This is a genomic window from Halomonas profundus (assembly GCF_020865425.1).
GTDB lineage: Bacteria > Pseudomonadota > Gammaproteobacteria > Pseudomonadales > Halomonadaceae > Vreelandella > Vreelandella titanicae.
The window spans coordinates 4071541-4129211 of sequence record NZ_CP086344.1 but is presented as its reverse complement, the minus strand read 5'-3'; the positions used below and the strand labels follow the sequence as shown (position 1 = coordinate 4129211).

General features: G+C 55.2%; 47 protein-coding genes (2 of these 47 only partly in view). 42 read left to right on the top strand and 5 right to left on the bottom strand.

All coding sequences use genetic code 11. The features are described from left to right. From LMS44_RS18880 to LMS44_RS18855, 6 genes are all read left to right on the top strand, one after another. Nucleotides 1-799, top strand: the final stretch of a protein-coding gene (locus tag LMS44_RS18880) for a beta/alpha barrel domain-containing protein (protein ID WP_498946064.1). 1118 nt of this gene lie to the left of the window's left edge; only the last 799 of its 1917 coding nucleotides appear in the window; its start codon lies off the left edge, out of view; the stop codon is at nucleotides 797-799. 9 nt (nucleotides 800-808) lie between these two features. Next, the gene (gene pseI / locus LMS44_RS18875; RefSeq protein ID WP_498946062.1) at nucleotides 809-1873 is read left to right on the top strand and encodes a pseudaminic acid synthase; all 1065 of its coding nucleotides are present in this window, start codon (nucleotides 809-811) and stop codon (nucleotides 1871-1873) included. A 783-nt stretch (nucleotides 1874-2656) separates the two neighbouring features. Then, entirely contained in the window at nucleotides 2657-3334 is a 678-nt protein-coding gene (locus LMS44_RS18870; RefSeq protein ID WP_498946060.1) for a hypothetical protein, read from the top strand. A gap of 166 nt (nucleotides 3335-3500) precedes the next feature. After that, nucleotides 3501-4271 (top strand): amino acid ABC transporter substrate-binding protein, encoded by a 771-nt coding sequence (locus tag LMS44_RS18865; RefSeq protein ID WP_498946058.1) that lies wholly within the window; start codon nucleotides 3501-3503, stop codon nucleotides 4269-4271. 82 nt (nucleotides 4272-4353) lie between these two features. Continuing rightward, a complete protein-coding gene (locus LMS44_RS18860) occupies nucleotides 4354-5022 on the top strand; it encodes an amino acid ABC transporter permease (protein WP_035538134.1) in 669 nt (222 codons plus the stop codon). Then, on the top strand, nucleotides 5019-5774 hold the full coding sequence (locus tag LMS44_RS18855) for an amino acid ABC transporter ATP-binding protein (protein WP_027956927.1): 756 nt from the start codon (nucleotides 5019-5021) through the stop codon (nucleotides 5772-5774). The genes LMS44_RS18860 and LMS44_RS18855 overlap by 4 nt, the downstream gene beginning before the upstream one ends. A gap of 60 nt (nucleotides 5775-5834) precedes the next feature. Here the strand turns inward: LMS44_RS18855 and LMS44_RS18850 are convergent, their stop codons facing one another. From LMS44_RS18850 to LMS44_RS18840, 3 genes are all read right to left on the bottom strand, one after another. Beyond that, nucleotides 5835-6188: an HVO_A0114 family putative DNA-binding protein gene (locus LMS44_RS18850; RefSeq protein ID WP_022521973.1), complete on the bottom strand. Its 354-nt coding sequence runs from the start codon at nucleotides 6186-6188 to the stop codon at nucleotides 5835-5837. After that, nucleotides 6185-6535, bottom strand: a complete 351-nt coding sequence (locus LMS44_RS18845) for a toxin-antitoxin system TumE family protein (protein WP_022521974.1) — start codon at nucleotides 6533-6535, stop codon at nucleotides 6185-6187. Before LMS44_RS18845 ends, LMS44_RS18850 begins: the two co-directional genes overlap by 4 nt. Before the next feature lie 631 nt (nucleotides 6536-7166). Continuing rightward, the gene (locus LMS44_RS18840) at nucleotides 7167-9143 is read right to left on the bottom strand and encodes a sensor domain-containing diguanylate cyclase (RefSeq protein WP_476488499.1); all 1977 of its coding nucleotides are present in this window, start codon (nucleotides 9141-9143) and stop codon (nucleotides 7167-7169) included. Nucleotides 9144-9438: 295 nt separating this feature from the next. Here LMS44_RS18840 and rpsT point away from each other — a divergent pair, with 295 nt between their 5' ends. From rpsT to LMS44_RS18780, 12 genes are all read left to right on the top strand, one after another. Then, complete coding sequence (gene rpsT, locus LMS44_RS18835) at nucleotides 9439-9705, top strand: 30S ribosomal protein S20 (protein WP_022521977.1); 267 nt, start codon at nucleotides 9439-9441, stop codon at nucleotides 9703-9705. 84 nt (nucleotides 9706-9789) lie between these two features. Beyond that, the gene (gene murJ / locus LMS44_RS18830) at nucleotides 9790-11373 is read left to right on the top strand and encodes a murein biosynthesis integral membrane protein MurJ (protein ID WP_476488498.1); all 1584 of its coding nucleotides are present in this window, start codon (nucleotides 9790-9792) and stop codon (nucleotides 11371-11373) included. Between the two features lie 66 nt (nucleotides 11374-11439). After that, nucleotides 11440-12552 carry a bifunctional riboflavin kinase/FAD synthetase gene (ribF, locus tag LMS44_RS18825; protein ID WP_159177330.1) on the top strand — a complete coding sequence of 371 codons (1113 nt, stop codon included), beginning with the start codon at nucleotides 11440-11442 and terminating at the stop codon, nucleotides 12550-12552. Next, entirely contained in the window at nucleotides 12536-15391 is a 2856-nt protein-coding gene (ileS, locus tag LMS44_RS18820; RefSeq protein WP_022521980.1) for an isoleucine--tRNA ligase, read from the top strand. The genes ribF and ileS overlap by 17 nt, the downstream gene beginning before the upstream one ends. A 58-nt stretch (nucleotides 15392-15449) precedes the next feature. Continuing rightward, entirely contained in the window at nucleotides 15450-15947 is a 498-nt protein-coding gene (gene lspA, locus LMS44_RS18815; RefSeq protein WP_053857186.1) for a signal peptidase II, read from the top strand. A 35-nt stretch (nucleotides 15948-15982) separates the two neighbouring features. Then, on the top strand, nucleotides 15983-16429 hold the full coding sequence (fkpB, locus tag LMS44_RS18810; protein WP_022521982.1) for an FKBP-type peptidyl-prolyl cis-trans isomerase: 447 nt from the start codon (nucleotides 15983-15985) through the stop codon (nucleotides 16427-16429). A gap of 11 nt (nucleotides 16430-16440) precedes the next feature. After that, entirely contained in the window at nucleotides 16441-17445 is a 1005-nt protein-coding gene (ispH, locus tag LMS44_RS18805) for a 4-hydroxy-3-methylbut-2-enyl diphosphate reductase (RefSeq protein WP_009287532.1), read from the top strand. Nucleotides 17446-17526: 81 nt separating this feature from the next. Beyond that, complete coding sequence (locus LMS44_RS18800) at nucleotides 17527-17922, top strand: type IV pilin protein (RefSeq protein ID WP_317890281.1); 396 nt, start codon at nucleotides 17527-17529, stop codon at nucleotides 17920-17922. A 165-nt stretch (nucleotides 17923-18087) separates the two neighbouring features. Continuing rightward, nucleotides 18088-18519: a type IV pilus modification protein PilV gene (gene pilV, locus LMS44_RS18795; protein ID WP_159177957.1), complete on the top strand. Its 432-nt coding sequence runs from the start codon at nucleotides 18088-18090 to the stop codon at nucleotides 18517-18519. Continuing rightward, nucleotides 18516-19625, top strand: a complete 1110-nt coding sequence (locus LMS44_RS18790; RefSeq protein ID WP_159177327.1) for a PilW family protein — start codon at nucleotides 18516-18518, stop codon at nucleotides 19623-19625. Before pilV ends, LMS44_RS18790 begins: the two co-directional genes overlap by 4 nt. Then, nucleotides 19625-20056 (top strand): hypothetical protein, encoded by a 432-nt coding sequence (locus tag LMS44_RS18785; protein ID WP_022521987.1) that lies wholly within the window; start codon nucleotides 19625-19627, stop codon nucleotides 20054-20056. The genes LMS44_RS18790 and LMS44_RS18785 overlap by 1 nt, the downstream gene beginning before the upstream one ends. 149 nt (nucleotides 20057-20205) lie before the next feature. Continuing rightward, nucleotides 20206-21228, top strand: coding sequence for a tryptophan--tRNA ligase (locus LMS44_RS18780; protein ID WP_022521989.1), 1023 nt, complete (start codon nucleotides 20206-20208; stop codon nucleotides 21226-21228). A gap of 139 nt (nucleotides 21229-21367) precedes the next feature. Here LMS44_RS18780 and LMS44_RS18775 read toward each other — a convergent pair whose 3' ends face one another. Next, complete coding sequence (locus LMS44_RS18775; protein WP_009287534.1) at nucleotides 21368-21886, bottom strand: Hcp family type VI secretion system effector; 519 nt, start codon at nucleotides 21884-21886, stop codon at nucleotides 21368-21370. Nucleotides 21887-22528: 642 nt separating this feature from the next. Between LMS44_RS18775 and tssB the strand changes: the two genes are divergently transcribed. The 23 genes from tssB (at nucleotide 22529) to LMS44_RS18660 (ending at nucleotide 53941) form a co-directional block, all read left to right on the top strand. Beyond that, the gene (tssB, locus tag LMS44_RS18770; RefSeq protein WP_009287535.1) at nucleotides 22529-23038 is read left to right on the top strand and encodes a type VI secretion system contractile sheath small subunit; all 510 of its coding nucleotides are present in this window, start codon (nucleotides 22529-22531) and stop codon (nucleotides 23036-23038) included. Nucleotides 23039-23091: 53 nt separating this feature from the next. After that, the gene (tssC, locus tag LMS44_RS18765; protein ID WP_009287536.1) at nucleotides 23092-24573 is read left to right on the top strand and encodes a type VI secretion system contractile sheath large subunit; all 1482 of its coding nucleotides are present in this window, start codon (nucleotides 23092-23094) and stop codon (nucleotides 24571-24573) included. A 15-nt stretch (nucleotides 24574-24588) separates the two neighbouring features. After that, the gene (gene tssE, locus LMS44_RS18760; protein ID WP_022521991.1) at nucleotides 24589-25020 is read left to right on the top strand and encodes a type VI secretion system baseplate subunit TssE; all 432 of its coding nucleotides are present in this window, start codon (nucleotides 24589-24591) and stop codon (nucleotides 25018-25020) included. An 18-nt stretch (nucleotides 25021-25038) separates the two neighbouring features. Beyond that, entirely contained in the window at nucleotides 25039-26802 is a 1764-nt protein-coding gene (gene tssF, locus LMS44_RS18755; RefSeq protein ID WP_022521992.1) for a type VI secretion system baseplate subunit TssF, read from the top strand. After that, entirely contained in the window at nucleotides 26766-27785 is a 1020-nt protein-coding gene (tssG, locus tag LMS44_RS18750) for a type VI secretion system baseplate subunit TssG (RefSeq protein ID WP_027956916.1), read from the top strand. Before tssF ends, tssG begins: the two co-directional genes overlap by 37 nt. Nucleotides 27786-27788: 3 nt before the next feature. Beyond that, nucleotides 27789-29255 (top strand): type VI secretion system-associated FHA domain protein TagH, encoded by a 1467-nt coding sequence (gene tagH / locus LMS44_RS18745; RefSeq protein ID WP_278370815.1) that lies wholly within the window; start codon nucleotides 27789-27791, stop codon nucleotides 29253-29255. After that, complete coding sequence (gene tssJ, locus LMS44_RS18740; protein ID WP_009287538.1) at nucleotides 29252-29791, top strand: type VI secretion system lipoprotein TssJ; 540 nt, start codon at nucleotides 29252-29254, stop codon at nucleotides 29789-29791. The genes tagH and tssJ overlap by 4 nt, the downstream gene beginning before the upstream one ends. After that, the gene (gene tssK, locus LMS44_RS18735; protein WP_039859546.1) at nucleotides 29791-31125 is read left to right on the top strand and encodes a type VI secretion system baseplate subunit TssK; all 1335 of its coding nucleotides are present in this window, start codon (nucleotides 29791-29793) and stop codon (nucleotides 31123-31125) included. The genes tssJ and tssK overlap by 1 nt, the downstream gene beginning before the upstream one ends. Before the next feature lie 3 nt (nucleotides 31126-31128). Then, the gene (gene icmH, locus LMS44_RS18730; protein WP_022521997.1) at nucleotides 31129-31974 is read left to right on the top strand and encodes a type IVB secretion system protein IcmH/DotU; all 846 of its coding nucleotides are present in this window, start codon (nucleotides 31129-31131) and stop codon (nucleotides 31972-31974) included. A gap of 8 nt (nucleotides 31975-31982) precedes the next feature. Beyond that, the gene (gene tssH, locus LMS44_RS18725) at nucleotides 31983-34604 is read left to right on the top strand and encodes a type VI secretion system ATPase TssH (protein ID WP_039859547.1); all 2622 of its coding nucleotides are present in this window, start codon (nucleotides 31983-31985) and stop codon (nucleotides 34602-34604) included. A gap of 4 nt (nucleotides 34605-34608) precedes the next feature. Further along, nucleotides 34609-36192, top strand: coding sequence for a sigma-54 interaction domain-containing protein (locus LMS44_RS18720; RefSeq protein WP_138799431.1), 1584 nt, complete (start codon nucleotides 34609-34611; stop codon nucleotides 36190-36192). 62 nt (nucleotides 36193-36254) lie between these two features. Beyond that, on the top strand, nucleotides 36255-36848 hold the full coding sequence (gene vasI, locus LMS44_RS18715; protein ID WP_223828105.1) for a type VI secretion system-associated protein VasI: 594 nt from the start codon (nucleotides 36255-36257) through the stop codon (nucleotides 36846-36848). Nucleotides 36849-36866: 18 nt separating this feature from the next. Then, entirely contained in the window at nucleotides 36867-38330 is a 1464-nt protein-coding gene (tssA, locus tag LMS44_RS18710; RefSeq protein ID WP_190374644.1) for a type VI secretion system protein TssA, read from the top strand. Between the two features lie 44 nt (nucleotides 38331-38374). Continuing rightward, complete coding sequence (gene tssM, locus LMS44_RS18705; RefSeq protein ID WP_476488496.1) at nucleotides 38375-42025, top strand: type VI secretion system membrane subunit TssM; 3651 nt, start codon at nucleotides 38375-38377, stop codon at nucleotides 42023-42025. Beyond that, the gene (locus LMS44_RS18700; RefSeq protein WP_476488495.1) at nucleotides 42009-42620 is read left to right on the top strand and encodes a GNAT family N-acetyltransferase; all 612 of its coding nucleotides are present in this window, start codon (nucleotides 42009-42011) and stop codon (nucleotides 42618-42620) included. Before tssM ends, LMS44_RS18700 begins: the two co-directional genes overlap by 17 nt. 151 nt (nucleotides 42621-42771) lie before the next feature. Further along, on the top strand, nucleotides 42772-44991 hold the full coding sequence (locus LMS44_RS18695) for a type VI secretion system Vgr family protein (protein ID WP_476488494.1): 2220 nt from the start codon (nucleotides 42772-42774) through the stop codon (nucleotides 44989-44991). Nucleotides 44992-44994: 3 nt separating this feature from the next. Further along, nucleotides 44995-46191, top strand: a complete 1197-nt coding sequence (locus tag LMS44_RS18690; protein ID WP_022522004.1) for a DUF2169 family type VI secretion system accessory protein — start codon at nucleotides 44995-44997, stop codon at nucleotides 46189-46191. A gap of 29 nt (nucleotides 46192-46220) precedes the next feature. Further along, entirely contained in the window at nucleotides 46221-47699 is a 1479-nt protein-coding gene (locus LMS44_RS18685) for an HNH/ENDO VII family nuclease (RefSeq protein WP_022522005.1), read from the top strand. 18 nt (nucleotides 47700-47717) lie between these two features. After that, nucleotides 47718-48296, top strand: coding sequence for a suppressor of fused domain protein (locus tag LMS44_RS18680; RefSeq protein WP_022522006.1), 579 nt, complete (start codon nucleotides 47718-47720; stop codon nucleotides 48294-48296). A gap of 92 nt (nucleotides 48297-48388) precedes the next feature. After that, nucleotides 48389-49312, top strand: a complete 924-nt coding sequence (locus LMS44_RS18675) for a type VI secretion system Vgr family protein (protein ID WP_236557355.1) — start codon at nucleotides 48389-48391, stop codon at nucleotides 49310-49312. 3 nt (nucleotides 49313-49315) lie between these two features. Then, a complete protein-coding gene (locus tag LMS44_RS18670) occupies nucleotides 49316-50389 on the top strand; it encodes a DUF2169 domain-containing protein (RefSeq protein ID WP_022522008.1) in 1074 nt (357 codons plus the stop codon). 469 nt (nucleotides 50390-50858) lie between these two features. Beyond that, nucleotides 50859-52070 (top strand): YeeE/YedE family protein, encoded by a 1212-nt coding sequence (locus tag LMS44_RS18665; protein ID WP_022522009.1) that lies wholly within the window; start codon nucleotides 50859-50861, stop codon nucleotides 52068-52070. A gap of 191 nt (nucleotides 52071-52261) precedes the next feature. After that, a complete protein-coding gene (locus LMS44_RS18660) occupies nucleotides 52262-53941 on the top strand; it encodes an NAD-dependent malic enzyme (protein WP_022522010.1) in 1680 nt (559 codons plus the stop codon). A 64-nt stretch (nucleotides 53942-54005) separates the two neighbouring features. Here LMS44_RS18660 and acnA read toward each other — a convergent pair whose 3' ends face one another. Beyond that, a complete protein-coding gene (gene acnA, locus LMS44_RS18655; protein WP_022522011.1) occupies nucleotides 54006-56738 on the bottom strand; it encodes an aconitate hydratase AcnA in 2733 nt (910 codons plus the stop codon). Between the two features lie 272 nt (nucleotides 56739-57010). Between acnA and trxB the strand changes: the two genes are divergently transcribed. After that, nucleotides 57011-57671 carry the 5' portion of a thioredoxin-disulfide reductase gene (gene trxB / locus LMS44_RS18650; protein WP_022522012.1) on the top strand. Its footprint extends 290 nt past the window's final position, so only the first 661 of its 951 coding nucleotides appear in the window; its start codon is at nucleotides 57011-57013; its stop codon lies beyond the right edge, outside the window.

Genomic DNA, 57671 nt, shown 5'->3' with positions numbered 1-57671 from the left:
CCCTCAACCCAGAGTGATGACCATTGCTTACGTACCCGACCTGACACAGCCCCGTTTTGGTCCGTTGCGAAAGAACGCTGGAAGCATTGTGGCCCATATCGAAGTGGGTGGCCTCCAAACTTACAACAAAGTGAAAGCGCACCTAGGCGAGGTCGCTGAATTCTGGCTTCTAGACAATAAACTAGCCAGGTTATTGCCGCATTCAAAAGCTTCTAACCACTACCTTTATGATGACGATGACGTCATCGCGCAGGCATTAGCCGACACGATGCAAATGTTGGGTATCAAAGAAGCCTCTTTGATAGGGTGCGATCTTGTTGGAATACACAAACTTGAGAAGAATGTCAGACTCTGTCAAGTAACTGAACCAGTTGATGCCATTGTGGCATGTGATCCCTCCCATCCCGCTGGGTCTGAGGTAATTGACCGGGTGCGCGATGGCGGTGCGGTTCTAGTGCTACGTCCTGGCGCACTATCATCGGCTGGACTTAATACCGCTCACGAGCGGGGGGTGATCATAAGGCGTCTGGACTGTGGTGCTGCACTCGTTGCTGAAGTGGAACGCATTCTCGCGACCCATAAGCAATTTCAGAGTGGTGCAGGCAGCCGTAAGCTACCTAACGGGCACTCTATCGTTGCGGGAGGGGTCATTGGTAGGCAAGGGGATATAGTCGTCGATGACTGGCGGAAACCCAGCTTTGTTCTCGGAATAGCTGATGGAGTCGGTGGTATTCGTCCTGTAGAAGGCGAAACCTTAAACAAGATGCAAGAATGGATCATTCAGGATAGAAACCTTTAGGCGTTTTTTATGACTAACACAAAGTTCGTTAAAACTATGCAAAGCAATAGTTCGCAGTCACCATTGATTATTGCCGAACTCTCCGGCAATCATAACCAATCGCTCCAACACGCTTATGAATTGATTGATGCTGCGGCCCGCTGTGGCGTAGATGCAATTAAACTGCAAACTTATACTGCTGATACCATCACCCTTGATATCAATCGTGATGAGTTTGTAGTCAACAACCCTGAAAGTGCTTGGCATGGCCGTACATTACACTCGCTCTACGAGGAAGCCCACACCCCCTGGGACTGGCATGCTGCCTTAATCGAACGTGCAGAAAGCCATGGCCTTGCATGGTTTAGTAGTCCATTCGATTTTACCGCGGTGGACTTTCTGGAAACATTGGGTCCGGCCTGTTACAAAATTGCCTCACCCGAGCTAGTGGATTTGCCACTGATCAGAAAATGCGCTCGTACTGGACGGCCGCTTATTATGTCAACGGGTATGGCTTCAATTGAAGAGATTGCAGAGGCCGTACAAACTGCACAGGACGCGGGATGCGTCGCGCCTGTACTGCTCAAATGTACCACTTCTTATCCCTCTAGCCCTGAAAATTCAAATGTGCGCACCATTCCTCATTTGGCCGAGCTTTTTGATCTTAAGGTGGGATTGAGTGATCACACTCTGGGCATTGGGGCCGCTATTGCCGCGACAGCTATGGGCGCAACCGTTATTGAAAAGCACCTCACCCTCCGGCGTGCTGATGGTGGACCCGATGCCCACTTCAGCCTTGAGCCAGAAGAAATGGAGGCATTAGTTACCGAGTGTCACCGAGCATGGCTGTCCCTTGGAGCAGTCCAATACGGTCCAACAAGTCCTGAAAAAAGTTATCTGCCAGGGCGTCGGTCACTCTACATTACCAAAGACATGAGGCCCGGTGAGGCATTAACTGAAAGTAATCTTCGCAGTGTACGGCCCGGATTTGGTTTGAAACCTAAGTATTACGATTTGTTACTCGGCAAGAAGGTCAACAAAGTGGTCAAGGCCGGGACAGCTGTGGATTGGAATCTAATCATGAATGATTCTTGATAGGCCAACGGCAAATACAATGCACCAGCCGTACGAAATTACGCGCTTTAGCCAAGGAAAAAGGAAATGATGATCCCGACTTCTTCATTGGACAGGCATGAAAACGAAGATAGAGGGTGGCGACCTCTCGGGTAATCGAAACGTTTCGGCAAGAAAAGTTCCAAAACGGCGTTCACTATGTGGAAAGTTTATCCGTCTGGCCATAAGCCTGTAATGGCTAGATTCGCATTAAATTTAGCAGGGATGCCGTCACCAACGATACCTATAGCCTGATACTTAGTGGAGCGAACGAATCGCGACCTTATCGCTCCGACGTCACCCAATCTTCAGTAGCAATGTATTGGGAGCTTGGTGATGCTGCTTTGTTGTATGTTTCGTCAGCTAGAGTTTTTGATAGCATTTCCTGTTTCAACCGTTGCGCTAGCGATTTGAGCATCTGTAAATAGATTCGTTTCAATCAGCCTCGTGCAACGTCTTCGCGGGCGATTTCGGCAAGGGTCCGCTCCTCTATCGATAAGTGAAGCTGGCGTTCAATACGTCTTTCAAAGCGACAGCGCACCAAAAATAGTGTATTGCCGGTTGCTCCATAGTCGCTATATTTTTCTTGAGTGTATCTAAGTGCCTCACCGACCAGCTTGCTTCTTCTAAAACCTCTGCCACTAATTACTTAGCCTTCAAAATTGATCTTCCTGGCATTTGCTCGATAATGAGTAGTCATCTTCGGCACTCGCCACCTTGTGGGTGCCCCAATTGTACGTTCCTAACTGGGCGGGAAAACACCCCATGGATCCGCAAAAACTGGCGGTAACCTTAGCGATTGCTGCAGGTTGGTTGAGTTTCAACAGCCTGGTCGTTGGCATGTATTTCTTACTAAGCGGTAGAGGCGTACTCGAAGGCGGAATGTGGCGTGGCGGAGAGTGGCTAAGACTTGGGCAGCCAGCGCCAGCCGATGAGAGCAATGAAATTCCCGCTGAGCCCCTTGCTGTTGCTAAACAGGTGAATACCTCCTCTACGTTACCCGAGAATGAAGATAGCGTAGAGGAGGTGGCACCTGTAGAGGCAGAAGAGAGCACTCATGTACTGTTTGTGATGTTTGATCAACCGGATATCGCACTCAACAAAAAGCTGTTCTCGAGCCTGCAAAAGTGGGAGGCCCACTACGATGATGCCTTTCAGGTTTATAGCGTGCCAGGCGTTACCCCGCAAAACCCATTGCGGGTTACCAATGCCTACCCGCCTGGATTGATGCCATCTCCAGAAGCCTTTCAGCAAGAAGAGCATTTGATCGGTGGTGTAAGCGTCATCCTCCAAAAGCCAAAGCGCAGGCGCGGGTTTGATAAGGTACAGTTGGAAAAACTGGTTACGTTTACTCAGGAGTTGGCAGCGCTGGGTGGAGGCGTGCTAGATGCCGATCGCCAAACCGCTACCCTTAAAACGTTTCAGGCCATTCGCCACAAATAGCCATACATCACGGTGTGACTGCATATTCAATAAAAGAATAAAAATTATCTTTAATATTCTTTTGTATGCTTTTGTCGTAGAGGTAAACTAGCAGCCATCAATGCCTCATGATTATTTGTGTGGCTATTCGGATCGTCGGGATATCGACTAACGAGGAAACAGACTCATGCCACTACCAGCTAAGTTAACTACTACCCTTGCGGCGCTTTCGTTGAGTGTTGCCAATGGGTTTTTCGCCGCTTCTGCCCAAGCCGATACGCTCCGGGTGGGCATGTCCGGCGGTTATTTCCCCTTTACCTTCGTTGAGCAAGACGAGCTCAAAGGCTTTGAAGTTGATGTCATGAATGCCGTGGGTGAGATCACCGGTGATGATATCGAGTTCGTCACGGCTAGCTTCTCGGGCTTGGCGGGGATGCTTGAATCTGGTCGTATCGACACCATTGCCAATCAGATCACCATTACCCCGGAGCGCGAAGCGAAGTACGTGTTCACTTCGCCTTACGTGTATGACGGCGCGCAGGTCGTGGTACGGGCAGGCAGTGACACCATTGAAGGTGTTGAAGATTTGTCCGGCAAAAGCGTGGCCGTCAACCTGGGCTCGAACTACGAGCAGTTATTGCGTGAGCAGCCCAATGCCGATGAAATCGACATTCGCACCTATGAGTCCAATATCGAACAGGATGTGGCGCTGGGCCGGGTAGAGGCCTTTGTGATGGACCGCGTGAGTGCTACACAGGTCATTAAAGAGAAAGGCTTACCGTTAGAGCTGGCGGGGCAGCCGTTCTCGACCATTGAGAACGCATTGCCGTTCCGTGATGATGAAGCGGGCCGTGAGCAGCGCGACCGTGTCGATGCAGCGCTGAGTGAGTTGCGTGAGAATGGCGAGCTGCGTGAGATATCGGAAAAGTGGTTCAATACTGATATCACCCAGCCCTAAACGCTGAACTGATCCGTTCAACGCGGCCGTGGCATTGCCACGGCCGTTTGCTTATAAGCGATTTAGCCTATGTTTAATTATCATGCTTAACCTCGAATACATGTGGGGGCTGCTGCCGGTTCTGTTGCGCTACTTGCCGCTCACCCTTCAAATGGCAACGATTGCCATGTTCTTTGCGCTGATTCTGGCGTGCCTGCTGGCGGTAGTTCGCGTATCGAAAGTGCCGTTCTTAAATGGCTTCTCACTGCTGTTTATCTCGTTTTTCCGGGGTACGCCGCTGCTGGTTCAGCTGTTCCTGTTCTATTATGGCCTACCACAACTGATTAGCGCCTTGATCTCGATTACCGGCGTTACCGCCGCCGTGCTAGGCCTGACGCTGCACTTCTCTGCCTATATGGCCGAATCCATTCGTGCGGCGATTGTCGGGATTGATCGCAGCCAGACTGAAGCCGCGCTTTCCATCGGGATGACCCAGTCGCAACTGATGCGGCGCATTATTCTGCCCCAGGCAACCCGCGTGGCAACGCCGACGCTGATGAACTATTTCATCGACATGATCAAAGCGACCTCGTTGGCCTTTACGCTGGGGGTGACCGAGTTGATGGGCGCTACCCAAAAAGAGGCCGCGGGCAGCTTCCTCTATTTAGAAGCATTCCTGCTGGTGGCGCTGATTTATTGGGCGATTGTGGAAGTGCTCTCTTGGGGGCAGCGCCGGTTAGAAATTTATCTGAATAAGGCCTACCAACGATGATTTCGCTGCAAGGCATTACCAAGCGTTTTAGTGGCCATACGGTGTTTAAAGATATCGACTTGAGTCTTGCTCAGGGCGAGATCATTGTGATCATTGGGCCTTCCGGTACAGGTAAATCGACGTTGCTGCGCTGTATCAACTTTCTTGAACGCCCTGATGCAGGCCGTTTGCAGGTGGGTGATTTGAGCGTTGATACCCAGCGTGCCAGCCGGGCAGATATCCTGGCATTGCGCCGGCGTACCGCCTTTGTATTTCAGAACTACGGCCTGTTCGCCAACAAAACCGCGCTGGAGAATATCAGCGAGGGGATGATCGTGGTGGATAAGTTGCCGAAAGCGAAGGCCCATGCACGGGCAAGAGAGATCCTTGAGCGCATCGGCCTGGCAGACAAAGCAGATGCTTATCCCGCTTCGCTCTCCGGCGGCCAGCAGCAACGAGTGGGTATTGGTCGTGCCATGGCCGCCAACGCCGACGTGATTCTTTTTGACGAGCCCACCTCTTCACTTGACCCTCAATGGGTAGAGGAAGTATTGAGCCTGATGAAACAGTTAGCGGTAGAGCGCCAGACGATGATCGTGGTCACCCACGAGATGCAGTTCGCCCGGGAAGTAGCGGATCGGGTTGTCTTCATGGACGAGGGCGGCATCGTCGAGGAAGCGCCTCCTGAAGAGTTGTTCACTGCACCCAAAGATGAGCGAACGCGCCATTTCTTGCGCAAAATTTTAGCGCCCACGGGGCAGGCTGTGCCTTAAATGCTGAATACAGTTACTATCCGCGGTGCACCGCTAAGAAAAATGCCTGTTTTGCACTTTTTACATTAACGTGACTTCAAAGCTATCGGCAGTAACCACAGGGGTCTTGGCATGTCGTGGGCCTTCTTGGATTTCCACTAAGCCATAATCGCCCATCTTTTTAATGGTGCGACTCAAACTTTCTTTTCGACGCCCGGTTATCTCAGCAAGCTCCCCTAATGATTGCGGCTTGCAGCGCCGAATCGTTTTGAGAAGTTCAAGGTTTTTCGTGTTTAACAGACGAGACATGGACTCGACACTATCAAACCATACCTTAGGCTCATCAGGAGCAGGTTTATAGAAACCTTTGGCAATTGAGATTGTGCGCTCACGGAATTCATCACGGTTCATGATGCCGATCTTGACGGTTGTCATATTCCTTCCTCTCGGAGTATTTCGTCGACATGCTTCCAAAAGTCTTCAATCAAGTGAGCCGCAGAATCAAAGAAGTAATCACTGACAACGCTGCGATAATGGCGGTGATCCCACTCTTCGCGTCGTCCCGCAAACTTTCTGCGTTTGATTTTTGGAGCATGTGCGTTGTCAAAGCCAAGTAGCCGTGTCCCGCTCTTATGATGCAAGGTCAAGCTATATTTTATTCCATGGGGGATGTTCGGTGTTGCCTCGACTCGCCGCACCTCAAACTTGACCCAAAAATCACCTTGGATGCCGTACTGAGTTCCATCGAGCGCTAATAAAGTATCTAGCCCTTGATCATCCATACGCTCCTTCCCTATTTCATAGATGAAATATAGTAGGGTTGATTGTAGATGTCAATGGTTGGGTGTGGAGTTGCGCCTATCTACGAGCCGGGCTTGAGCTGCTATCAGGCACTCTGGACGACGAACATGCTGGGTCGATTTGCAATACGCGCTGGCGATTTTGGACTGGTGGCACGCCCGTGCTGCACTTGTTGGTTGAGTTCAGGCCATTGGGCCCAGCAAACATCCGCAAGCGGGGATGTCTCATCCATTAGGTAACCTTGAGCTTCATTCCTATGGGAGCTTTATGCTTAGCAGGCGCTTTCTTCAGAACCTGCGTGCTGCCATCGGGACGTGTTTCAACAAGTTCACCGTCGATGATTTCCACTATGTGTTGACCGCTGCTCAACGAGACCTGATAAGCGCGTCGCGTGTGACGCGTCGATTGGGCTGCAAGTCGTTGTTCTTAATCATGTTTAATCGCCATGGGCTCACCTCGTTGCTTGTATCTTGCTATCATATTATAGTTCAAGCACTGGATAGTAAGCGCTAGTGGTCATGTTTATTCTGCGCACTATATCGAAGTACCCATAATTGGCAATTACAGCAGTGTTTTGGCTGTGTAAGCTGTACCTTCGAGCACGTAATCCTGCTACGCCGCGTTAACGACTACTTGATTACGGCCGTTTTCTTTAGCCTGATATAACCCTATATCAGCACGTTTTAGGGCAGGCTTAAGTGCTTTTTCGTTGTCTAGAATAGTCGTTACCCCTAGTGAAGCAGTCAGCCAAAGTGCCTGTTCGGCGTGCTCAGCTGTGACGTTAATGGGGGTAACTGCCGTTGTTCTGCGTATTCGCTCGGCCACCTGTTCCGCTTGAGAAAGCGAGGTATTGGGAAGCAAAATAGCAAACTCTTCGCCGCCCACTCGGCATAGCAAGTCTTCCTGGCGAAGCAGTTTGGTTACTATTTTGGTGAAGTTTTTCAGTACGTCATCGCCTGCGTCATGTCCGTACGTATCGTTAATGTGCTTAAAGTGGTCAATATCAATGGCGATGAACGCGATTGGGAGATTTTGCCTTCGCGCCCGGGATATTTCAGTCGTTGCTTGGGCCTGTAAATAGCGCCGATTGAAGACCCCCGTTAAGGGGTCGGTCATGGCTTGGGCGCGTAGTTTCTCTTCCAGCTCTTTGCGCTCGGTAAGGTCAAAGACGGTAGCGCGCGAATGCACAAACTGACCATTGCGGCAGAAGGCTGAGGCTTGAATCATGACGTGACGCTGCTCGCCGTTTCGGGTTAGCAGGCTGCATTCAGCGCTACTGGGTTGATTTTGTTTTACGTTTGCGAAAGCTTTATCAAACTGATCACGGGTTTCTGGCGTGATCAATTCTCGATAAGTGATGTGACCAATAACTTCTTCGTCGGTGTAGCCTAGCCAAGCGAGCTCGGTGCGGTTCATTTTGATCACTCGCCCTGTGGCATCGAGCGAGTGGTAGCCGCAGGGGGCGTTTTCATAAAGATCGCTGACTTCATGAGCGTGGCGCTGAGCCGCCCTACGTAGTTGGCGCTGACGCTGGCTGCTGAGAGCCCAGAATATTCCAAAGGCGACGGCGACACCGTAGGTCAACAGTAGAAACCAGAGCACGGTGGTCTCTTCTTCTATTAAGGATCGCCAAGTAGGTAGTGGTAATGTCACGCCCAGCTTCCAAGGGTAGTAAGCGTTTTCGCTGAAAACAGTACCCGCTAGGCTACGGTAGCGCTGAGTGCGTATATCTTCAGTCTGAAAGCGTAATAGCTGACCATCGACCTTGGCATGACCTGTGTTGCGCTGCTGCATGGCTTGCCAATAGAGAGGTGAAAGGGCGGCAAAGTCGCTGCCAAAGCTCGTCGTATTTAATGGCGGGAAGCCTTCATCGAGCAGCCATCGTCCTTGGGCGTCGATTAAAATCGCATTGGCATCTTGGTCAAGCAACATGGCCTGACGTAGGGCGCTGGTAAGGTAATCCCAATTGAGGCTCAAAAGCACCACGCCGCGGCGTTCCCCTGCTGCATCAAAAACAGGGGTAGATACATTGACCACAGGAATCACGTCGCGACCCATTAGCTCAAAGTGGAGGTTACGGCCCGGTGGCGAGATATAAAGATCGCGTGGCTGCAGTGAAGAGGCTCCTTTGAAATAGTCGGTATAGGCATGATAATTGGCATTCACGCGGGGCCCCGTTTGAATACTTTTAGGTGCACGGAGTACTTCGCTGCCATGATTATCAATGAGTACCAGCTTGGTATAGCGAGGGTTGTGGCTGATCAACGTGTTTAGAAAGGTTGAAAGTTGCGATAAGTCGCTAAGCGAATAAGGCTGGGCTGATATCGACGAGTTGTCCTGTGCTGCCAGGTACCGCCTTAACGCAGGCATTTCGGCAATCGCCAGCGCGTAATTTAGGCTTTCATTAATATCGCGGGTTAGTGCCTCCTGGCCAGCTTTCAATAAGGCATCTGCTTCGGTATGCAGGCTATCTAGTCGGGACTCCATATGGACATGGAGCACAGGCAGCAACGTTGTCGATACGAGGATCAACGGTATGCAAATGGCTAGTAGTAAGCGAGTGTGTAAACGCCGCAATGACACTGACATGTTTCCTTTGAGTAGGTCTGCGCCGGGCAGCCTGCTTTTAAAGTTATACGTTGTACTTGTAAAGGCGTAGCTAGCAAGCTCGCCAAGCGCGTGATAGACTACGCCATCCTCTCAGACAAGTCCCGTGAGCGGGCAGCTTATTTCGACTGCCTGCTACACACTTTGGTAGGGTGATACGCCTGCCAAATCAATTGGTTGTTGCGGAAACGTCGTGCTGTGGCAGCACAGCAGACGAACACATATTTAATTTCGTTGCCGTTTTATCGGCAACCCTTATTCTCCAAGGAGATACCCTGTGGCGAACAGCAAGCAAGCTCGCAAGCGCGCCCGCCAGGCCGAGAACCGTCGTGTCCTGAAATCCAGCCAGCGCAGCATGGTCCGCACCTACATCAAGCGTGTAGTGAAAGCGATCGGCACCGGCGACCACGCTAAGGCAATGGAAGAGTTCAAGGCAATGCAACCGGTCGTTGACCGTATTGCAGACAAAGACGTGCTGTCTAAGAAGAAAGCAGCTCGCCTGAAGAGCCGTTTGAACAAGCGTATTAAGGCACTGGCGGCGTAAGCCGGCAGGCGCCATAAAAAAACCGGCTGCGGCCGGTTTTTTTGTGTCTGGATGATTTTTCTAGATGATTTTTCTGGATAGCTTATGACAGCGAAGAAAGCACCCAACACATCCCCAGGCACCACAGTCGTGCGTCGCGGGCTAATGCGCTCGGGGCTTGTAGTCAGTGCCATGACCATGCTGTCGAGAGTGATGGGGCTGGCGCGTGATGTGGTTATCGCTACCTTCTTAGGGGCAGGGGATGGCGCTGATGCGTTTTTCGTGGCGTTTAAGATCCCTAACTTTCTGCGCCGTCTGTTTGCCGAAGGGGCTTTCAACCAGGCTTTCGTACCCGTGCTTTCAGAGTACTCCACCCAGCGTAGTCGGGAGGAGATACGCGCGCTGCTGAATGCCACTGCCGGTAGCTTAGCGGCGGTGCTGGCGCTAATTACCGCCGTGGCGATGCTCTGTGCGCCGTGGCTGATTTGGGTATTTGCCCCTGGGTTTGGCAGTGAGCCGGACAAGCTGGCGCTGACCGCGGATATGCTGCGCTTAACGTTTCCCTATTTACTGCTGATTTCGCTCACCGCGTTTTCCGGTAGCGTACTGAATACCTGGAACCGCTTTGCGGTTCCCGCGTTTACCCCGGTGCTGCTTAACCTTTCGCTGATTGGTGCGGCGCTGTTTTTAATGCCGCTAATGGAAGAGCCCGCCATGGCGCTCGCCTGGGGCGTGTTGATCGCCGGAGCGGCCCAGTTGGTTTTTCAGGTGCCGTTTTTGCTGCGATTGGGATTGATGCCTACTCCCTGGCCTAATTTTGCTCATGAGGGCGTGCGACGCATACTGAAACTCATGGGGCCTGCGCTGTTTGGGGTATCTGTGTCGCAAATTAACCTGCTGTTGGATACCGTTTTGGCGTCATTGCTGGCGGCGGGCAGCGTGTCGTGGCTTTACTACTCGGATCGTTTAGTGGAACTGCCGCTGGGCGTGTTTGGGGTGGCCATTGGTACCGTGATTTTACCGGCACTTTCTAAACGCCATGCTGACCAGTCCAAGGAGCACTTTGCTGCGATGCTTGATTGGGCGATCCGCATTGTATTGCTGTTAGGCTTGCCTGCGGCACTGGCGCTGGCGGTGCTGGCCGAGCCGCTGTTAATCACGCTGTTTCATTACGGAGCGATGACCGACAACGACATCCAGATGGCGGCCATGAGTCTGCGTGCTTATGCCTTTGGCTTGGTAGCCTTTATGCTGATCAAAGTATTGGCACCGGGATTTTTTGCTCGCCAAGACACCAAAACCCCGGTGAAGGTAGGCATTATCGCCATGGTCGCTAATATGGTGTTTAACCTACTGCTGATTTGGCCGCTGGCCCATGCCGGATTGGCGTTAGCTACCGCGCTTTCTGCGTTCTTGAACGCGGGCCTGCTGGGTTACTTACTGCATAAGCAGGGAGTGTTGGTCTTTCAGCCGGGCTGGAAGCGCTATTCGGTGCAGTTACTAGGTGGCAGCGGGCTAATGTGCGCGGCCCTCTATTTTATTGCGCCCGACTGGCAGGCTTGGCTCGCGTTTGGCCTTTGGCAACGGATAAGCTGGGTCACCGGGCTAGTGATACTGGGCGGCTCGCTGTACTTTGCGTGGCTGGCGGCACTGGGTTTGCGCGTTCGTCATTTAAAAATGCACTCATAACACTGCATCCTGGGGTGTGGGTTCGTTATAATCAGAGGCTTTATGTCCTCCAACGGCTGAGGTGCCATGCGCGTCATTCGAGGTCTGCACAACTTGAGAGCGGCTCATCGTGGCTGCGTTGCCACCATCGGTAATTTCGATGGGGTGCATCGCGGTCATCAAGCCATCCTGCAGCAGTGCCGAGAGCATGCGGCGCGCTGGAGTGTGCCGTTAACAGTGGTGGTGTTCGAGCCCCAGCCGCGTGAATTTTTTGCTGGTGATCAAGCTCCACCGCGTTTAACCCGGTTGCGCGAGAAAGTACGGCTGCTCCGCGATTTTGGCACTGAACAGGTTCTCTGCTTGCCGTTTAACGATGCGCTGCGCAGCCTTACCGGGCGTGAGTTTATCGATCAGGTGTTGATTGATGGGCTAGGCGTTAAGCACTTGGTCGTGGGCGATGATTTTCGCTTCGGCTGCGACCGCCGCGGTGATTTTGCTCTGCTGGCGGAGGTCGGGAGCGAACAGGGGTTTGGCGTAGAGCACACGCGTACTTTTACCGTGGATGACGAGCGGGTTTCCAGTTCTCGGGTGCGTACGCTGCTTGCCAGCGGCAATTTTTCTGCTGCTGCGCGTTTGCTGGGCCGCGCCTATTCGTTACATGGCCGAGTGGTGCGCGACCAGCAGTTGGGGCGCACCATTGGTGTACCGACTGCCAATTTGCCGCTGATGCCCCAGCCATTAACGCTGCGTGGGGTTTATGCGGTGGTGGCTGAGCTTGAAAATGGCGAGCGCTACCCAGCAGTGGCGAATGTGGGCTTCCGCCCTACGGTGGGTTCGGAACGGCCAACGCTGGAGGTGCACCTGCTGGATTTTAAAGGTGATCTCTACGGCCAACGCATGACGGTGTTTCCCTGCGCGCGCCTGCGGGGCGAGGTGAAGTTTGACAACCTTGAGGCACTTAAAGCGCAAATTGAACGTGACCAGGCCCGCGCTCGCCACTATTTAACGGCGGCAATAGGTGGGCAAAACAGCGCTGACCAAGAGAACGCTGAACAGGACTATTCGCTTCCGCTGGCCTCGGCCCCGCTTGGGCGTGAGGCCATGTCTTCAAGTGCAATGTCTTCAAATGCGGTGTCTTCAAACACGATTCCTTCTGATTCTTCTTCGGCGGATGATGCCGCCGATGCTAACAACGGCTGACCAGACCATGGATTATAAGCACACGCTGAATTTGCCTGAAACTGATTTCCCCATGCGCGGCATGCTGCCAAAGCAGGAACCAGGGCGGGTTTCCCAGTGGCAGGATATGAACATTTACCAGCGCCTGCGGGAAGCGCGCGCGGGCGCGCCGCTGTTTGTGCTGCACGATGGCCCTCCCTACGCCAACGGCAGTATTCATATTGGTCACGCCGTTAATAAGATCCTTAAAGATATTATCGTTAAATCGAAGAATTTAGCCGGCTTTGATGCGCCTTATGTGCCCGGCTGGGACTGCCACGGCTTGCCCATTGAGCACAAAGTAGAAACCACTCACGGCAAGAACCTGGCGCCGGAACATGCCCGTGAGCTTTGCCGTGAATACGCTGGCGCCCAAGTTGAAACACAACTGGCCGACTTTGTTCGTTTGGGCATTATTGGCGATTGGGATCACCCATACCGCACTATGGATTTCGCCAACGAAGCGAGCGAGATTCGTGCTTTGGCCGAGATGGTCGACGCGGGTTACGTGTTTAAAGGTTTGAAGCCGGTCAACTGGTGCTTTGACTGTGGTTCGGCGCTGGCGGAAGCCGAAGTCGAGTACGCTGATAAGAAATCCGACGCCATCGACGTCGCTTTCCCGGTAGAAGATGCCGACAAGCTCGCCGCCGCCTTTGGCTTAAGCGAACTGGCCAAGCCTGCGGCAGTGGTGATCTGGACTACCACGCCGTGGACCATTCCGGCCAACCAGGCGCTCAACGTTCACCCTGAGTTCACCTATGCACTGGTCGATACTGGCGAGCGTTTGCTGCTGCTGGCGGAAGAGTTGGTGGAGAGCTGCCTGGAGCGCTTTGGCCTGCAAGGCGAGGTAATTGCTACGACCCAGGGCAAAAACCTCGACCTGATCAATTTCCGTCACCCATTCTACGATCGGCTCTCGCCAGTCTACCTGGCAGAGTACGTCGAGTCTGAGGTGGGTAGCACCGGTATCGTTCACTCCGCGCCCTCTTACGGTATGGATGACTTTATCACCTGCCGCGAGCATGGCATGGAGTTTGATGACATGCTCAACCCGGTGCAGGGAAATGGCGTTTACGTTGACGACCTGCCGTTCTTCGGCGGCCAGATGATTTGGAAGGCCAACCCGCATATCGTCGAAAAACTGCGCGAAGTGGGTGCGCTAATGGCGTATATCCCGATCAAGCATAGCTACATGCATTGCTGGCGCCATAAAACGCCGGTGATCTACCGTGCCACGGCGCAGTGGTTTGTGGGAATGGACATCAAAGGCAAAGATGGCAAAACCCTGCGTGAACGTGCCCTTGAAGGTATTGAAGCCACGGCGTTTACGCCTGCCTGGGGCCAGGCGCGCCTGCACAGCATGATCGCCAACCGCCCGGATTGGTGTATCTCGCGCCAGCGTAACTGGGGCGTGCCGATCCCGTTCTTCCTACACAAGCAAACCGGTGAGCTGCATCCGCGCACCGTTGGGTTGATGGAAGAGGCGGCCAAGCGCGTTGAGCTGGAAGGCATCGATGCCTGGTTCAAACTCGACCCGGCAGAGCTGCTGGGTGCTGAAGCGGCGGATTACGATAAAGTCACCGATACCCTGGATGTCTGGTTCGACTCTGGCACCACCCACCGCCACGTACTTCGCGGCTCGCACCCCCATGGCCACGAAAGCGGCCCGCGGGCGGACCTCTACCTGGAAGGCTCCGACCAGCACCGTGGTTGGTTCCACTCATCGCTGCTCACCGGTTCAGCGATTGATGGCCATCCGCCGTATCGTCAGCTGCTGACCCACGGCTTTACCGTCGATTCCCAGGGCCGCAAGCAGTCCAAGTCGCTGGGCAATGTGGTCGCGCCCCAGGAAGTGATGGACAAGCTGGGCGGCGATATTCTGCGCCTGTGGGTCGCCTCCACCGACTACTCTGGCGAAATGGCCGTTTCTGACGAAATTTTGAAACGCACCTCTGATGTGTATCGGCGGATTCGTAACACCGCTCGCTTCCTGCTGTCGAACCTTAACGGGTTTGATCCAGAGAAAAACCAGGTAGCGTTTGACGATATGCTGGCACTGGATCAGTGGGTGGTGGATCGAGCGCACCAATTGCAGGCGCGGATCGAAAAAGCCTACGAAGAGTACCGCTTCCTGGATGTTTACCAGCAGGTGCATGGTTTCTGCGCCCGGGAACTGGGTGGCTTCTATCTGGATGTGATTAAAGACCGCCAGTACACCACGCAAACCGATTCGCTGGCGCGGCGCAGTGCACAAACCGCGCTCTATCACGTGGTGGAAGCGCTGAGTCGTTGGATTGCGCCGATTCTCTCCTTTACCGCTGAGGAGATTCACGAAAACATCCCCGGTAAGCGAGGCGACAGCGTGCTGCTGGAGACTTACTACACTAACCTTGGCAGCCTGGAAGAAAATGCTGAACTGGGTCGTGCTTTCTGGGAGCAAGTGCTGGAAGTCAAGCACTCGGTCAACAAGTGTCTTGAAGATGCCCGTAATGCCAAAGTCATTAAAGGCAGCTTGGCAGCTGAAGTCACGCTGTATGTCAGCGATGACCTGCAGGCGACTCTGGCTAAACTGGGTGATGAACTGCGCTTTGTGATGCTAACCAGTGAAGTGACGCTTAAGCCCTTGTCTGCTGCGAGTGATGCAGAAGCGACCGAGCTGGATAGCTTGAAAGTCGCGGTTAAAGCCAGCGACAACACCAAGTGCGAACGTTGCTGGCACCATCGTCCCGATGTAGGCACCTATGCGGACCACCCGGATCTGTGTGGACGCTGTATCAGCAATCTTCCCGAAGGTAGCGGTGAGATTCGTTACTATGCTTGATAAAAACATAGCTAAAGAAACTAAAACACCGTCTGACGATGTCGACACACGGCCGCCAATGCAGCGGCCGCTGCGCTGGCTGTGGCTAGCTGTGGCAGTAATTGCCTTGGATTTGGTCACCAAATACGTGGCCAGTAGTCAGTTGGGCTATGCCCAGCCGGTCGAAATACTGCCGTTCTTTAACCTGACGCTGCTGCACAATACTGGCGCAGCGTTCAGCTTTTTAGCCACGCATCCTGGCTGGCAGCGCTGGTTCTTTGCGTTGATTGCTGTGGGAGCCAGCGTGGCGTTGACGGTGTGGCTTTCACGCATCAAACACGATGAAAAGTTACTGGCGATAGCGCTGCCGCTGATTATTGGCGGGGCGCTGGGGAATCTCTACGACCGCCTGGTGCATGGCTATGTGGTCGACTTTTTATCGTTTCACGTCGCTGGGTGGTACTACCCGGCGTTTAACGTGGCGGATATAGCGATTACCCTGGGGGCGGTCGCTTTAATCTGGGAATCCATTATGGGCGAGCGGCGGCGCAAAAAAGCGGCCAAGACTTCCCATTAATTGAACGTTGAGAACAACGTATATTGAGAACTGCTATGAGCGACTATCTGATCGATGAAGGCATGGAGGTGACGCTACACTTCACCTTAAAGCTGGAAGATGGCACTTTGGTGGACTCCACCAAAGACAAAGCACCGGCTACCTTCGAGTTTGGCGACGGAAATTTGCCGCCCGGTTTTGAGCATCCGATTAAAGGCTTGGCTGCGGGGCAGGAGGGTACCTTTCAGATAACCCCTGAGCATGCATTCGGCCAGCACAACCCGCAAAATATTCAAACCCTGAAGCGGGCAGATTTTGGCGATGAAGCCCCGGAAATTGGTATGGTAATGTCGTTTGCCGATAAAGCGGGAACGGAATTGCCAGGTGTGGTCAAAACCATTGACGGTGATCGTATCGAGGTGGATTTCAATCACCCGTTAGCAGGCCGCACGCTCACCTTTGAGGTCGAAGTGCTCGACGTCAAACCGGTGACAACGCATTAATTCACTAAGCGATGCCGCTTACGCATCAAGGCGCTACTATGCAAACGACGCAAGCACAGCCCATACAGATCAAGTTAGCCAATCCGCGTGGTTTTTGTGCCGGTGTGGATCGCGCGATTGATATCGTTAATCGCGCGTTGGATGTGTTTGGCCCGCCGATTTACGTGCGCCATGAGGTTGTGCATAACCGCTTTGTGGTCGAAACGCTGCGCGCTCGTGGGGCAGTGTTTGTTGAAGAACTGGATGAAGTGCCGGACGATGTCATCGTCATTTTCTCCGCCCATGGCGTTTCCCGTGCGGTGCAAGCCGATGCTGAGCGGCGGGGCTTGAAGGTATTCGACGCCACCTGCCCGCTGGTCACCAAAGTGCACTTGGAAGTATTGCGCTACGCCAAGCGTGGTCAAGAGTGCATTCTCATTGGTCATGAAGGCCATCCGGAAGTTGAAGGCACTATGGGGCGTTATGACACCTCCCACGGTGGGCGTATCTACTTGGTAGAGGATGAAGAAGACGTCGCTAAGCTGGAGGTGAATGATCCCTCAAAGCTGGCCTTCGTGACTCAAACTACGCTGTCGATGGATGATACCGCTAAGGTGATCGACGCGCTGCGCGATAAGTTTGCCGAGATTCAGGGGCCACGCAATGACGATATTTGCTACGCCACGCAGAACCGTCAGGATGCAGTACGTGAGCTAGCGGCCCAGAGCGATCTATTGCTGGTGGTGGGCAGCCCCAATAGCTCCAACTCTAACCGCTTGCGAGAACTTTCTGAGCGCATGGGCACGCCCGCCTACTTGATCGATAACGCTGACCAGATCGACCCCAAGTGGCTTGAGAACGTAGCGCGTGTAGGCGTCACCGCAGGCGCCAGTGCCCCTGAAGTATTGGTGAAAGGTGTGATTGCCAAGTTGCAGACCATGGGGGCTGCATTACCTGAAGAGCTACAGGGCCGCGAGGAGACCATTACTTTCTCTATGCCAAAGGAGTTGCGTGAAAAGGTGATCGCCAGCAGCTAACCATAGGCCTCGCAATGCAATGCGTATTGGTTTGCGACATACTAAAACGGTATGAGCCCACTAATACAGGAGCGAAGCCGCGTGTCTTATACCTCTCATCTTTCGACTGGCCGTTCTTTACTGAATGGCCAGCGCGGCTTCACCCTCATTGAATTGATGATTGTGCTGGTGATCATCGGTATCGTCGCCTCCATTGCCTACCCCAGCTATACCCGCTACGTGCAAAAATCAGTGCGAACCGACGCCCACGCAGGCCTTATGCAAGCCGCTTCAGAGCTTGAGCGCTGTTACACGCGCTCTTACAGCTATAGCGATTGCACCATCAGCGAGTTATCCCCCGAAAAAAATTATGAGATTGCTGAGAGTATTAACGGTGACGGCTACCTACTGACTGCGAGCACCGTTCAAGATGATGGCTGTGAAGAGGATATAACCTTAAGTTCGAGTGGCGAAAGGTTACCCAATGCCTGTTGGTGAGTTAAGGCGACAACGCTTTCAAAGTGTGGGCAACGCTGCCACTTCCAACTGTCCTGACTCTCCCTGCGAAATGACGTTAAACCCCACCCATCAAAGTGCTTCAGCTCCTTCTGTAACGCTGGTGATTAGCACATCGGACAGCCTTCGCAGGAAGGAGAGTGAATCATGAATTCTCAGCGCGGCTTTAGCTTATTGGAAGCGCTAATCGCACTGGTGGTTCTCTCGATTGGCCTGATCGGCGTTGCCGCCATGCAGCTTAAAGCACTGCAAAGTGCCAATGCAGGCTATCAGCGTTCGGTGGCAAGTGTTGCGGCTGTGGATGCTCAGGAGCGGCTTTGGGCTCAGCTAGCCACGCTCGAAACAGGCCAGACCTGCGAGGATGTCTACATCTCCGGCGTGCAGAGTGCATGGAAGGAACATTGGTTTCAAAATAGTGATGCGACACCGCTACGGGGAGCCTCTTCTTCCCACAGCTATATTGCAAAAGATGACAGTGGAAGTGATTGTCGCATTGACGTGACTGTGGCCTTGGGCGAGAACAATGACGATCAATTTAGCTACTTCTTTCTTCTTCCCAAGGTCGAGAGCTCACCATGAGGCAGCGTCAGCAGGGCTTTACACTGGTGGAGTTGATGGTGGCGTTGGCGATCGGCACGGTCATTATCCTTGGGGCTGGCCAACTGTTTCTAACGACCTTTCAGACCTTTCAAAATGTTGACAAGGTAAGCCGTAAGCAAGAGAACCTGATTTTTATTGCCCAGAGGCTTACCAGTGAAATTCGTCAAAGTGGGCCGGGTCGCTATACGTTACGGTGTGAACGGAATCAGGATGCCTGTAGCTGTACGGTGGCGGATCAGGAAGAGAATGGGCAGCCGCTGGTAAGTTTTCTGAAAGATGTACCGAATCATGATTCGCCAAGCCAGTGTAATGAGGACGAGCACGTGTTAGGCGAACTTGTGCCGGGTGATGCGCCGCTTTACCGGGTGGAACTGCCCTTAGAGAACAATGGTGAGGCGATTGTATTTCATGTCATGGAGCGACAGGGCATATATGCCAGCTTCTTTGATACTCCTACCAGTCAGAAGGGGAAGGGCGATGCAGTGATTGCGGGAGGTGCCGTGAGCGGGGCGGAAAATATCCTGGTAAGTGAATCAACGGTTAACTCAAATTTAGATCCATCGATTATCCCTTCTCCGCAATCAAGCGACTCGCATGATTACTATACAGGCTATATCAATAACATTAAAAATCTGGACGGCGTGATTGCTACCTGTACCGAAAACGAAATCATGTTTTCATCGGGCAAGGTCTTTTATTGCGATGGAAATATAAATAAGTTAAACGTGACTGAACTTAGTGGAAAGGTGGTCGTAGTAGAGCAAGACATTTCAATACAGCAGAATGATAACTCCTCAGTCACTGATGTCGCCATTGTCGCTGGTGGCGAAATTAATTTTAATGGCAATAATACCAATGCACTGTTTCGAGGACTTATCTGGGGAGCGGGTAGTGTCAATTTAAGCATGTCTGGAGTTGAGTTTGTTGGTAGTGTTATCTCCAATGGCTCTGTTGTATTCAATAATGTCAATAGTATTAATGCTGACCTGAGTGTTTGGGAGTTACTGTCAGTATATGGTTATGAGTTCTCTATGCGTCAAGCATTAGAGGGTTTGTCAGAAAATATCGATTTTGGTGACGACTGATGACTCTGCAAAATCGTCAGAAAGGCGCTGCATTGGTCATCGTCATGGCGCTACTAGCCGGGGCACTGCTACTGGGGACTGCCGGCATGCAGTCAGCAATCATAAATGAGCATTTGGCAGGTAACTACCGGATAGTGGCGCAAGCCAATATGAATGCAGAGTCGGCTTACGCAAAAGCGGTTGAGGAGAATCTCGAAACAATAAACTGGGGTAGTGAGTCTTATGACCAAAATTATATTGAAAAGATGAATTGGGAGAGTATCAAAGGGCTTGGGCAGGTCGTAGATCAGTGTGAGGGGGAGGCCTTCCTGTGTTTTTATTTTCCTTTGCTTGTTGATGGAGAAAAGTGCTTCGTCGCGTTTGGAGCTGTATATGATGATCAGGAAGAGCCACTTGCCTTTAGTGACCCCTATTTTCTTTTCATCGATTGAGCATTTCTTTCAGAATGATAACGGCATAATGCTCTTGTAAATCCTCACCACTCTCTGCGGATATTGTAAAACCAAATTCTGCCTGTCGCATCCCCAGGTTCATACAAGTATCATACGACAATGTACGTTCAATGATGAGCCTAAAAACCATGAGCCAGACCGCAAAAACCCGCGTCCTCACCGGTATCAACACCACCGGCACGCCCCATTTGGGCAACTATGTTGGAGCGATCAAGCCCGCCATTGAGGCAAGCCAGGATCCCAACGTGCAGTCGTTCTATTTTCTGGCTGACTATCACTCCCTCATCAAGTGCCAAGACCCTAAGCGGGTGCAGCAGTCTCGCCTGGAGATTGCCGCGACTTGGCTTGCGCTAGGGCTGGATACCGATAACGCCATTTTCTATCGCCAGTCTGATATTGGCGAAATTCCCGAGCTGATGTGGATGCTCTCCTGCGTATGTGCCAAAGGTTTGATGAATCGCGCCCATGCTTACAAAGCAGCGGTGGCTGAAAACGAAGAGGCGGAAAACCAGGATCCTGATAAAGGCATTACGATGGGCCTTTTTGGTTACCCTGTGCTGATGGCGGCGGATATTTTAATGTTTAACGCCAACAAGGTGCCGGTAGGGCGCGATCAGATTCAGCATATTGAAATGGCGCGCGATATCGCCGGGCGCTTTAACCATCTTTATAAAGGGCAGCACTTTACCCTCCCTGAGGCCGTGGTAGACGACAAAGTACAGCTGTTGAATGGCTTGGATGGGCGCAAGATGTCCAAAAGCTACGATAATACGATCCCGCTCTTTTCCGCTGAGAAAAAACTGCAGAAGCTGGTACGTAAGATTAAGACCAACTCGCTGGAGCCCGGTGAGCCGAAAGATCCAGACACCTGCACGCTGTTTCAAATCTACTCCGCTTTTGCGACACCTGAAGAGACCGCTAGTCTACGTGAGCAGTACGTGAACGGTATTGGCTGGGGCGCGGCTAAGGATCAAGTGTTTGAGTACTTGAATGCACACTTGAGCGCGCCGCGTGAACGCTATAATGCGCTGATGGAAGACCCGGCCCACATTGAGGCTGTGTTGCAAAAAGGCGCCGAACGGGCGCGGGAAGAAGCTGTTGTAACGATGGATCGTCTCCGTTCAACGGTAGGTTTGGGGCGGTTTGTTTAATCCCAGAGCCTTGGCGCAATACCAATAGCGAAACACCTGCAGCAATAGAGCAGAAACGACGAAGCCCCTTCCAAGTGGAAGGGGCTTCGCTTGTTTCAGGCCTTGTTTTTCAGGCCAGGGCTAGGCTATTAGCAACAGCTTAACCTTCGATCGGGGCGCGCCAGTCGTCGGAACCAGAGGTGCCAGCAACAGTGTGTTCCCAATCAATTTTACGGTAAGCCAGTGACACGTCCATCAACTGGGTGAATTCAGACTTGGTGATGTCTTGGGCGTGTGGCATACGCAGGTTGATGTCAACGATAGTGGCATCGGTCAGCGTGGTCGTGAAGAAGTGCTCCTGCTTACCTTCAACAGAGGTGCGGTACCACTTCAGCTCAACGTTGGGCAGCATTTCACCAGACGCTAGTGCGTTGTACATCAGCGGTACTGATTTGTTCAGGGCAACGGTAAAGATAAAGGGCTTGTGTGCACGCTGACCGGATGGCTGACCAGACTGCGGATCAGTGGGTACGGTAACAACATGCTTAAATTCTTGTACCAGCATTTGGTCTTCATGGCCCTCAACGTAGATGTTGCCTACGGAGTCAGGGGTAAAAGCGCCTGCTGTGATGTTGCCCTGAGTTTGGCCTTCGATGCTGATATAACATGGTGTTGGCATGGTCTGCTCCTTGACTGAAAAATTAAAGAAATGTCACGTGGACTCAGACAATAGAGCAATTTCAGGACCAGGTTTTTAAATTTGTTATATATCAATATGTTATGTGTTTGTTGTGTAGGGCGCTTCTTTCTGCGGGGCAAAAAGTTGCCTGTGCTGGGCAAGATATTGCCTGGCAGGGCAAGAACTTGCTTGCTTGCTCGTTACATCTACAAGCGCTTAGTAACGCTGGGTTGCATCTACCGTTACCTTGCTTTATGACTAAAGCCTTTCTTGGAATTTTAAGCAGAAATAGGGCCATGGGAGCAATATTTTTGCCGCTAAAAATGACGGCGCTGCCCATTTAAGCACCTCTCTTGTATGAATTTTGCTCTCCGTTTTGTAAGAAATCACTGACAGTTTTTGTAAGAGATCTCTTACAAATGCGGTTTTTAAGAATTAGTTTTAATTAGCTTCTTTTATTGTGCTGCTAAAATTCGCGAAAAAGGTCGTAAAACACGTCTTCTTGAAAGTCTTCTTCTCTCAGATTGTCGCAGTACCTGCTTAGAGCCATTTGGTACTTTCGGTGTAAATCCGGTACTTTCCCGCAATTAATAAGCATTCTTCTTTGAATCGAAAATGTTCTAATTTTTACGGGCGAAAACCATGGCTAAGCAAGGAACGGTCGCGCCGAAAGAGCGCATCAATATCAAGTATGTACCCGCTACAGGTGATCAGCAGGCCGAGACTGAACTGCCGTTGAAATTATTGGTGGTCGGTGACTTCAAGGGAGGCGAGGAAGATACCTCCATTGAGGAGCGTGAGGCTGTTTCTGTTGATAAGAATAACTTCCAGTCTGTTATGCGCGAAGCGAACCTTGGCTTGCAGGCTGCGGTTCCCAATCGGTTGCAAGAAGAGGGTGAAGCAAGCGATTTGGCCGTCAATTTGGAATTTAAATCACTCCATGATTTTGCGCCCGACAGTATCGCTCGGCAGGTGCCGGAGCTGCGTAAGCTAGTCGAATTAAGGGAGGCGTTGGTGGCATTGAAGGGGCCGCTGGGCAACGTACCTGCTTTTCGTGATCGTTTGCAGAAGCTACTCGAAAGTGACGAAACGCGTCAGCAGCTGTTGGCGGAGCTAGAGCTGCTTGATTCTGACCCTAATCGTAACGATTAAGCATTCTTATTTTCGTGCTAGTCCAGTAACCGGATTGTATTCGAGGCATCTCTATGAGTGATACGGCGCAAAAGAAAAGCCAAACGGTGGAAGCCCAGGAAGAGGTTTCTTTACTTGACCAAGTGATGGCGCAGACGCGTATGGCGCCAGCGGATGAGGGCTACGACGTTGCCAAGCAAGGCGTTGCCGCTTTTATTTCCGAACTGTTAAGCGGTGAGAACGCTGCCCCGCAGGTTAATAAAGCCGTTGTAGATAGCATGATCGTTGAACTTGACCGGAAAATTAGTCGGCAAGTTGATGAGATTCTTCACGACAATAGCTTTCAGCAGCTGGAGTCTGCGTGGCGTGGCTTGAAGCTGTTGGTCGACCGCACCGATTTCCGCGAAAACATTAAGCTTGATGTGCTTCACGCCACCAAAGAAGAATTGCTGGATGACTTTGAGTTTGCCCCGGAAATTACCCAAAGCGGGCTCTACCAACACGTTTATGCTGGCGGGTATGGTCAGTTTGGCGGTGAGCCGGTAGCAGGGATTATCGGGCATTATGATTTCACCCCCTCGACCCCTGATATGAAACTACTGCAGCACACGGCTGCTGTAGGGGCGATGGCCCATGCGCCGTTCCTGTCAGCGGTGGCGCCTTCCTTCTTCGGCATCGATAGCTTTGAAGAGCTGCCCAATATCAAAGATTTTAAAGCCATCTTTGAAGGGCCCAAGTACGCGCGCTGGCGTAGTCTGCGCGAGTCAGAAGACGCGCGCTATTTAGGTCTGACGGCGCCTCGTTTCTTGCTGCGGATGCCCTACGACCCGGTCGAAAACCCCATCAAGACATTTAACTATCGTGAAACCGTCAGCGAAGATCACGACCATTATCTTTGGGGTAATACGGCGTACCTGCTGGCCGAGCGCTTGACCGACAGCTTTGCAAAATACCGCTGGTGCCCGAACATTATTGGCCCCCAAAGCGGCGGTGCGGTTGAAAACTTGCCTGTCCACACCTACGAAGCGCTAGGTCAGTTGCAGGCTAAAATCCCCACCGAGGTGCTGGTAACGGATCGCCGCGAGTTCGAAATGGCTGAAGAAGGCTTTATTTCGTTAACGATGCGTAAGGGCAGCGATAACGCTGCTTTCTTCTCGGCTAACTCCGTACAAAAGCCCAAGGTATTTCCGAACACGCCCGAAGGCAAAGACGCTGAGACCAACTACAAGCTGGGTACTCAACTGCCGTATATGTTCATCATCAACCGCCTGGCTCACTACATTAAAGTGCTCCAGCGTGAACAGATCGGTTCATGGAAAGAGCGTCAAGACCTTGAGCGTGAGCTGAATACCTGGATCCGCCAATACGTGGCCGACCAAGAGAACCCGCCCTCCGATGTACGCAGCCGCCGCCCGCTGCGTGCCGCCTCTATTCAGGTGTCGGATGTCGAAGGCGATCCGGGTTGGTACCAGGTGTCTATGTCGGTGCGCCCGCACTTTAAGTACATGGGTGCCAACTTTGAGCTGTCGTTAGTCGGGCGTCTCGACAAGGAATAAGGGAACCTCTCCATCATGGCTATTAACCATGGCAGCCTGCTAGGTAGCCGTCTGTTTGAGCGTCTTGCGATGCCTGAACAGCCGTTAGCGCATGGGGAGGATGAGAGGCTGGCGGAAACTGTTGAGTCGATCAAACGACACTTAGTGGAGTTGCTCAACAGTCATCCGGGCAATAGCGCCTGTGAGCCTGAGTTGGGGTTGCTGGACTTCAATGATGCAACGATCGGCGTGCTGGATTTAGAACTGAATATCCAGCGCGCCATTCGGCAATGCATCGAACGCTTTGAGCCGCGGGTTCAGCACGTTGAAGTTGAGTCATTACCCAATAATGGCGATCCCTTACAACTGCATTTTCAAGTACATGCCACCGTAGCGTTAGGGCGAGATAACGCCCACGCCACGATCGACTTATTGCTCAATAATAAGCGCTATCAGTGTCTTAACTGATAGGCTTGCGAGGCCCGAATGCTAAATCGCTATTACCGGGATGAGCTCAATTTTCTGAAGCGCCAAGGGCGAGAATTTGCGGAGGGCAACCCCGGCCTGAGTCGCTTCTTGTCAGAGCGCAGTACCGATCCTGATGTTGAACGTCTATTAGAAGGCTTTGCCTTTCTAACTGGCCGTATGCGCGAAAAAGTGGAGGATGAGTTCCCCGAACTTACCCATTCGCTGATCAGCATGCTATGGCCGAACTACTTGCGCCCGGTGCCTAGCATGACCGTGGTGCAATTTACCCCTACGTGGCATGCGCTGAGTACCCATCAGCTCCTGGAGCGGGGTACGGAATTGGCCAGTAAGCCAGTGGATGGCACTACCTGCATGTTCCGCACTTGTCATGACGTGACGCTCTATCCGCTGGAGCATGCGGGGGTTGAGGCACGCCATACACGTGATGCCTCCATTGTTGAGTTGGCGCTTGATGTACATAGTGATCAGCCCCTCAGCGCGATGGGGATTGATACATTGCGTCTGCACCTGGGTGGAGACGCTTATACAGCGCGCACGCTTTACCTGTGGATGAGCCACTACCTAGCGCGCGTAGAGCTGGAAATTGATGGCAAACGGCTGCCTCTGCCCAAGCAGTTGCTGCAGCCGGTTGGTTTTGATCGCCATCATGCACTACTGCCCTACCCGAGGAATGTGTATCAAGGGTATCGGATACTGCAGGAATACTTGTGTTTTCCAGAGGCTTTCCATTTCTTTGATGTAACAGCCCTGAGCCAACACTTGCCGGCCATTCCCGCAGACAAAATTATTTTGCGCCTAGAGTTTGAGCGTACGTTACCGACCGACGCACGGGTGAGAGACGAGCATTTCGCTTTGTATTGCTCGCCGGCGATCAACCTGTTCTCTCACGATGCAGAGCCTGTTGATGTTAGCGGGGAGCGCAGTGAATACCGCATTCACCCCAATAGTCGATCTCCCGGACACTATGAAATTTTTAGCGTCGATAAGGTGGAAGGCTGGTTAGAGAACGAGACCGGTAAAGGGCGCGGTACGCCGCGTGAGTACGTGCCTTTTGAAAGCTTTCAACACCAAGTCAAGAGAGACCGTGGCAACGATGCCTCCTATTACCGTCTTCGCGTGCGCGACAGCTTGCGCGGGGATGGGTTTGATCACGACATCTCCTTTGTGCGTGGTGATGAGCGCAGCTACATCGGCATGTCCGAAACCGTCTCGCTCGGATTGACGTGTAGTAACCGAGAGCTGCCTGAGCGTTTGACGGTAGGCGATATTTGCTACTCAACGGAAGAGAGCCCCTCGTATGCCATGTTTCAAAATATCACCCGCCCCACGCCAGTGTTGCGCCCCACGCTGGATGGCAGCTTGCTATGGACACTGATTTCTAATCTATCGCTTAACTACTTATCGCTACTGGAGCGTGATGCGCTGTGTTCTGTGCTGCGTGCCTACGATTTCCGTGCCTTGGTCGATAGGCAGGCCGAGCGAGTGGCTCAAAAACGGCTGGCAGGCATTGTTAGCATTGAAACCCAGCCCATTGATCGGCTGAAAAGAGGGCTGCCCATTCGTGGTCTGCGTTCGGTCATGACGCTAGATCAAGATGCCTTTGGCGACGAAGGGAGTCTGTATTTATTTGGCAGTGTGCTGGCGCGGTTCTTCTCCTTGTACGCCAGCATCAACTCGTTTCATGAGCTGCATGTTATTAACCGTCAAAATCACGAGCGCTACAAATGGACCTTACAGTCGGGGCAACAGCCTCTGATGTAGCGCTTGCCCCTTTGATGGCAAAGGCGCGGCGTTACGATTTTTATCAGCTAGTAGAGCTTCTGCACCGTCATCATGGCGATGACCTAGAGTGCGCTCAGCGAGGCGCGCCCGCTTTTGAGCGCGTGCGCTATAGCGCTTCAGCGTCACTAGGCTTTCCCAGCAGTGATGTGCTCTCACTGGCTTTTCAGCCTGAGGGCCATTATGAGCTGGAAGTTAGCTTCTTGGGTCTGCAGGGGTCTCAGTCGCCGCTGCCCAGCTATTACCTTGAAACATTGGCACATGAGGCAGCCCACCACGACGGTGTTGCAGGCGATTTCCTGGATTTTTTCAATAATCGCTTACTGGCGTTAGTGCACCGCAGTTGGCGTAAATATCGCCACTACATCCGCTATCAGGATGGTGCTAGCGATGGGTTCTCGGCGGCCATTTTTGCTTTGGTGGGGTTGGCGGACAGTGACCTGCGCGTTGAGACGCCTATCAACTGGAGCAAGATGCTGGCTTATGCCGGTTTGCTGGCAGGCCGTTCGCGTTCACCCGAGGTCGTCTGCAGCATCGTAGGGCACTGCTTTGACCTTGATGATGTGCAGATTGAAGAGTGGGTACATCGCTGGGTTCAGATTCCGATGGATCAACGCAGCCGAAGCGGTATGGCAGCAATGACGTTAGGCAGCGATGTAGTGGCCGGTGAGCGCGTTGCTGATGTTAACGGCAAATTTGTGCTGGGTTTATTTGGTCTTACTTTGGAGCGTTTTCGCGACTTCCTACCCGATGGCAGGGAGCATGCTCCATTGCGCACCTTGGTTGAGTTTGTGCTGCGCGAGCCGTTGGCCTACGACCTCGAGTTAGAGCTGTTACCCAGCGCCGTAAAACCGATGCGGTTAGGCGATGCTGGCACCTGCCAGCTCGGCTGGACCACCTTTGTTAATCCCGAGTCCGGCAGCGCCTCAAAACGCCGCCGAGTGCGTATTCAGATGACAGGTTAAACAATGAACGCCAACCCAATTTCCGCTGTAACGCTGGTCATTGCCAATAGTGAGCGCCTAGAAGGCCGTTCAACAAGTAGTCATGTCTTTCATGAAGTCGGCGGCACCTTAGGCTGCTCAACCGATGATGACTGGTTATTGCAAGATCACGCCGGCCGAATTCGCCCGCAGCATGCCCAAGTGAGCAAAATTGACGGCAAGTTCTGCCTGATTGATAGCAGCGGGCACACCTTTATCAATCGCGCCACCCTGCCGATTGGGCGAAACCGTAAGGTCGCTTTGAGCGAGGGCGATGAAGTGCTAGTCGGCGAGTACCGTCTTAAAGTGCATTTGGGTGATCGGCAGAGTACTCAACCCGGTGCTCAACCTCTGGCCTCGTTAGTCAATGAAGAGCAGGAGGCGGTAGATGCGTATGGCCGCCCGTTGGTTCAAGAAGACCAGCCGCTACGTGCGGAAGCCGCAAAAAAAGAAGATCCCATGGAGGCTCTTGGCGGGGTAGCGCGTGGAGTGGGGCACGAAGACCCAATGGCCGCTCTCGACCCTCGTGCTGCCAATGCTCAGCTTTCCGAATCCATTGAAGAGATGCCTGAGTTGCTGGGTTCCGAGAGGCGCGTTGAAGGAAGTGTGGGGCGTGACCAGCAAGAGCGGCGCGAAGGCGCTGTTCGCATGCCCGCGATCAAACGCAAGCCAGGCAGCCATTCACCGGGCAGCCATTCACCAAGCGGTTATTCACCAGGCAGTCATTCGCCAAACGGCTATACAGCAGGCAACCAGACAGAGAGGAGCAGTAGCATGGATGAGCGGGCAATAGATGACCTCGAACGTTCCGTTGGCGAGCAGTTAGAGGATCGCTGGCAAAAGCCTAGTGGCCGTTCCCTTGGCCATGTGGGGGCCGACCCGCTATTAAGGGGGTTGGATATCGACATTCCCTTCCGTGATAGCGAAGAGCAGCAGGCGTTTCTTGAAGAAGCGGGCCATACGTTACGGGCTGCTATTAATGGCTTACGTGCTCTGCAGCAAACCCAAAACGATAGCAAATACCCCCTCCGGGATCGTCGTTTACAGCCTATCGAAGATAATCCCCTGCGCCTTGGCCAGGCGTACGAGGCCACTGTCGAGACGATGTTTTCGGCCCAGCGCAGCCCGGTTCACCTTTCGGCGCCCGAAGCAGTGGGGGAGTGCCTGCGTCATCAAGGCCATCACCAAGCGGCAGTTGAGGAAGCCATTGAGTACGCCCTAACCGCTATTTTGGATGCCTTTTCACCTGAAGCGCTGCTCAAACGTTTCCATGCTTATCGGGGGGCAGGCACCCGCATTGAAGATGAAAACAGCTGGGCCTGGGAAATGTACCGCCACTACTACCACGAGCTTAACTCAGGCCGCCAGCTAGGTTTCCAAAAACTGTTCTGGGAGGTTTTCGAGCAGGCGTATGACCAGTCTGTTCGTCGCCAGCAGCGGGAGGGCGCATGAGCAAGGCCAAGAGCCTCGGGCTTGTTGGGGTGCTTTTAGTGCTGCTGTCAATCACGGGCTGTGCCTCGACCCGTGAAGCAGCCGGTAAAGCCTGGGAAGTCATGCTAGACCCCTCGATACCGGTTGGCTATCCAGAAGATCAGCCCACGCTGGTCGATTTAAGCATGGTCGCAGAGCCCGATGTGAACCCAAACATCGATGGCGAGGGGACGCCGCTGCGCTTTCAAATTTTGCAGCTTAAAGATGACTCCATGCTAATGGCGGCTGACATGGATCAGTTAAGTGAGGATATGGAGGCGGCATTGGGCACGAACTATCTGACCCATGACGACTTCACCTTGCTACCTGGCCAGTGGAAATTCTACGAACCCTTCGCCATTGAAGAGGACACGCGCTATATCGGTTTGATTGCGTTCTACGCTGAGCCAAACGAGGCGGAGTGGAAGAAAGTCGTCAAAGTGAAGGCCAGTTCAGAGAATTATCACTTGCTGGTTCATCTGCGCAACAGTGAAGTAGAACTAAGGAAGGAAGAGTGATGGCCAGTCGCAATCGCGTGGTATGGAGTGAAGGGCTATTTATCAAGCCGCAGCACTTTCAACAGCAGCAGCGCAGCCTTGAAGGGTTGATTGATACGCGGCTTAAAGGGGTTAGTCACTATCTGTACGGATTTTTGACCCTGGAGTTGAACAACGAGTTTTTAAGCTTTGGCCGGATTGCGATTAGCCGGGCGAGTGGTGTCATGCCCGATGGCGTTGCTTTCCAATTGCCTGAGGATGATTTAGAGCCTTCTGCACTGGAAGTTGTTGATGCGGGCATTACTAACCAGGTGGTGTATTTAGGCTTGCCGCTAGCCACGGATAGCGTCGGGGAAGTGCGCTGGCCCGATGACGAACTGCCTGCACGTTATCGCCTTTCGCCGCGCAGCGTGCGTGACCTCCACTCCCGCGACGGTGATATGGCCGACCTGGACGTGGCGCGCGTTTCACCGCGCTTGTTATTAGAGCAAGAAGACCGCAGTGGTTATGCCTGCTTGGCCGTTACGCGCATTCTAGAGCGCCGCCCCGACGGCAGCTTGGTACTGGATGAGCAATTTATTCCCACCTTAATGAACGTGCAAGCAGCGCCAAGCCTGCAGCGGTTTGTGGGTGAGATGGCCGGTTTGATGCGAGAGCGGGCGCGCAATATTGCTCAGCGGCTGTCGACGCCTAATCAGGCAGGCGTTGCCGACGTGACCGATTTCATGCTGTTACAACTACTGAACCGCGCCCAGCCACGGTTTCAGCATCTGTCACGCTTGGGGCAAGTTCACCCGGAGCGGCTCTACGACACCATGTATGAAATCGCTAGTGAGTTGGTGACGTTTACCGATGAGTCGCGTTTGCCGCCTGAGTGCCCTGCTTATGACCATGAGCATCCCGAACGTGGGTTCCGGCCATTGATGCAGATGATGCGCCAAGCGCTCTCCACCGTGCTTGAACCCCGCGCTATCGCCATTCAGATACAGGCACGGAAATTTGGCTTACTGGTGGCGCCGCTTTCAGATACCAGCCTGTTCGAAACAGCCGAATTCATTTTGGCAGTGCGCGCCGATATGCCTAGCGAGCGCCTGCGTAAGCAGTTTCTACAGCAAACCAAAGTGGCCAGCGTCGAGCGTATTCGCGACCTTATTAGTCTGCAATTACCGGGTGTGCCCTTGGAGCCGTTACCGGTGGCCCCTCGCGAACTGCCTTATCACGCAGGCTATACCTACTTCCAACTCAGCCGACAAAGCGAAGCCTGGGGAATGCTGGATGGCGCAAGCGGTTTTGCCTTCCACGTGGCGGGCGAATTTCCCGGGTTGGAGATGCAGTTTTGGGCGATCAGGAGTTAAGCCATGCAAGATATTGCCACGCATCAAGATGACGCCAAAAACGACTACCCGATGGGTGAGCCGGTTCGCCATGAAGACCACATAAAAGACAGCGGCGTTGAGCAGTTGGTGCATAGCCATGCCCAACACCTGAATGCTGACGAGGACTACTGGTTTCGACTGCGCGGGCACAACTTAAACCCGCTGGTCGATGCATCGAGCAGCCTGCTGGGCATGGCGGTGCGCGTCCGACAGGTGGACGGCGCTGATGATCTCGAGCGCTTATATCGTCAGGTGGTGGACGAAATTGCCTCCATCGAAATTGAGCTAACCGAGCAGGGGTATGACCGCCCGACACTGCTCGCCTACCGCTATGTGCTCTGCTCGTTTATCGATGAAACCGTGATGGGCATGCCCTGGGGTCGCCAGAGCGTGTGGGCTGAGCACTCGCTGCTAGCGAGGTTTCATAACGAGACCTGGGGTGGCGAAAAAGTTTTCTCTATCCTCGCGCGGCTGCAGCAAGAGCCTCATCGCTATCGCGACATGCTGGCCTTTATCTATTTGTGCCTGTGCCTTGGGTTTGAGGGGCGCTACCGGGTGAAAACCCATGGTCGTGAAGAGTACGACCAAATTGTACGCGCGCTTGGCGATCAACTGGCGTCTCTTGATGAGCCGCCAGATGAGATGCTGACCCAGCCACTTAGGCATGTGGTGAAAGGGCGTGGCAAAGGGATGCACGAGGGGTTACCGCTGTGGGCCATCTTTGCCCTATTCGGCGTTACGTTGGTGGGTATTTATTTGGGGCTTTCTTGGTCGCTGGATCAGCAGGCTGAGCAAGTCAGAGCTTTACTCGATCAGATTTATCGTTAGGAGATAGCATGCTTAGGGTAGAGCTACCGGCGCTTATTAGTCGACTGAATGGAATTTCTCGTCATGGCCTCGAGCAGGCCGCCGTGCTGTGCGCAGAGCAGCAAGCACCGGAGGTGACCACCGGGCACCTGCTGCTGGCGCTGGTCGACCAGCCGCTATGTGATGTGCGCTTACTGCTGGAAACGCTTGATATTGATGTCGAGGAGCTGCGCGCACGAATGGCTGAGGAGAGCCGTCCGCCTCGTGATCTTGAGGTGTCGACACCCAGCTTTTCGCCGTTATTGGTAGAGCTGCTGCAGGACGCGTGGTTACTGGCAGCCACCGAGTATGGACATCAAGCGCTTCGCAGCGGCGTGCTTTTCACGGCGCTACTGCACAACGCCCCGCGCTATTTAGGTCCGAAGAGCACGGCGCTACTGGAAGATATCAATCGCGAAAATCTACGCCGCCACTTGGAGCGTCTTACGGCCGATTCAGCCGAAGCACCTCGGGAGGGTGCCGACGCTAAACAACGCCAGGCTGCTCATCCTGCTGGCGATGACAGCGCACTCGCCCGTTTTGCTACCTCGCTGACCGAACAGGCGCGCAAGGGTGAGCTTGACCCTGTGCTGGGGCGTGACCCGGAAATCGACCAAATGCTCGATATCCTGGGGCGTCGGCGCAAAAACAACCCCATTGTGATTGGCGATGCCGGGGTGGGTAAAAGTGCTGTGGTAGAAGGTTTAGCAGCACGCATTGTGGCGGGACAAGTACCCGCTGCGCTGGCAGGTGTTGAGTTGCTGACCCTTGATCTAGGTGCGCTACAAGCCGGTGCCGCGGTGAAAGGCGAGTTTGAAAAGCGCCTTAAAGCGGTGATTGACGAAGTCAAAAACGCCCCTCGTCCCACGCTGCTATTTATAGATGAAGCGCACACGCTGATCGGTGCTGGTAACCAGGAAGGCGGCGGTGACGCGGCCAACTTGCTCAAGCCCGCCCTGGCCCGGGGCGAGTTGCGTACTATCGCCGCTACTACCTGGCGTGAGTACAAAAAGTACTTTGAAAAAGACCCGGCGCTGTCGCGACGCTTCCAGCCCATTGCGCTTTCCGAGCCAAGCGTTGAGCAAGCGCTGGTCATCCTGCGCGGTTTGCGGGATGTGTATGAGCGCGCCCACGGCGTGCTGATCGGCGATAGCGGCCTGCGTGCTGCCGCTGCGCTTTCTGCCCGTTACCTGGCCGGACGGCAATTGCCTGACAAAGCCATTGATGTGCTGGATACCGCCTGTACCCGATTGGCGCAGGCTCTGGATACCCCGCCCCGCAAGCTAAGCCACTTACAGAGTGAACATATCGCCGCGCTACGTGAGCGCGATCAGGTCGAGCGTGAACGTCTGCTGGGGCGCGAACCGGATAGTGAACGCCACCACGACTTAACCGAACGCTTAGCCAAGCTGGAAGAGGAGTTGGCAAGCCTGGAAACTGCCTGGCAAGCGCAGCGCGAATGCGTCGATGCCATTGTGGCGCTACACCGCCAACTGCTAGAGGCAACGGATAATGATTCCGTTGATCAACTGCCCGAGGGCGTGCATCAAGAACTCGCCGAACGGGAGCAGCAGCTGGCCCAACTGCAAGAGGCGTTTGCGCTGGTTAATCCCAGCGTTGAAGAGGCGCAAATTGCTCAGGTGATTGGCGATTGGACCGGCGTACCGGTCGAACGCATGACCAGCGACGAGCTAACCCGCCTCACCGAACTGCCGACCCATCTGGATGCGCTAATCCAGGGGCAGGGCAGTGCGATTGAGCGTATCCATCGCCACTTGCTAACCGCGCGTGCGGATCTCCGTCGCCCGGGGCGGCCATTGGGCGCATTTCTGCTGGTAGGCCCCAGCGGCGTGGGTAAAACCGAAACCGTGGTGCAAATTGCCGACCAGCTGTATGGCGGTCGTCAGTTTCTTACCACGATCAATATGTCGGAATACCAAGAGAAGCACACGGTTTCACGTCTGATTGGTTCGCCGCCGGGGTATGTCGGGTTTGGCGAGGGCGGGCTACTCACCGAAGCGATCCGTCAGCGCCCTTATTCGGTGGTGCTGCTGGACGAAGTCGAAAAAGCCCATCCCGATGTGCTTAACCTCTTCTACCAGGCGTTTGATAAAGGCGAACTGGCCGACGGGGAAGGGCGCGTTATCGATTGCAAAAACGTGCTGTTCTTCCTGACCTCTAACCTGGGCTACGAAGCCATCGTTAGCTATGGCGATGACCCAGCAGCGCTGGATGCCGCGCTCTACCCGGTGCTGGCTGAGTTCTTTAAACCGGCGCTATTAGCGCGTATGGAAGTGGTGCCTTACTTGCCGCTGGACGGCGATACCCTGCGTGACATCGTCAAGGCCAAGCTGGATACCTTGGCAACACGCATCCGTGAGCGCCATCGCCATGCCGAGGTGGTGCTGGATGACAGCCTGGCCGAGGCAATTTGTAAACGTGCGACGCGGAGTGAAAACGGCGCACGCATGCTGGAGTCGGTGATCGACGGTGAACTGCTGCCGCCGCTTTCCCGTGCCCTGCTTGAGCGTATGGCACGGCGCGAGAACGTTAGCCGGGTAGTGTTGGGCACGGATGCCGACAGCGGTGTCTTTACTGCGGAGGTGGCATAGCGCCATGCAGGTAAAGGCTCTTGACCAGCGCAATGCTAGCGAAGCGCAGCCTTTAGCTGGGCTGGCGGCTATGCCCATGGCGCTTGCGTTGGTTGAAAGTACCACACCACGGGAGCTGCGCTTACGCAGTCGGCAACTGCTGGGTAATAGCCTGGGCTTGGCGTGGGTGGAGTGCCTCTATCTAGACAGCAGCGGCCGCTGGGTGGGCCGTGATAATAGTGAGGCGCGCTTCAACTGTGATGAGTTTAGTCACCCCTACGCCCATGCCATCCGCAGCGGTAAACCGGTGACACTGGGCGTGGGGGAAGCGCGTACCCGGCTTGATCATCCCGGTTTTCAAGCCCAAATAGCCTCCCTCAGTGGCGACTTGCGGCTACACGTGAGGCCGTTACGACTCCAGGACAGTTCGCGGGAGTGGCTAGGCGTGCTGGCCTTCGTCACGGAAGCGGCAACCTTGACGAACCTCATGGAGTGTAGCGATTTTGTCGCTTTTGAGGCCCTGCTGTGTCGGTTGTGGTCGCGCCTGGCAAGCAGTCAGGGAGAGCGTCAGAAATCAGCGGTATTGCGTGACTCGTTAGCCAAGCTCAACGACAACACCCGGCGCCAGGGGTTAGCGGCCAAGCTTGCGAGTGATTTGCTGGGTAACTCCATCGCCATGCAAGAGCTTCGGCAGCAGGTGATTCGTGCGGCCGAAACCAATTTAGCGGTGCTGCTCCAGGGCGAAACCGGTACCGGCAAAGATCTCGTGGCGAGAGCGATTCACCGTTTCTCGGCGCGCGCCAAGGCGCCGTTCATGGCGATTAACTGTGCCGCGATCCCCGAATCGCTGCTGGAGTCGGAGCTGTTCGGCCACTCCAAAGGGGCGTTTTCAGGCGCTGACCAGGCCAGGGAAGGGCTCATCGCCCAAGCCGACGGCGGTACGCTGTTTCTGGATGAAATCGGCGATATGCCGCTAGCGCTGCAAGCCAAACTGCTCAGGGTGCTGGAGAGCGGCCGCTATCGGCCCCTAGGGTCGAATGAAGAACGCTGTGCAGACCTACGTCTTATTGCGGCTACCCATCAGCCGCTACGCGAGCAGATCAAACAGCAGCGGTTTCGCGCTGACCTCTACTATCGCTTAGGCCAATTCCCGCTTTCGCTGCCATCGCTGTCGGCACGGCGTGAAGACATCGGTTTTCTGGCCGAGCACTTTGTTGCTGATTTCTGTGCACGGGAAGAACGCAGTGAGATGGGCATCACACCCGCCGCGTTGCGGCAGCTAAAAGAGCGTGATTACCCCGGCAACGTGCGTGAGCTCAAAAACTTGATCGATTATGCCTGCGCCATGACCCCCGCCGGTGGCGATATTGAAGCCTTGCTCCTGCCCAGCGATACCGCCAGTGGCGCTGATTCAGCGACATCAGAAGCCAGCGGCACGCTGAATAAGATCCATGATCTGCGCCAAGCGGTTCGCGATTATGAAGCGCAATTGATTAGCCAGCGATTGCTTTACTACGGCGGGAATCGTGCCCTTGCAGCAGAGAGCCTGGGAATACCCAAGCGAACGCTCTCCCACAAATGCCAATTGCTAGAACTGGATGCTAAATGAAAGTGACATTCGTAAGTTGCCGATGGCAGCACAGGCTATTGATTTGCCTCTGGCTACTAAGCATGAGCAGCGCACTACAAGCAGAGGATAGCGCGGCGGTATTGGAACAGGCGCATCAGTGTGGCCAAGAAAGCTCCCGTTTGGATCGCCTGGGGTGCTACGACAGTCTGTTCCTGGACGAGCAGAGCACGCCAAGTGATAGCGCTGAATTGCCGCCACTTTGGCACGCAGTTGTCAGCCAAGAGGAGAAACGCAATCCCGATGACTTTGGCCTGATAGTCAGCGCCGAGGGAAGCCAAGTATTAATGACGGTGCCCGCGCGGGGCACAACGCCTCCGCGGCCCGTATTAGTACTGGCCTGCGAGAAGTTAATTACCCGCTTCCAGGTGCACCTGCCCAATGCCTTGGATACCCCCCGCGTGTCGTTGCGGGTCGTCGCGGATGGACGTGATGTCTCTCAACAATGGCGAGTGCGCGATGACGGCCACGTGGTAAGCGGTGGGCGCGGCCTGCCCGCCATTGAAACGCTGCGGCAATTATTGAGCGCCAACGAGCTTGTGTTGAGTAGCGACGCAGCGGCTCTGGACGGGCTGCGTTTTGATGTATCAGGACTGCGTCAGCAAATTCAACCGCTTCGCAGCGCCTGTCGCTGGTAGTGGGTATAGGAGTTCGTGATGCGTATAACGGCGGATAGTCACCTTGAACCCCTGCTAGCGCCTCTGCCTGCCAATGAGCAGGGCGAGGAGATCGGCGTTGTGCTGGAGGACAGCGCCGACTACCTGCGCCTTGAGGCTGAAATGATGAAGGTCGGCTCATTGCAGCACCAAGACGTTGATTGGGATACGGCAGAAGCATTAGCAATCACTATGCTTAGCCATAAGGGCAAAGACCTAAAGGTGTTGGGACACTTGCTGCACTGCCTGCAGCATGAAGGCAATGGCGTGCGTTTCGCGCTTTCCCTAAGGCTGCTGGCCGGTTGTCTTGAAGCCTGGTGGGCGTTGGCATACCCCTTCAATGGCGCACGTGGGGCTAAGTTGCGGCCCAGGCTGTTCCAGCAATTTACCCAACGCACGCTGAAGCTTGCCGCGGGCCTCGACTTTCATAATGCCGAGGATGAGTTTCTGGCCTGCCGCCACTCGTTGGAAAACCTGCAAACGTTAGCCGCGGACAAGCAGTTGCCCGCTGACTCACTTGACGAGCTGATGCGCCTGCTGGATGAAAAACAGCCTAATCAAAACCGTGCTGCATCGGACTCTCAAGGCGGCAACGCGTCCGGTGGCGATGCACGGACGGCCGCGTCTTCTTCCTCCAGCGGGGCTGAAAAGGTTGAGCAGCCCGGTGGGGCAAAAGTCCCCGAACTGCGTCTGGAGGCGGGCAATGAGCGCGCCAACCGCCAGTCTCTGCTCAAAATGGCCGATTTTCTAAACGAGCAAAACCCGGGCGAGCCGCTGGCATACCGCTTGCGTCGCTATGCCATCTGGAGCGCCATCCAGGCGTTACCTGCTGCAAGGGAAGGGGGGCGTACCGAGTTAGCCCCTGTGGCTGCTGACCGTGTGGCGGATTATCGAGAGGCGCTTTCCCGGGGCGGTGACGAAGCGCTTTGGCAGCGCATAGAGAAAAGCGTTGCGGTCAGCCCCTACTGGCTAGAAGGACACCGCTTGAGTGCCGAGCTGGCCAAGCGCCTAGGGCGGCCGCGCTGCGCTGAGGCTATTCGTGATGAGTCGGTGCGGTTCGTGGAAAGGCTCCCCGGTATTGAGTCGTTAACGTTTAACGATGGCTCGCCTTTTTTAGATAAAGAAACGCAGCAGTGGCTGTATAGCGGCGCGGGCAGCGGCGCAAATGACGGCGCCGGTGGCGGTGAAGCATGGCACGCGGGGTTAGAGGAAGCGCGTAGCTATATGGGGAGTGAAGGGTTAGGACCTGCCTTGCAGGTGCTTGACCAGGGGTTAGCGTCGGCACGCTCCTTGCGCGAGAGCACGTACTGGCGCTTGGCCAGCGCTGATTTGCTGCAGGAGGCGGGGCTAGAAACGCTCGCCCAGCAGCACTACAGCACGCTGCACCAAACTGTTAATGAACTTGATTTAGAGCAGTGGGAACCAGCGCTGGTTTCGCGGCTTCAGGCATCGCTTAGGACATGACAACGATGATCGACTTTATCACTAGGGACGAGGATTAAAGGCTCATGTGGGGAACATTGAAATCAAAGCTGAGCCGCTGGGTGCCCGGCTTTTCACGTGCACAGAGCACTCACAATCGCGCCAAAGCGCAAGCTAACAGAGTCAAGGGGTTAGGGCGGCTTTCCATGGCCATGTGGGGCGTATTAATCGTGCTCCTATTAGTGGCTATCTGGTGGTTAGGACCTAGTTGGGAAGTGCGAGACAGCTACCCATTAGGCCCCTGGGTCAATCGGTTACTGGCCACCTTGGCGCTGGTAACGTTAGTGGCGGTGATTTGGGGCGTTCGGCTTTCCCGTCGACTGCGCGAAGCCGATGAGCTCGCGCAGGATATGGAGTCGCAGCAGTCAGACCCCATACAGGAGAGTATCGACCAGCAGGAAACTTCGCTGAACAGCGTGCTATCCGAAATTATTGATAGTGTTGGCGGTGGGGACAGCAGCCGCTATCGCCTTCCCTGGTATTTGGTCATGGGGGTCGAAAACGCGGGCAAAACCAGCTTGGTCAATCGCTCGGGGCAAAATTTTGCGTTGTCCAATGTCATGAAAGCCTCTGGCATCAGCAGCAAGAAAAACCGCTTTGGTTTTGACTGGTGGATTGGCGATAAAGCGATACTCATCGACCCTGATGGTGAGTTATTGACCCAAGGCGCACTGGAAACGGGCGAGCCTGACGAACTGAATAGCCGCCTATGGGATCACTTCACCGAGTGGCTAGAGCGTAACCGGCCACGCCGCCCGCTGGACGGCGTTGTGCTGGTGTTGGATCTTGCCCGTCTTAGCCACGCCCAGGTAGCCGTTCGTAAAGCGTACGCGACGCTGTTACGTAGCCGCCTGCGCGAGTTGATGGAGCGCCACGGCAGCCGACTACCGGTTTACGTCACCTTCAGCAAAATGGATTTGCTGCACGGTTTTGACGATTTCTTCCGCCATTACTCCCGTGCTGCACGGCGGGCGCCGTTAGGCTTTACCTTCTCGGCTAAATCCATTGATACACCGGGACAGTGGGAAGAAGAGTTCGCCGCCGCTTACGACAATATGCTGGAACGCCTTAACCGCGCAATGCCCACCATGCTGGCAGAGTGCCGTGACCGGGAAGAACGGGAGTCGGTGTTTCGCTTTGTGCGCCAGCTAGCAGGGCTGCGCGATGTGCTGCTCGGCTTCCTCACCGAAGCGCTCTCCAGCGACCGCTTTTCCACCGCGGCGATTGTACGCGGCACTTATTTCACCTCGGTTTATCAGCAGGGGGTGCCTGAAGATCCTTTCGTTGATGCCGCGGCCCGCCGTTATGGCATGCCCGAAAGTGTTCAGCCAGCGCACCGTGCCACGCGCAGCGCCCTGTATTTCACCGAAGAGCTGTTTGAAAAAGTTATTTATCCAGAAGCTGGCCTGGCCGGTGACAACGCCAAAGTAGCCCGCCGCCGCCAGCGCACTCGCCAGGCGTGCATCGTCGGTTGCATGTTAGTGAGTGCGGTAATGATCGGTGGGTGGAGTCATTTCTACCAGAAAAACGCGACCTCGCTTTCCACCGTCGAGCATCGGGCGGAAACTTTCCTGGCCACCCATCCCGAAGAGTTTCAGAGCGACGACCCAACGGGCTACGAAATGCTGGCGCCGTTGGATCGCCTACGCGATGCGATGCAAACCTTCGAGGGCTACCGTACACACACACCTTTCCTTGCTGATATGGGGCTTTATCAAGGCCACATTATTGGTGGCCAGTTAGAGAATGCTTACCTCGCCATGTTGGAGTACCAATTCCTGCCGGCGTTGATGGTGGGCATCATGGATGACATGAACCGCGAAGAAGAGGGCAGTAACGCCAAGCTGGCGCTGCTGCGCATTTTGCGCATGATGTCTGACGCCAGTGGCCGCCAGCCCGAACGCGTACACGACTTTATGGCGCAGCGTTGGCAGTCGGATTTCCCCCAGCGTGGTGAAATCCAAGACCGCTTACTGGCTCATTTAGATTACGCCCTGCAGCACAGCGATTTGGAAAGCCGGGTTGCCGCTGGTAATCGGCGCGCTGAATATGCCATGGCGCCACTACGCGGCAGCTTAGTCGCCGCGATTGACGACCTATCACGCCTGCCGATGGATGAGCGGGTCTACGCCACCATGAAAGCTGACAGTAGCCGTCGCGGAGACCCTCTCGACCTGCGCCGTCAGGTGGGGTCGATGTTCAACACGGTGTTTATGGCGCGTAACGATGAGCCCTCGTATGTGCAACTGCCGTATCTGGTTACCCGGGGTGGCTTCGAAAATCACTTCCTGCAACAGCTTGATAGGGCAACCGAGCTAGCGCTTATCGACTTGTGGGTATTGGATCAGCGCGAAGACATCAACTTCAGCAACGCTGACCGTCAGCAACTGCAAAACGCCCTGCGTGACTATTATGTCAGTGACTATCGCGTGAGTTGGCGTGATGCCCTGCGCAACACCCAGCTTGTGCCCCTGCCGGACATTCATCAGGCAGCGGTGGTCGCCGATGCGCTGGTCAGCGCAGAGCGCCCGTTAGACCGTCTGTTAGCAGCGGTCGAGCAGAATACCCGTCTCTATCCGGAACTGCCTGAAGATGACGAGGAAGCCCGTGAAGCGCTACAGCGCTCACCGCGCTATCAGCTTGCTCACGATATCGAGCAGCAGTTTACCGCGATTAACAAGCTCTCCAATCCTCAAGAGGGGGATCCCTCCTCCCTGGAAGAGATCAAATCGGCGGTAACGGAGCTGCGCGATTACCTGCTTGATATAGAAGAAGCCAGCGACCCAGGGCGCGCCGCTTTCATCGGCGCGCGTGACCGCTTATCGCTGCGCGGTGATGACCCAATTTATCGCCTGCAGCGTATTGCTGACAGCTCGCCCGAGCCTGTCGCAAGCATGTTGAAAAGCCTGGCGGATCAAAGCTGGCAGCTCATCATGGCAAGCGCTATCAGTCACCTGGAAAATATCTGGATAGATGAGGTAGTGGCACCCTATCAAGAGCGTTTAGCCGGGCGCTATCCGCTGGTGCCCAGTGCAAGCCGGGATGCTTCGCTAAGCGACTTTGAAGCCTTCTTTGCTCCTGAAGGTATCCTCGACAACTTCTATCAGGATAACTTGCAGCCCTTTATCGAAGGTGCGCCTGAGCAACTGGTGGATACCCAGGGTAATTCGCTACTGCGTGAAAGCGTGTTTGCCGCCGTGTCACAGGCGGAACAAATTCGCCGTGCCTATTTTGGCCCTGATGGTGCGCTAGACGTCGAGTTCGCTCTTGAGCCGATCAGCTTAAGCCCCGACAAGCGGCGCAGTGTGATCAGTGCCGATGGCCAGCTCATTGATTACACTCACAGCGCCAGTAGTCGGGTCTCCATGATTTGGCCAAATACGTTGCGTGGCGGCACGGATAGCCGCATCACCATGGTGCCCAGCCAGGTAAATCACTCGCCGCGGAGTATAACCCGCGATGGCGCCTGGGCTTGGTTCCGGCTGTTGGAAGAGGCAAACATCACCAGCGTTAATGAGCGTGAGTTAGAGCTACGTTTCAACGTGGACGGGGGCGCTATGCGTTATCGCCTATTTACCGATAGCGCCCCCAACCCCTTTACCCGTTCGCCCGCCGCAGGCTTCCAGTTACCGTCGGCACTCTATGCAGAACGAGGGCCCTATGCTGACGAAACTTAAGCAGTGGCTCTCCCCCTCAGCTAGCACGACCCATGACCACCCAGGTGGTCATGTGGATAGCGGCCCTGATGTTAATGGCCAAGCATCTTCCCGCGCGCTTGAAAGCGCCCGCGAAGGGGATATCGATAGTTTTATCGAAGCCGTCCAGCGTGCCGATGCAAAAGGGCATTCGCCCTGGGTACTGCGTGACAAGGCCTACCTGGATACGCTGCGCCGTGCTCTGGAATTTACCTTGCATCGCCGGGTGTGGTTGCAGCGCGAGCAAGAGCACGTTGAGCACTGGCAGGGGCGTTTACTCGCCCTGCGCCATGGGGATGGCCCGCCCCTGGGGATGGTGTTGGCGTGCCGACCCGATGACGAAGCCGCCTGGCAACTGCGCTTCTTCTTTATCAGCCAAGAGTGGAAAGGCAGCGGCCATGGCGCACGCCTGCTGACCGCTGCCCGGCTGAGTCTAAGCGGTGTACCGCTACAAACGCGGCTACCACTGGTGTGCCACACGGCGATTCAAAGCCTGGAAGCGGCGGGGTTTCAACGCATGTACGTCGATGCTTTTGAGGTGGCGAGCTACGAAGCGCCAGCGCAGTGGGATGAATAAAACAGCAGCGGAGGAACAGTAATGGGGCGAAATAGGGGAGTGGAGAGTCGCTTAATCATCACCCGGGACACTAAGCCGGTTGTATTGACCGATCAGGCAACGGTCTGCGGTGATCTTTTAACGAGCAGTGGCAGCAGAGAGGGATCTTACAATGGCTGATAATACGGGTCTTCAGTTTACCCTGACCCTTCCCGGGGCTTCTGACACGGCGGTGGTGAGCTTTACCCACCGCGAAGCGCTGTCGGAGACGTTTGCGCTCACCGTTGAGTTCGCCAGCCGCACCCACGACCTGTCGCCCAGCGACTGTTTGGATCAAAATGCCACGCTGACCATTTGGCAGGATGGCGAGCCGCTGCGCCGGGTGCATGGCATTATCGCTGAGCTGCATCGCGGCGATCGCGGGCACCGGCGCAGCTTTTACCGCGTGGAAATTCGCCCCGCCCTGTGGCGACTATCGCTACGGCATAACTCGCGTATCTTTCAAGACACCATCCCTCATGATGCAATCAAAACGTTAGCCAGCGAGCGCGGCCTCACCGATATCGAGTTTGCCACTACGCGTACTCCGCCCAACCGTGAGTTCTTGGTGCAATATCGCGAGACCGATCTGGCCTTTATCGAGCGCCTGGCCGCCGAAGAGGGCTGCTTCTATTTCCATGAGTTTGAGAACGCCGAAGGCGGAGCCCATCAGTTGGTGTTTGCCGATGCCACGGTGGTACTGCCTAACATCGGCGAGCGTACCTACCACGGCCGCGCCGGTGGCACGCCGCCCCGACGTCACTTGCGCAAGTTACGCCAGGTCAGCCGGGTACGCCCCGCCTCGGCCACACTCAAGGATTACAGCTTCAAGAACCCGCCTTACGCCCAGCTACACGAACACCAGGCGCCCAATCTAGGGGAGCACGCTCAGCGAGAGGATTACGAACACTACGACTACCCAGGGCGCTATAAGAAGGACGCCTCTGGAAAGCCCTTCACCCGCCACCGCTTAGAGTCACTGCGTGCCGACGCCACCACGGCTGAGGCGGAAAGCGACCTACCTGAACTCGCCCCCGGCACCTGCTTTACCCTCACCGACCACGATATCGACAGCCTCAACCGTGCTTGGCAGGTGGTATCGGTGGTGCACCACGGCGAGCAACCCCAGGCATTGGAAGAGGATGGCATGGCGCGGGGTGGGAATGGGGCAAGCTCAGCGCAAGCAGGCGAGCTGATGACCCGCTACCACAATGAGGTGGTGATCATGCCCCGGGATCAAACCTTCCGACCGGTGCCCAACCCCAAACCCCGGGTCGATGGCCCTCAGGTGGCCTTTGTAGTCGGGCCAGCGGGCGAAGAGATCTACTGCGACAAATATGGCCGGGTCAAAGTGCAGTTTCCCTGGGATCGCTACTCCGCCTCTAACGAAACCGCCAGTTGCTGGGTGCGCGTCGCCCAGGGCTGGGCGGGCGGCGGCTACGGCAGCATGGCGATCCCCAGGATCGGGCATGAGGTCATTTTGTCGTTCTTGGAGGGCGATCCCGATCAGCCACTGATCACCGGGCGAACCTACCACGCTGTGAACCGGCCGCCTTATCCGCTCCCTGCCTACAAAACCCGCACGGTCATCCGCACCCAAAGCCACAAGGCGGAGGGCTTTAACGAGCTGCGCTTTGAAGACGAAGCGGGCGAAGAGCAAATCTGGCTCCACGCCCAAAAAGACCTCGACCTGCTGACCCTTAACGACCGCACCGAGGACATCAAGCGCGACAGCACCCTGCATGTCTTTCGTGATCGCACCACCGACATCGACCGCGACGAAACCCGCACCGTCCACCGCCATGAAGTCCACACCGTGCATGGCAACGAGACCCATACCGTGGACGGTAACGAAACCTTTACCGTGCACAAGAACCGCCGCAAAACGGTGGATGGCAACGAAACCGACCGCATCGGCAAAAACTGGTCGAGCAAAGTGGGTAAGAACAAAACCGAAACCGTTGGCAAGGCGTACCTGCAGAACGTCGGCATGGGCCGCATGGAAAACGTCGGCCTGGGCTACAGCCTCAACGTCGGGGCGATCATGAACACCCTGGTCGGGCTCAGCAAGAGCACCCAGGTGGGGCTCAACCACTCGCTCAATGTCGGGCGCAACATCACCCTCAAGGCCGGTAACCAGATCACCCTGCAGGTAGGCAACAGCCGGCTGGTGCTCACTGAGGACGCCATCTACCTGGATGCGGGTGAGATCCACGTCAAGGCGGGCACCAAGGTGCATGTCGACGGCCCCGATGACGTCCTGCTCAACACCGGCACGGCCCAACCCGCACCTGGAAGTGCCGAGGAAAGCGATGGCCCTGAACCAAGCGACGCTAAGTCGCCGGGGTGGTAGTACATGGCGCAAGTGATTAATCCAACGTCGTTCCCCCATGCGCTGTATCGCAAGCTCGGCCCGGGCGGCCTCGAGTACCAAGTACTGGCGGTTAGGGGCACCTTTCGTTTCACCGGCAACAACCGCCGCTTGGCGTTAGCCGAGACCCAACGGCCCATTCGCTGGCAAGAAACCTATGCCGCTGGCCCAGAGGGCGGGCAGGCACGTTACATCGTAGACGACAGCGACCTTATCATCGGCAAGCCCACGACGGATGTACACGTCCATGGGATCCTGCGCTCACCCACAGGCCAACCGCGCAGCGCTTGGCAAGTCAGAGTTCAGGTGGGCCCGGTGGACAAACGCCTGATCGTACGCGGGCCACGGGAGTTCCGTTGGCAGTTGATTGGCGGCTGGCGGGTGACGCAAGCCGAACCGGTCAGCGAAGTGCCGCTGGACTACCGCTATGCTTTCGGTGGCCACTACACGCCGGAAGCGCACGAGGTGGGCAATGACACCCTCGACGTCGCTGCTCGCACTCTCTACTACCCCGACAACCCAGTCGGGCGGGGTTGGCTGCCGAAGCGCGCAGACTATAAGCAGGCGCCAGGCGAGGTGGCGAAGTACCTCAAACCCGACCTTAACGCCGTCACGCGGCTGCCTGCGCCGCAGCTCGAAGACCCCGACTGGCCCGTGCATTCCCCCTTTGACCGCCTTCCCCCGGCGGGCTTTGGCCCTATCGCCCGGTGGTGGCAGCCACGCATCAATCGCCAGGGCACCCTCGATGAGGAGTGGCTCGCCCACCGCCACCCCCATTGGCCGGACGACTTCGACGCCCGCTTCTACAATAGCGCCCACCCCGACCTGATGGCTCCCGACTACCTGCGCGGCGATGAGCTAGTCATCCTCACCAACTGCTTGGCCGGTAGTCAACGTCTCCAGTCGGGCAATGTCAGCCTCTATAGCTATCGCACCCGTTTGCCCGGCCTTGCCATTAAAGCGCTGGCTGAACAGCAGAGTGGCAAACAGACGGTGACCCGCTTAGCGCTGGATACCGTAGGCATCGACCTGGATCTCAACGAACTGACGCTCACCTGGCGGGCGCTGTTTCCGCCCCAGGATCCGCTGCGCCGGATGGTCGTCGCCGCGACTGGGCTGCGTTCCCCGCGCACGGCATCCGCCGTGCTACCTGCCACCGGAGGAACACGCCATGTTGGATAACACCTTGACTATCTGCGGTGGGGGCTCGAATGGCTGAACCTGAAGACATCAGATTACCGACCCTGCGGGTTGTTATTGAGAGCGACGACCCCAGCGAGAACGAAGACGAGCTTCCTGATGGTAACAGCAGCACGCCAGCAGAATCCCAAGGAGAGCCGCTGAGCGGCCTCAGCCAGCACATCGCGAATTCCGATGGTGTATGGAAAGCAATTGCCAGCGCCCCCGACTTCTGCTGGGTGGGTAATAGTATTACGGCTTTCGACTCCAGCGCCACGCTGGACAACCCGGTGCGCTACTCCCCCAACGTGATCGCTGCCGGGCGTGAGGTTTATCGCGAGAGCGACCTGTTCCAAGGTGTTCAAGGCGATGCGGGCCGGCATGTGGTGTCGGGTACCTCTTTAGGTAGCGGCTGTGTGCTGATCCTCCAAGGCCAGCGTAACGTCAAGGTCAATGGCCTGCCGGTGGCTCGCCACGACAGCCCCTGCACGGTCAACTGCAACGCAGCCGGTATGGGCGGCACCCCTGGCTATCTGACCACCCAGCAACAGTCAGTCGACAGCTCCCCCGAGCAATCAGGCGAGGGCGGTCCCGGTTATAACCCTGGCGAAGAGGGTCTCCGTGTCATTAACGACAAATGGGAAGGCGTCAAGTCAGCGGCCAAAACCGCCTGGGAAATGTTACCGTTTACCGGTGACGAGGCTACCACCGGGGCCGCCCGTGATCGTGCGTGGCAAGGCGCCAAAGACACCTATGAAGCGGTGGACGTACTTACTGGGCCAGGCTTATTGGATCTACTCGACAGTGGGGTTGGCTACGTCACTGGTGACGCAGAGCGCGCTGGACGGTTCGGAGAAGAATGGAAGCGCACCGGAGAAGCCTACGGCGGGCTCTGGGACGCGGGGGTAGAAGCCTGGCAAGAAGCCGAAGAGCGTAACGGCACCTTCGGCGCCATGGAGATGAGCGCGGCGGTACTACTTGGCGAATTAGTAGGTGGGAAGGGCACCGGCGTGCTCAGAGGGGCGACTAAAATCCCCGACCTCGAGACGCCACCTCCTCCGCCTCCACCTAGCAAGGGGGTGCATGTAGAATCGCCTTCGGATAGGATTAGAAGGGATAGCGATGCAGGAGATACAAGCAATTCAAGAACGGCAAATTCTAATTTTGATGAGTCTGGAAATTTAACTCCAGAGGCACGAAAGCTTTACCAACGGCCATCAGGTTATCGCAAGGGTGTCAGGGAGCAAGTTTGGGAAAATGCGAGAGCGCCAGATGGTAATGTCTATGATCCTATAACTAAAGAGGCTCTGGATCCAAATCGCCCCTGGGATATGGGGCATAAACCTGGTTTCGAATTCCGAAAACATCAACAAAGTGCAGCAGAACGCGATTTAACGAGGCGTCAGTTCTTGAATGAACATAATACGCCGGGTCATTTCAGGCCCGAACATCCAAGTTCAAACCGTAGCCATAAAGGTGAAAATCTCACCGATGACTATTTTGGCTTTTAGATCTGAGAGAGGCTTTAAATGGCAAATATATCTGAAGAGAATAAACAAATTGCTAGAAGGCTTGCGGCAATTTTTGAAGGAAAACCTAGCGTAAATAGGTATTGGGATGAAGCAGAAAACTCTTTTGTTGACCTTGTCACGTGTGCAGATCAGCCCTGCGAGGGCGTGACATCTTACGGTACAGTTGGTTTGTCAGATCATCCTTTAATCCAAAACGGTACCGAATTTTCTGCCCGTTTGGAGTTGGTTGGTGCGTCAGCTAATTCGACTACTGTTTTCCCTAATATACTGACAACAGCGGCTTTCTACATTATCAATGAAAAATGGTTTTGTTGCCCAGGTGCGGTTTTGCAGAATGCAGTTGCTATGTATGAGTCGTCTCTGGATATGCAGCATCTAATATTTGTTTCTCCCTTTTTGTGGGATGATTTGCAAACAGTTCAATATGAAAACAAAACTGTAGCGTGGCTGTTAGCAGTTCCTATCTCGGAAAATGAGAGGCAATATGCAGAAGAGAAAGGAACCGATGCGTTGGAAGACTTATTTGAGCAGCACCAAATAGATATATACGATTTATCTAGGCTGTCACTTCTATAAATTTTCAGTGGATTTTGCTTGTTATTAGCAATAGTCAATATTATTGATCAGACCTCCTCTATGCTGTTCCCAACGAAACCACCAGTTGCTGGGTGCGCGTCGCCCAAGGCTGGGTGGGCGGCGGCTACGGCAGCATGGCGATCCCGCGGATTGGTCATGAGGTAATAATCTCATACTTGGAAGCTGACCCGGACCAGCCACTGATCACCGGGCGAACCTACCACGCGGTTAACCGGCCGCCTTATCCGCTACCGGCCTACAAAACCCGCACGGTCATCCGTACCCAGAGCCACAAGGCGGACGGCTTTAACGAGCTGCGCTTTGAGGACGAAGCGGGCGAAGAGCAAATCTGGGTGCACGCCCAAAAAGACCTCGATCTGCTGACCCTTAACGACCGCACCGAGGACATCAAACGCGACAGCACCCTGCATGTCTTTCGCGACCGCACCACCGACATCGACCGCGACGAAACCCGCACCGTTCATCGCCATGAAGTCCACACCGTGCATGGCAACGAGACCCATACCGTGGACGGTAATCAAACCTTTACCGTGCACAAGAACCGCCGCAAAACGGTGGATGGCAACGAAACCGACCGCATCGGTAAAAACTGGTCGAGCAAAGTCGGTAAGAACAAAACCGAAACCGTTGGCAAGGCGTACCTGCAGAACGTCGGCATGGGCTACAGCCTCAACGTCGGGGCGATCATGAACACCCTGGTCGGGCTCAGCAAGAGCACCCAGGTGGGGCTCAACCACTCGCTCAATGTCGGGCGCAACATCACCCTCAAGGCCGGCAAGCAGCTCACCCTGCAGGTAGGCAATAGTCGGCTAGTGCTCACAGAGGACGCCATCTACCTGGATGCCGGCGAGATCCACGTCAAGGCGGGCACCAAGGTGCATGTCGACGGCCCCGATGACGTCCTGCTCAACACCGGCACGGCCCAGCCCGCACCGGGAAGTGCCGAGGAAAGCGATGGCCCTGAACCAAGCGACGCTAAGTCGCCGGGGTGGTAGTACATGGCGCAAGTGATTAATCCAACGTCGTTCCCCCATGCGCTGTATCGCAAGCTCGGCCCCGGCGACCAAGAGTATGATGTGGTGGTGGTACGCGCCACCTACCAGTTCACCGAAGACAACTGGCCGCTGTTCGAAGCCAGCCACCAGCAGCCGATTCGCTGGCAGGCCACTCTAGAGGGCGACAACGACAACCTGTATGCCCAGGTCATCACCGACGACCGCGACGTGCTGCTCGGCAAACTCAGCACCGAAGTGCACGTGCATGGCACCCTGCGCTCGCCCACCGGGCAACCGCGCAGCACCTGGCAGGTGCGGGTACAGGTAGGCCCGTTGGACAAACGCCTGATCGTGCGTGGGCCACGGGAGTTCCGCTGGCAACTGCTCGGTGGCTGGCGGGTCACTGACCCCTCACCGGTGAGCGAAGTGCCGCTGGACTACCGCTACGCCTTCGGCGGCCACTACAGCCTGCCCGACGGGGACGCCCTCGCTAACACGCTCTACTACCCCGCCGGGCGGGGCTGGTTGCCATCACGCGCTGACTATAAGCGGGTGTCCAGCGAGGTCATCCGGTACCTCAAACCCGACCTTAACGCTGTGACACGGCTACCCGCACCCCAACTGGAAGACCCGGACTGGCTGGTCACCTCACCCTTTGACCGTCCGGCCCCGGCAAGCTTTGGGCCCATCGCCCCCTTGTGGGAGCCCCGGGTCAGTTATCAAGGCACCTTCGACAACCACTGGAAAACCCAGCGTTTGCCCTACTGGCCCGAAGACTTCGACTATCGCTTTCACCACAGCGCCCCGGCGGATCTGATCGCCCCCGACTACTTGCGTGGTGACGAACTGATGATCCTCACCGACATGAGCGAAAAGCCGCTGTTCACCCAGGCCCTGAAGAAGCTGGGCCCGCTGAGGCCGGACGAAGTCTATGGCTTTGAGCCTGCCCTAGTTGCAGGCGGTGAATGGTCCGTTAACAACCTGGCCAAACTGAACCTAGATATCCATCTGACCATCCTGCGCCAGATGGCCCCGCCGGAGATCCCGTTCTCCGGGGTGAAGGTCGATATAGATTAAACAAGGGAGATTTCTACAAATTGTTAAGCACTTTATTCTAAGAGGGAAAACTTCGAGTAGTTCTTTTTTCGTTCGATACGCCCCTGGGTGAGGGTTGCCTAAGCGGCGACTATGGCAGCATGGCGACCCACAGGATTGATCATGAGGTTATAATATCACATTTGGAGGCTGAACCGGGCCAGCCGCTGATCAGCGGGCGCACCTACCATGCGTCCAATACACCGTCTTACCCGCTTGCGCCAAAAAAACTCACACTGGCATCCGATTTACCAGTTTAAGAGGTGGAGTAGGACATAGTGCCAAGCTGCTGTGTGGCTCCAGCATCCATATATTCCATAAAGACATAAGCACCTCTCAACAAAGAATTTCCCGCACTCTACAGCTATCGTTAGGCTTATAACTATTGTCCATGTCTACCAAAAGCGCCTGTTTGTTAACAGGCGCTTTTGGTGCTGCTAAAGGTGAATGTATGTCTACAACGACGGTTGCTGCGCCGCAGAGCTATCGCGTGCCGCTGATAGCCACAGCGGCGATTGTGCTGGGTGCGTTGCTTATTGGGGTTGTCTTTGACGCCAACATTGGCCTGTTGATGATTGTCGGCGGGCTATTTGGCATGGTGCTGTATCACGCTGCCTTTGGTTTTACCTCAGCGTGGCGGGTATTTATTACTGAGCGGCGGGGGCGTGGCCTGCGTGCCCAAATGGTGATGCTGGCCATTGCCGTGGTGCTGTTTTTCCCTGCCCTGGGGGCGGGCACGCTGTTTGGTAACGAGGTGTCGGGCTTTGTGGCGCCTATTGGTATCTCCGTGCTTGTAGGGGCGTTCCTGTTCGGTGTGGGCATGCAGTTAGGCGGCGGCTGTGCCTCTGGCACGCTGTTTACCGCGGGCGGCGGTAACGCTCGTATGTTGATTACGCTGGTGTTCTTTATTGTCGGCTCGGTGATTGGCTCGGCGCATTTTGCCTGGTGGCAGAGCTTACCGGCTTTTCAACCGGTATCGCTGGTTAACGTCGCCGGGGTCAGTGGGGGGATCGCCATTAGCCTGGTGCTGTTTGCGGCTATTGCGGCGTTTACCTGGGTGATGGAGAAGCGTCGTCATGGTCAGTTAGAACAGGCGCCCATGGTCGATAAGCATGGCTATGAGCGTTGGTTGACTGGGCCTTGGCCGTTAGTGGCGGGCGCGGTGGCGTTGGCGCTGCTCAACTTTGCCACCTTGGCACTGGCAGGCCGCCCTTGGGGAATTACCTCTGCGTTTGCGCTGTGGGGTGCTAAAGGCTTTGAACTGGTGGGCGGCGATGTCAGCCAGTGGGGCTATTGGCAGTCCCCTGGCAACGCAGCGGCCCTTAAAGCCAGCGTATGGAGCGACATCACTACGGTAATGAATGTCGGTATTATGCTGGGCGCGCTGGCTGCCGCCAGCTTGGCGGGTCGCTTTGCACCTAACTTCAGAATCCCGTTGAAATCTATCTTGGCCGCGGTCATCGGCGGCATCTTGCTAGGTTATGGCGCGCGTTTGGCGTTTGGTTGCAATATTGGTGCTTACTTCAGCGGCATTGCCTCTGGCAGCCTTCACGGTTGGGTATGGCTGGTAGCGGCGTTTGCGGGCAACATGTTTGGCGTTAAGCTGCGGCCGTTCTTCTTCGCTGGCGTGGAGGGGCGCAAACCCACCGCTAAAACTTGCTAGGGCATCGTTAGATCACTAGTTAATCGCGCCATCACGCCTCGGTTTAGGCTTCCTAAACCGAGGCGTTTTTTTATCAACATGGTCGCTCTCTTCCACCTTTGTCGCAGGAGCATGTTACATTACGCTCAAACGCCGCAAACGCCCGATGTTGCTGCATTGCAGCAGTGATTGACATAAAAAAGAGAGTGCTTATGACTACCGAGAGTAGACGCCCCCTATACCTTCCTTACGCCGGTCCTTCTTTGCTCGAAATGCCGCTATTGAACAAAGGCAGCGCGTTTACTCAGCAGGAGCGCTTGGCGTTTAACCTGATTGGTTTGCTGCCGCAGAAGGTAGAAACTATTGAGGATCAGCTAGAGCGGGTCTACCGCCAGTACCAACAATGCCATAGCGACCTCGAAAAGCACATCCACCTGCGCGCCATTCAAGACGACAACGAAACACTCTATTTCCGTATGGTTTCCCAGCATCTTGAAGAGATGCTGCCGATTATTTACACCCCCACGGTAGGGCAGGCGTGTCAGGAATTTTCCAACATTTACCGTAACCACCGCGGCCTGTTTATTAGCTATCCTGACCGCGAACATATGGATGATATCCTGCGTAGCGCCACCAAAGATAACGTCAAAGTGATCGTAGTGACGGATGGTGAGCGCATTCTAGGCCTAGGCGACCAGGGCATCGGGGGCATGGGTATCCCGATTGGTAAACTGGCGTTGTATACCGCCTGTGGCGGCATTAGCCCCGCCTACACGCTGCCGATCATGATTGATGTGGGCACTAACAACAAAGCACTGCTGGATGATCCCATGTACATGGGCTGGCGCCACGAGCGAGTAGGGCAGGAAGAGTACGATGCTTTCATGGCAGAATTTATCGCTGCTGTGAAGCGCCGCTGGCCTAACGTACTGCTGCAGTTTGAAGACTTTGCCCAGGCCAATGCGGTGCCGCTGCTAGAGCGCTACCGCAACGAGCTTTGCTGCTTCAATGACGATGTGCAGGGTACTGCTTCTGTGGTAGTGGGTACGTTAATGGCGGCTTGTCAGGCCCGGGAAGAGACCATTGCCCAGCAGCGTGTGGTGTTTGTGGGTGGCGGATCGGCGGGGTGTGGAATCGCCGAGCAAGTGGTCGTAGCGATGGAAGCGGAGGGCTTGACCGAAAGCGAGGCCCGATCGCGCATTTATATTGTCGATCGCGAAGGCTTGATGACCAGCGATCAAGAGTGGCAGCGCGACTTCCAGCGCCGTTTAGCCCACGACCCTTCGCTAGTCGCCGAGTGGAATGGTCAAGGTCTGGAAGAGACGATTGCTCAGATCAAACCAACAGTGCTGATCGGTGTCTGCGGCCAGCGCGGTATCTTCACCGAGCAGGTGGTGCGCACCATGCACGCGGGTTGTGAGCACCCGGTCATCATGCCTCTGTCTAACCCTACTTCCCAGGCAGAGGCCGTGCCAGAGGATGTTATTCGCTGGACCGACGGCCAAGCCTTGGTAGCCACCGGTAGCCCCTTTGCGCCGGTGGTTTACAACGGCCGCACTTATCCGATTGCCCAGTGCAACAATGCCTATATCTTTCCAGGCATTGGGTTGGGCGTGATTGCTGCCAGTGCCAATCGAGTCACCGACGAGATGCTGATGAGCGCCTCGCGGGCGCTGGCCCGTGAAGCGCCGCTGGTTAAAGAGGGCAAGGGTGCTTTACTGCCGCCGCTATCGCGTATTCGCGATATCAGCAAGTCGATTGCTTTTGAAGTGGCTGCCCAGGCACAGCAGAATGGCGTGGCACTGAAAACCAGTGGTACGACGCTACGGGAACTGATTGAAAAGGCGTCCTGGTCGCCAGATTATCGCACCTATCGCCGTCGCGCTTTTTAATCACTCGGCTAAAAAAAGCCCCCACCGAGGTGGGGGCATGCAAGCATTGGTAGGTTTTACCCTTTTAGGCTGCGCCGATCATCTTGCGCAACACGTAGTGAAGGATACCACCGTGACGGTAGTAAGCCAGCTCGTTTACCGTATCAATTCGGCACTTGGCATCAACGCTACGTTCCCCGTCGGCATTTTTGATCACGATTTTGACCGTGCCACCTGGCGTCAGGTCGCTTAATCCGGCAATCGAAATCTCTTCATCGCCGGTTAACCCCAACGTTTTACGGCTTTCGCCTTCGGCAAACTGCAGCGGTACAACGCCCATGCCGATCAGGTTAGAGCGGTGAATACGTTCGAAGGATTCGGCAATCACCGCGCGAACGCCCAGCAAACGGGTGCCTTTGGCCGCCCAATCCCGTGAGGAGCCGGTGCCGTACTCTTTACCGGCGATCACGACGAGCGGTTTGCCTTCCTCTTTGTACTTCATGGCCGCATCGTAAATGGCCATCTGCTCGCCGCTGGGTACGTGGCGTGTTTCACCGCCGACCACACCGTCGAGCATCTCGTTTTTGATCCGCACGTTGGCGAAGGTGCCGCGCATCATGACTTCATGGTTACCCCGGCGTGAGCCGTAGGAGTTGAAGTCGACCGGCCTGACGCCGTGTTCTTGCAGATAGCGCCCGGCGGGGCTGTCAGGCTTGATGGCACCGGCAGGGGAGATATGGTCGGTGGTCACCGAATCACCCAGCATGGCAAGCACGCGGGCACTGTGCACATCTTCGATGGCATCCGGCTCGCGGCCCATGCCTTCAAAGAAGGGCGGGTGCTGAATGTAGGTGGATTCAGGCCACTGATAGACCTTGCTTTCTGACACGTCGATGGCTTTCCAGACATCGTCACCCTCAAACACCGCGCCGTACTCTTTACGGAACATGGCGGTGTTGACCTGCTCGACGGCGCTGGCAATCTCGGCCTGACTGGGCCAGATATCTTTGAGGTAGACCGGGTCGCCGTTGCTATCTTTGCCCAACGGCGCCTGGGTAAGGTCAAGCTGGACATTACCCGCCAGGGCGTAAGCCACCACCAGGGGCGGCGAGGCCAGCCAGTTGGTTTTGACCAACGGGTGTACACGGCCCTCAAAGTTACGGTTACCGGAGAGCACCGAGGCCACGGCAAGATCGCCGCTGTTGATCGCTTTTTCGATCTCATCAGGCAGCGGGCCGGAGTTACCGATACAGGTGGTGCAGCCGTAGCCGACGAGGTTGAAGCCCAGTGCATCCAAGTCATCGTTTAATTCAGCGGCTTCCAGATAATCGGTGACCACTTTGGAACCTGGTGCTAAGGAGGTTTTCACCCAGGGCTTCGTGGTTAACCCCTTTTCACGCGCTTTACGTGCCAGCAGCCCAGCGGCCATCATCACGCTGGGGTTGGAGGTGTTGGTGCACGAGGTAATCGCCGCAATCACCACCGCCCCGGGGTCAAGGCTGAAATCATGGTCATCAAGCGTAACGGCCTGGCTGGTGTCATGCTCGAAGCTGCGCCTCACCCCCACGGCGGTTTGGCCGCCTTCAGAAGAGAGTTCCCCCTTTGCGTTGGCATCCGCGTTGACGTCTTCCTGCATGAACTTGTCAAAGGCCGCCGCCATGTCTTTCAGCGCCACGCGATCCTGCGGACGTTTGGGGCCGGCCAAGCTGGCCTCTACCTTGGTCATGTCCAGTGCTAGGGCGTCGGTGAAGATCGGCTCGTCATTAGGTTCACGCCACAGCCCTTGGGCCTTGCTATAGGCTTCCACCAGGGCGACTTGCTCATCTTCACGCCCCGTCAGGCGCATATAGTTCAGGGTTTCTTCATCCACTGGGAAGAAACCACAGGTAGCACCATACTCGGGGGCCATATTGGCGATCGTGGCACGATCCGCCAGCGGCAGGTCTTTCAAACCATCGCCGTAGAACTCGACAAATTTACCCACCACGCCTTTTTTACGCAGCATCTCGGTAACGGTGAGTACCAGGTCAGTGGCGGTAATACCTTCGCGTAGCTTGCCGGTTAATTTAAAGCCAATCACTTCGGGGATCAGCATCGACACCGGCTGACCGAGCATGGCCGCTTCGGCTTCAATACCGCCCACGCCCCAGCCAAGCACGCCCAGGCCGTTGATCATGGTGGTGTGAGAGTCAGTGCCCACGAGGGTGTCGGGGTAGGCAAAGGTCTTGCCGTCTTCGTCCTTCGTCCATACCGTTCTGCCTAGGTACTCCAGGTTGACCTGGTGACAAATACCGGTACCGGGGGGAACGACGCTAAAGTTATCAAACGCCTGCTGGCCCCAGCGCAGAAACTCATAGCGCTCGCGGTTGCGCTGCATTTCGATATCGACGTTCTCTTGAAATGCAGCCGGGTTGCCGAACTTATCGACCATTACCGAGTGGTCGATAACGAGATCGACGGGGGAAAGCGGGTTGATCTTCGCCGGGTCTTCGCCCAGCTTTTCTACTGCGGCGCGCATGGAGGCTAAATCCACCACACCGGGCACGCCGGTAAAGTCCTGCATGAGTACCCGCGCCGGGCGGTAGCCGATTTCGCGGCTGGATTTGCCCTCGGCCTGCCAGTCGACCAGGGCCTGCATATCTTCCTGATCTACGCTTTCGTCGTCGGCGAAGCGCAGCTGGTTTTCGAGTAGAATCTTGAGCGTCTTGGGTAGCCGGTCAATGCTGCCCAGGGTCTCGGCCGCGTGGGGCAGGCTGTAGTAGTGATAGGTTTTACTACCAACCTCTAGGGTGTTTAGCGTATCGGGTATCTTGCTCATATCTCTCTCCTCTGGTTGCTGAGCGCAGCGCTCAGCATGACGGTCACGATCTTTCTTTAGTATAGATTTCCCCCCAGTATGGCGTTGATTTAGTAATAACACATGGGTCTTTGCACAGAGGCTTTCAAGGTTTCTTCGCCTAATAGCGTAGATGAAACCTTGCAATAGCTTGTACTTGGCACCATTTCAGGCAGACTCTGTGGCTAATTTTTTCAAAGCTATTAACACAGCTAGCGACAAAGCTATCAGTCAGATATTTACAAGGTGGTGTCATGGAAACTCGTCATGAGCGTTTGATTATTCTTGGATCCGGTCCCGCAGGCTATACGGCTGCCGTCTATGCTGCTCGGGCCAACCTGAAGCCGCTGCTAATTACCGGTATTCAGGCGGGTGGCCAACTGACCACCACAACCGATGTGGATAACTGGCCCGGCGACGCTCAAGGCGTACAGGGGCCGGAGTTGATGGAGCGCATGAAGCAGCACGCCGAACGTTTCAATACAGAGGTGCTGTTTGATCACATCAATGAGGTTAGCTTAAGCGAAAAACCGTTTACCTTAAAAGGCGATAGCGGTATTTATACTTGCGATGCGTTGATCGTGGCCACCGGCGCCAGTGCCCGTTACCTGGGTCTGCCCACTGAGCAGCAGTTTATGGGTCAAGGGGTGTCGGCCTGCGCTACCTGCGACGGTTTTTTCTACCGCAATCAGGAAGTCATTGTGGTGGGCGGCGGCAATACCGCCGTGGAAGAGGCGCTCTATCTCTCTAACATTGCTTCCAAAGTGACCCTGGTACACCGCCGTGACACGTTGCGGGCGGAAAAAATCCTCCAAGATAAGCTGTTCGAGAAAGCTGAGGCGGGCAAAATCGTTCTTGAGTGGTTCCAGGAAGTCGAAGAAGTGCTCGGCGATAACTCCGGTGTTACAGGCGTTC

Coding starts and splice junctions, on each gene's coding strand:
- pseI (WP_498946062.1), top strand. CDS start 809: ATGACTAACACAAAGTTCGTTAAAACTATGCAAAGCAATAGTTCGCAG.
- LMS44_RS18870 (WP_498946060.1), top strand. CDS start 2,657: ATGGATCCGCAAAAACTGGCGGTAACCTTAGCGATTGCTGCAGGTTGG.
- LMS44_RS18865 (WP_498946058.1), top strand. CDS start 3,501: ATGCCACTACCAGCTAAGTTAACTACTACCCTTGCGGCGCTTTCGTTG.
- LMS44_RS18860 (WP_035538134.1), top strand. CDS start 4,354: ATGCTTAACCTCGAATACATGTGGGGGCTGCTGCCGGTTCTGTTGCGC.
- LMS44_RS18855 (WP_027956927.1), top strand. CDS start 5,019: ATGATTTCGCTGCAAGGCATTACCAAGCGTTTTAGTGGCCATACGGTG.
- LMS44_RS18850 (WP_022521973.1), bottom strand. CDS start 6,188: ATGACAACCGTCAAGATCGGCATCATGAACCGTGATGAATTCCGTGAG.
- LMS44_RS18845 (WP_022521974.1), bottom strand. CDS start 6,535: ATGGATGATCAAGGGCTAGATACTTTATTAGCGCTCGATGGAACTCAG.
- LMS44_RS18840 (WP_476488499.1), bottom strand. CDS start 9,143: ATGTCAGTGTCATTGCGGCGTTTACACACTCGCTTACTACTAGCCATT.
- murJ (WP_476488498.1), top strand. CDS start 9,790: ATGACAGCGAAGAAAGCACCCAACACATCCCCAGGCACCACAGTCGTG.
- ribF (WP_159177330.1), top strand. CDS start 11,440: ATGCGCGTCATTCGAGGTCTGCACAACTTGAGAGCGGCTCATCGTGGC.
- ileS (WP_022521980.1), top strand. CDS start 12,536: ATGCTAACAACGGCTGACCAGACCATGGATTATAAGCACACGCTGAAT.
- lspA (WP_053857186.1), top strand. CDS start 15,450: ATGCAGCGGCCGCTGCGCTGGCTGTGGCTAGCTGTGGCAGTAATTGCC.
- fkpB (WP_022521982.1), top strand. CDS start 15,983: ATGAGCGACTATCTGATCGATGAAGGCATGGAGGTGACGCTACACTTC.
- ispH (WP_009287532.1), top strand. CDS start 16,441: ATGCCGCTTACGCATCAAGGCGCTACTATGCAAACGACGCAAGCACAG.
- pilV (WP_159177957.1), top strand. CDS start 18,088: ATGAATTCTCAGCGCGGCTTTAGCTTATTGGAAGCGCTAATCGCACTG.
- LMS44_RS18790 (WP_159177327.1), top strand. CDS start 18,516: ATGAGGCAGCGTCAGCAGGGCTTTACACTGGTGGAGTTGATGGTGGCG.
- LMS44_RS18785 (WP_022521987.1), top strand. CDS start 19,625: ATGACTCTGCAAAATCGTCAGAAAGGCGCTGCATTGGTCATCGTCATG.
- LMS44_RS18780 (WP_022521989.1), top strand. CDS start 20,206: ATGAGCCAGACCGCAAAAACCCGCGTCCTCACCGGTATCAACACCACC.
- LMS44_RS18775 (WP_009287534.1), bottom strand. CDS start 21,886: ATGCCAACACCATGTTATATCAGCATCGAAGGCCAAACTCAGGGCAAC.
- tssB (WP_009287535.1), top strand. CDS start 22,529: ATGGCTAAGCAAGGAACGGTCGCGCCGAAAGAGCGCATCAATATCAAG.
- tssC (WP_009287536.1), top strand. CDS start 23,092: ATGAGTGATACGGCGCAAAAGAAAAGCCAAACGGTGGAAGCCCAGGAA.
- tssE (WP_022521991.1), top strand. CDS start 24,589: ATGGCTATTAACCATGGCAGCCTGCTAGGTAGCCGTCTGTTTGAGCGT.
- tssF (WP_022521992.1), top strand. CDS start 25,039: ATGCTAAATCGCTATTACCGGGATGAGCTCAATTTTCTGAAGCGCCAA.
- tssG (WP_027956916.1), top strand. CDS start 26,766: ATGGACCTTACAGTCGGGGCAACAGCCTCTGATGTAGCGCTTGCCCCT.
- tagH (WP_278370815.1), top strand. CDS start 27,789: ATGAACGCCAACCCAATTTCCGCTGTAACGCTGGTCATTGCCAATAGT.
- tssJ (WP_009287538.1), top strand. CDS start 29,252: ATGAGCAAGGCCAAGAGCCTCGGGCTTGTTGGGGTGCTTTTAGTGCTG.
- tssK (WP_039859546.1), top strand. CDS start 29,791: ATGGCCAGTCGCAATCGCGTGGTATGGAGTGAAGGGCTATTTATCAAG.
- icmH (WP_022521997.1), top strand. CDS start 31,129: ATGCAAGATATTGCCACGCATCAAGATGACGCCAAAAACGACTACCCG.
- tssH (WP_039859547.1), top strand. CDS start 31,983: ATGCTTAGGGTAGAGCTACCGGCGCTTATTAGTCGACTGAATGGAATT.
- LMS44_RS18720 (WP_138799431.1), top strand. CDS start 34,609: ATGCAGGTAAAGGCTCTTGACCAGCGCAATGCTAGCGAAGCGCAGCCT.
- vasI (WP_223828105.1), top strand. CDS start 36,255: ATGAGCAGCGCACTACAAGCAGAGGATAGCGCGGCGGTATTGGAACAG.
- tssA (WP_190374644.1), top strand. CDS start 36,867: ATGCGTATAACGGCGGATAGTCACCTTGAACCCCTGCTAGCGCCTCTG.
- tssM (WP_476488496.1), top strand. CDS start 38,375: ATGTGGGGAACATTGAAATCAAAGCTGAGCCGCTGGGTGCCCGGCTTT.
- LMS44_RS18700 (WP_476488495.1), top strand. CDS start 42,009: ATGCTGACGAAACTTAAGCAGTGGCTCTCCCCCTCAGCTAGCACGACC.
- LMS44_RS18695 (WP_476488494.1), top strand. CDS start 42,772: ATGGCTGATAATACGGGTCTTCAGTTTACCCTGACCCTTCCCGGGGCT.
- LMS44_RS18690 (WP_022522004.1), top strand. CDS start 44,995: ATGGCGCAAGTGATTAATCCAACGTCGTTCCCCCATGCGCTGTATCGC.
- LMS44_RS18685 (WP_022522005.1), top strand. CDS start 46,221: ATGGCTGAACCTGAAGACATCAGATTACCGACCCTGCGGGTTGTTATT.
- LMS44_RS18680 (WP_022522006.1), top strand. CDS start 47,718: ATGGCAAATATATCTGAAGAGAATAAACAAATTGCTAGAAGGCTTGCG.
- LMS44_RS18670 (WP_022522008.1), top strand. CDS start 49,316: ATGGCGCAAGTGATTAATCCAACGTCGTTCCCCCATGCGCTGTATCGC.
- LMS44_RS18665 (WP_022522009.1), top strand. CDS start 50,859: ATGTCTACAACGACGGTTGCTGCGCCGCAGAGCTATCGCGTGCCGCTG.
- LMS44_RS18660 (WP_022522010.1), top strand. CDS start 52,262: ATGACTACCGAGAGTAGACGCCCCCTATACCTTCCTTACGCCGGTCCT.
- acnA (WP_022522011.1), bottom strand. CDS start 56,738: ATGAGCAAGATACCCGATACGCTAAACACCCTAGAGGTTGGTAGTAAA.